The following is a 46,113-nucleotide window of genomic DNA, read 5'->3' on the forward strand; positions in this document are numbered from 1 at the left end:
TTGGCTCATTACGCTCCCAAGTGGCTAAAATAGCTGCAAAAACGCAGTTAATTGACTCTTTACGCTCTCAAGTGGTTAAAATAGATGCAGAAACGCAGTTAATTGACTCGTTACACTCCCAAGTGGCTAAAATAGCTGCAGAAATGCAGTTAATTGGCTCATTACGCTCCCAAGTGGCTAAAATAGCTGCAAAAACGCAGTTAATTGACTCTTTACGCTCTCAAGTGGTTGAAATAATTGCAAAAATGCAGTTAATTAGCTCATCGCGTCTCCAAGTGAGAGCTGCAAAAATGCAGTTAAATGACTCGTCGCGCCCCTAAGTGGTTGAAATAGCTGCAAAAATGCAGTTAAATGACTCGTTGCACCCCCAAGTGGCTGAAATGCTGCAGATATGCAGCTAATTGACTTGTTACGCTCCCAAGGGGCTGAAATAACTGCAAATTCGCAGTTAATTGGCTAGTCACGCCTCCGAGTGGCTGAAATAACTGCAGAAATGCAGTTAATTGGCTCATTACGCTCCCAAGTGGACGAAATAACTGCAAAAATGCAGTTAATTCGCTCGTCGCGCCCCCAAGTAGCTAAATTAACTGCAAAAACGCAGTTAATTCGCCCTCTGCTGCCCCGATGGCCGTAAACAACTGCAGAAATGCAGTTGTTTACGGCACGCCGCTCCCCCCAGCCCCCCTCAATGGATGCGCTCAATTGAAAAGTGGCACCCCGCACACCGTAACTCCGAAGAGGGGATAGATATGGGGTGGAGGAGCAACAGCGGCTGGAACCCTATATCCACCCCTCCCCAACGCGCCAATGTAGAAGTCAGCCATCTGCTTTTCAATTTGAGCACACCCATCTCATCCTCATATTTCCCCCCAGCATGTCATATACTGAACCAACCTTGCTTACGGTAAAAATCTTTGGGGAGGTCCTTTGGTATGCGAAAAGATTGGAAAAATGCACTTTATTCCTATGTGAATCAATTCAACCGCACAGAAATCGATTATAGGCAGCCCGCAGATCAAGTTGTGGTGACAGATTTAGATCATTTAATGCGCAAAAGCAACCGCATGCATATGCTAAAGGAATGGTATCAAGCGCGGGAGTCAACGCCGCTTCGCAATGAGACGCGGACGAAGCTGCTGCGGACACGTGAAGGTGAAGGGGAGGTCGTCGTCGATCTGGAGTTTCAGACACGCCGAATCTATGAGAAACGCCATATTGCCCACGTTGAAGAACGATTAGAACAAGAGCGCATTACGCTGAACAAGGATGGCAACACGTGGATTATTACCCGCATTGAGCAGAACATTCCTGAGCGTCATCCCGAGGAACGAAGAACGGAGAAGGAGGAGATTGTGAGTCACCCTGAACAGCAGACATCCGAGCATATCCCATCAATCCCTCTCTTAAATACAGATGTTCTTGGGATGCCCAAATCTTGGCGTGCGAAGCCTTATGCGAGGGAACGTGCGGTGCAATATGCGGATCAGTGGTGGAACGGAAACAACCCGGAATTTCTAGCCTTTGAAGTTGATTGCACGAATTATATCTCACAATGTCTCGTTGCAGGGGGGGGACCAATCCACTATACTGGTAAAAGAGAGACAGGTTGGTGGTACCGGGGTATGGTGAACAACCAGGAAGCTTGGAGTTACAGCTGGGCTGTCGCCAATGCACTGAACAACTATTTGAATCATAGCGATTCGTATTTGCAAGCTGCTCCCGTGGAACGGCCGTCGGATTTACAGCTAGGCGATGTCATTAGTTATGATTGGGATGGTGATGGTCGCTACCAACATAGCGCGATCGTCACAGCATTTGATGCAGGCGGAATGCCGCTTATTAATGCGCACACGACGAATAGCAGACATCGCTACTGGGATTACCGGGATTCATATGCTCATACGGAGCGTACACAATATCGTTTTTTTCATATTATAGATTGGTTCTAATGTCTAACAACAATGAAATAAAGGGCCCAATCGGGCTACAAAACATGTTCTATTGCGGAGGAAAGTCATGAGCGGCATAAAGAAAATACGCGTAGGTCTTATCTACGGAGGCAAATCAGGCGAGCACGAAGTATCTTTATCCACAGCACTTGCAGTGATGAAGGCATTTAATTACGACAAATATGAGATCGTGCCTTTCTATATAACGAAAGACGGCGAATGGCGGAATGGTCCGCTCCTACAAGCGCCGGTAGAGCATTCAGGATTGTTGCAGTATGAAGCAGATAAGAATAAACCGGCAGGATCAGCGATTATGCCTTTGTTCTCGGATGCTAGTCAATCAGTAGGAAGCAGCGGCGTACAGAGTGTTGATGTGATGTTCCCACTGCTTCATGGTACATTTGGTGAAGACGGTACGATTCAAGGATTGTTCGAGATTGCTAATGTGCCATACGTTGGCGCAGGGGTTCTCGCTTCTGCGGTGGGTATGGATAAGGTCATCATGAAGAAATTGTTCGCTCAGGCGGGATTGCCGCAGTGTATGTATCGTTACTTCACACGCAAGCAATGGGAGAAAGACGCGAGCTATCATACGATGGAGATCGAAATATCGCTAGGTTATCCATGCTTCATCAAACCGGCGAATCTTGGTTCCAGTGTCGGCATCTCCAAAGCGCGTAACCGGGAAGAGCTCGTAGCAGCCATCGACCTTGCGCTTCGTTACGACCGTAAAGTCATTGTAGAAGAGTTCATTGATGCGCGTGAGATTGAAGTTAGCGTACTTGGGAATGAGGAGCCGAGAGCTTCGGTACCAGGTGAGATTACGTCTTCAAGTGAATTCTATGATTACCAAGCCAAATATACGGACGGGAATTCTTCGATGATGATTCCGGCGAACATTTCGCCAGAGCTGACAGAGGAACTTCGTTCACTTGCCATTCGTGCGTTCCAGGCGATCGATGGTTCGGGACTATCGCGCGTTGACTTCTTCGTGCAGAAACATGATAACCAGATCATGATTAACGAAGTGAATACGATGCCGGGCTTTACGCCTTACAGTATGTATCCGCTCATGTGGCGTGAGACAGGTGTACCGTATCAGGAACTGTTAGATACATTGATCCAGCTCGCGCTTGAACGTTTTGAAGAGAAGCAGCAGATCGATTTCGGCAATAACAAACCACAGACGGTTGTGTAAGGGTCAATTTTAAAATAAACGTATTTATAGCAGCAGGGAGGTGTTCGCTTCCCTGCTCTATTTTTAACCATATTCTAAGGAGGAACGATTAATGGGATTTCAGACGGAGTTTAATTCAGTGTGCAAGTTCAAATCGGAGCAAGAATTGTACGAGCTGTTAGAATACGGCCGCGGTAAAATGGTGAAGAGCGGATTCCGCGTATTCCCGACAGGTCAGAAGGTCATTGCATATACACCGGATAACCAAGCCATTGCGATCGTGAAGATCGTTGCATCCATTGCAGAGATCAACTTCCAAGGGGAAGAATTGACCGAGGTGGAGATGGAGTTAATCCGCAAGTTGAATGATGAAGAAGCGCGTGTGCAGACGGCGCTCGCGTACGAGATGTTTTTTGGCGATCCTGGTAAAAAGTAACCGGATATGGGCACACTTAGAAGTATGTGAATTTCAACGTACGATAAGGAGGCCCACGCGGTGAAGAAGACAATGCAGGTTCGGTTCGGCTACGTCGCGATGTCTACGGTCATCAAGAACGCATCGCCTTCGCGGACGATGACCTACAAGCAGTTCGAGAAGCTGGGTGACATCGAAGCGGGTTACCGTCGATTAGAACGAATAGCAGAAGAGAACCTGCACAATACGCTGCGGCTGCTGAAGCATAACCGAATGCATGACATTCATCTCTACAGGATGTCATCGAAACTGATCCCCCTTGCGACACATCAATCCCTTCAGGATTGGGATCCTTTCCCCTATCTGAAGCCAGCATTCTCGGCCATTGGCGACTATGCGAATCAAGCAGGCATGCGTCTGTCTTTCCATCCCGATCATTTCACCGTATTTAGTACCCCACGAGAAGAAGTTCTTCGTCATTCGATTCGCGATCTAACGCATCATGTTAGGATGCTTGATGCAATGGGATTGGATGATCGCGCGAAAAATAATATTCATATTGGCGGTGCATACGGGGACAAAGCGACAGCAGGCGCACGGTTCATTCATCAGTTCTCCAAGCTTGACCCCACACTAAAGCGGCGAGTGACCCTAGAAAATGATGATAAGACATTTAATGCGGTAGAGACTCTTCAGATTAGTGAGAAGCTTCGATTGCCCATGGTGCTCGATATTCATCATCAATGGGTGAATAATGAAGGCGAACGGCCCCAAGATCTATGGCCGCGTATTCACGCGACATGGCGTGAGGAACATGTAGTGCTGCCGCCTAAAATTCATGTATCGAGCCCCAAGAGTGATAAAGATCTTCGAGGACATGCCGATTATGTGCAAGTCGAGCCGCTGCTTCACTTTATGCGGGCGATTGCTCCAATCACGACGCATCTGGATGTGATGATTGAAGCGAAGATGAAGGATGGTGCGCTATTCAAGCTTATGGACGATCTGAAGCAATATACGAATGATGGCGTTACGATAAAGGATCAAGCTAGCGTTGAGATTGAGGGATAATTTGGTAAAACAACCATATAACGTATAAAATACTTGAAATTCGCCTGTAAATAAGGTAATTTGGACAAAGGACTGGTTGTTAGCTGGTACGATTCGAAGAATGGACAAGCTAGGAATCGGTGAGAGGAGGAAAAGGAAGAAATGAGTCAATTATTAGCAGGTAAAAATATTGTAGTCATGGGTGTCGCTAACGATCGCAGTATCGCATGGGCGATTGCACAATCCTTAGCGGCGCAAGGTGCACGTCTAGCATTTACATATGAGAGTGAACGGGTACAGGAACGGGTAGGTAAGCTTGCAGCTACAATCCCGAATTCAGTTATACTTCCATGCAACGTAACGGTGGATGAGGAAATTGATACCCTCGCAACACAACTAAAAGAAGAATTCGGCGTTCTTCACGGTGTCGTACATAGTATTGCATTCGCGAAGGCGGAAGAGCTTGAAGGATTATACGCGAATACATCCCGTGCTGGATTTGCGTTAGCACATGACATTAGCGCGTACTCGCTTGTTGCGGTATCACAGCGATTGTATCCGTTAATGACAGAGGGCGGCAGCATCATGACGATGACGTATCTTGGTGCAGAGCGTGCCATGAAGAACTACAACGTGATGGGTGTTGCGAAGGCAGCGCTTGAAGCGTCCGTTCGTTACCTTGCCAATGACCTCGGTCAATACAACATTCGCGTGAACGCGGTATCGGCTGGTCCAATCCGTACACTTGCTGCGAAAGGGATTAAAGATTTCAACTCGATTCTGCGTGAAGTGGAAGAGAAAGCACCGCTTCGTCGTACGACAGAAACGGCTGAAGTTGGTGATACGGCGATGTTCTTAATTAGCCCGTTATCCCGCGGAATTACAGGCGAAGTGATCTATGTCGATGGTGGGTTCCACATCGTAGGCGTGTAGCGTTTCGCCATTCAAGTTCAAGAGTTCGTTTCTACAACATAGCGCCTTTGAGACGCTTAGGAGAAACGGACTTTTTTGCTCTCAGGCTACAGGCCGTAACCATAATGATCACTTGAGATGTGCATGAGTTGGATTTTGCGCGCATATCGTAATCGTGACGAAACTTGCTGATCCCTAGAGCGTATACTTTGTATATGGATAGGAGATTCAATAGGAAAGTAGAGTGATAGCCTTGAATCAAACGAACCAAGAGCCGTATGTGGTTAGCAGTAAAAGTTTTACCGCCGTGGCCATTAATTGCGCTGCGAAGGCAGGAGAATGGATTAAGAGCAAATTAGGAAACTATGAAAAATTGGATATAAAAACCTCGTCGCATGATTTAGTGACCGAAGTGGATAAAGGCGCAGAAAAACTCATTCGCCGCTTAATCATGACACATTTTCCCGATCACTCTTTTCTAGGTGAAGAGAGTACGGGTGTCGGCGCAGCTGCAGCGACTTCCGCATTGAATGAAGTGAAGCAGTCCGATTATTTGTGGATCGTAGATCCGATCGACGGAACGACGAACTTCGTGCATGGATTACCGCTATATTCGGTATCCATTGCGTTAGCGCATAAAGGGGAAGTCATTGTAGGCGTGATCTATGATCCGGCGCGTGATGAGTTGTTCGTCGCGGAGAAGGGCAAGGGAGCCTATGTTCATGGCGTGCGAATGAAGGTCTCCCAAGAAGAGAATCTTGAGAGCAGCCTGATCGCAACAGGTTTCCCAACAGACCGAGATGTATTGCTGCCGCTCAATTTGGCAGGTATTCAAGCGGTTGCACCGCGCGTTCGCAACATTCGTACGATTGGATCTGCCGCGCTTAGCCTTGCTTACGTGGCGACAGGACGCTTAAGCGGATTCTGGGAGTTGAATTTGAATGCTTGGGATCTGGCGGCTGGCGTATTGCTTATTCAGGAATCCGGTGGCAAGGTGACGGACACTGCAGGCAATCCGTATCATCTTGGGGTGCGTCATGTCCTGGCAACCAATGGTCATATCCATGAGGAGTTGCAACAGGTGCTGGCAGAAGCCAATGTAACAGGGTTAGATCGTTAATTTCACACATCGATTGAGCTAGTCCGGTGAAGACTATATGCGTAGTAAGTTGCAGAACAACGCATATTTAGTAGACAAAGGAAGGGTTCTGAAACATGGATAAACAACGTCAAAACCAATCGGCTCAAGAACTAGAACAGCAGCTGAGCGACATGTTGACTGAAGGCGAGATGGAAGCGGTTGATCGCAAAGCGCAAGAACGCGCACAAATATCTCCGAAATACGAAATTCGAATTCAGACGGAGCTGGATCCCATTCGAGAAGAGACGAAGAAGTTCCGCAGCATGGCGAAGGAAGTCGACGGTCGATATGATCGGTATGTGAAAGACAAAGAATAGCGCACCAGAAGAGCAAAGAGGCTTACGTTTCTTTGCTTTTTTGTCTATGCGGACGGCGTGAGAGGGGATTTGGGGATGAACACAGAACAATCCGTAGTATCTATTCGTGATTTATATATGGCTTATGGGACCAAAACCGTACTCCAGAACATTGATCTTGATGTCTATCCAGGGCAGATCATTGGATATATTGGGCCGAATGGGGCAGGCAAGAGTACGACGGTGAAGATTATGTTAGGCCTTGTAACGGGGTATTTGGGCGAAATTCAATTGTTCGGTCAGGATATTGCTAATGGAGATCTGCAGTATCGGAACCGGATCGGATACGTACCTGAGGTTGTAGATATTTACGACAATTTAACGGCGAGTGAATATTTAACGTTTATTGGCGAGTTGTATGGGATGTCATGGGAGCATGCGAATCGCAAAGCAAGCAGATTGATGGAGCAGTTCGGCCTAGCGGCAGATGTCTTTCATAAGCCGATCGCATCGTATTCCAAAGGCATGAAGCAGAAGGTAATGTTGATCTCCAGTTTGTTACATAATCCGGATTTGCTATTTTTAGACGAGCCCTTGAGTGGGCTTGATGCGAATAGTGTCATGGTCGTCAAAGAAATTCTGGCGCAGCTAGCAGCTCAAGGGAAGACGATCTTCTACTCCTCGCATATTATGGACGTCGTTGAGAAGATTAGCCACCGAATTGTGCTGCTCAATGGCGGAAGGATCGTCGCAGACGGGACATTCGATGAGCTGAAGGAACGCAATCACGAAGGAACCTTGGAAGAGATCTTCAATGAACTGACAGGCTTTCACGAGCACAAATCGATTGCCGAGGATTTCGTATCCATCGTGCAAGAGGTGTAGCGATGCAGGAATTCAGAGTGTTGAAGATCTTAGATCGTTGCCAAGGGTTATTCGCGAAGGTAGGCGTTGATTATCCTGTCATGCGCAAAATTTTACAAGTGAAGCTTCTGATGGATCGTCGGCGAGTTCCGACGGTGCTCACGATGATGTCCAAGAAGAAGCAGCAGGACGATATGCTGACGGAGACGAACTATTTTGGCAAATCGTTAGTAGTGTATGGGTTTATTGGGTGCATGATGATTCCGTTCCTGATGCTCGGCAACCAACCGATGCTCCAGATGAGCGTTATCTTCAGTATGATGTTGTTCATGATGACGACTTCAATGATCTCCGATTTCTCTTCGGTGCTGCTCGATGTTCGGGATAAGTCCATTCTGAGTACGAAGGCTGTCCACCCGCGAACGATTAGTATGGCGAAAGCGCTCCATATCGGCAATTATCTGGTCATTATCACCGCTGTGTTGATGGCGCCGGTATGGATTGTGTCAATCATCCGGTACGGTGTACTCTTTGGGGTGGTTTTTCTCGTAGAGATTATTCTACTGGATCTACTCATTCTTGTTCTTACTGCACTGGTCTATTTCGGCGTACTCCGAATCTTTGATGGCGAGAAGCTGAAGGATATGATTAATTATGTGCAAATAGGCCTCTCCGTCGGACTCGTCATTGGTTATCAGATTGTGATTCGATCCTTCGATCTGGTGCAGATCGATTTCGAATGGGTGCCGGCGTGGTGGAACATGCTGCTCCCGCCGATTTGGTACGCGGCGCCGTTCGCGCTGCTCCAAGGAGCGACAGATTCGTATTTGATTGCGATGACGATCCTCGCGATTTGCGTTCCGATTCTTGCGGTGGCGGTCTATATCCGTACGCTCCCGAGGTTCGAGCAGCATCTCATGAAGTTGACCTACCAAGGGGAAGGCGGAGGAGGAACGCGCCGCCCTGTGCTGCACGCGTTGGCGAAGGTGCTCTGTACATCGCGGGAAGAGCAAGCTTTCTTCCGGTTTGTACTCCGAATGTTCGGGAGCGAGCGGGAGTTTAAACTCAAAGTCTATCCATCGCTCGGGATCGCCTTCATACTGCCGTTTATTCTACTCTTCAATACGCTGCGGAGCGGGGGGTTCGCGGAGTTGAGCTCGAGTTCGCTGTACTATACGATATATTTCGGTCTAACGATTATCCCGACCTGTATCGCAATGGCGAGATTCTCTGGTCGACATAAGGGGGCTTGGATCTATCATGTGGCTCCAGTTCAAGATATTACGGCATTCCATCGCGCGGTGTCCAAAGCGGTCTTGCTGCGAATGTTCATGCCTGTGTTCCTGGTGCAGGCGATCATCTTCATCGCGTTGTTCGGAGGCCATATCATTCTCGATCTCTTCATCGTCATATTGAATGCGATCGTCTATACGAGCCTGTGCTACAAATATATGTCCAAGTCGCTGCCGTTCTCGGAGCCCATGGCAGAATCCCAGCAAGCCTCTGGGTGGGGGATCATGCCTTATCTGCTTATGATCGTCCCGTTCGTCGTAGTACACTTTGGCAGCACGTTGTTGCCATATGGATCCTATCTCTATCTGGCCGTGTTAGTCGTGAGCAGTATCTGGATTTGGACGGGGGGAAAAGGCAAAGAGAGACAGGTAAATATTAACGCTTAGCGCGTAGGATAAAAAAGGCACTCCTTCATCGATATCGATGAAGTAAAGTGCCTTTTTCTGTGTGGATCGATTTGACGAGTACTTGGATGGTCTCATACAGAGACCGCTTCTTCACGTGCCGATGTTAGCTGTGAGAAGTGTATTATTTAGAAAAATATGGGTTTACAACGATTTATCTTACGAGTAGAATTCTTATTAGTAAGATATTTTTTTGACTCGCAGAAAGAGGGTGGACCGCATCCAGAAGCAAGATATTCATCACATTTACAGCATGTATAACGTCCTTGGACGGCGATGGATGACGGATTGGAATAAGCGTACAACCATGAATGTACCTCACACGCATTTTATGGCGCTTGAAATATTGGAGTTGGAAGGGCCGCAACGTGCGACGGTACTCGCGAACACGCTTGCGATTACCTCTGGCGGTGTCACCGTGATGACCGACAAACTGGTGAAGAACGAGCTAGTGAAGCGTGTCATGCAAGAGGATGATCGGCGTGTCGTTATGCTCGAAATCACGGAGAAGGGTAGAGCAGTGTTATTCGAATTGCAAGAGCAGCGGACCATCATGATTGATAGCCTCATGAAAGATTTGACGGAGTCCGAAGTGCAAGAATTGCTCCGCATTTATAAGAAGCTGATTGATGCACATCAAGATTAGCGATTCAATCGGATTCAGCAGCAACGCTGTTGAATTCCATCATTTTCTGTAAGCGTATACATTATTGAAAGGAGATCGGTCGATGGGTAATACGTGGGATGCAAGCTATGATGTCGTCGTCGTAGGTTCGGGTGCAGGGGGATTAGCGGCAGCGTTGACAGCAAGATTGAAGGGATTGTCTGCACTTGTTATTGAGAAGACCGCTTTATTCGGTGGCTCTAGCTCCTTATCGGGCGGGGCCATCTGGGTACCGACGAATCACTATTTGGCGGAAGCGGGTCTAGGCGATACGTGGGAGAAAGCACAAGCTTATCTGGATGCTACGGTTGGAGATCGTGTACCGAAGGTTCGGAAAGAGGCTTATGTGAAACGCGGTGCGGAGATGGTGCGTTATTTGCACGATAATACGGAGCATGTTCGCTTCAAGTACATCCCGGGCTATTCCGATTATTATCCAGAAGCGCCGGGTGGATTTCCGCAAGGACGTTCTGTAGAACCACTGATCTTCGATCTGAACAAACTCGGTGAAGAACGGAAGAATATGCGACGCGCCAATCTGCCAACGTATGGTATTGTCATGAATGCCTTTGAATTTCATAAAGTAAATATGATTACAAGAACATGGGTGGGCAAAAAAACCTCGTTGAAACTCGGTATGCGATTAATTCGAAGCGTTGTAACAGGTGCTCGTCTGTCTTCACTTGGTGAAGCATTGATCGGCCGACTGCGTAGATCGTTAATGGATGTGCAGGGAGAAGTCTGGGTGAAGACGGCTTTTCAAGACTATGTGATGGACGATGGGCGTGTTGTCGGCCTTATTGCTGTGCGGGATGGCAAGCAGATGCGAATTGAAGCGAAGAAAGGCGTGATCCTGGCTTCGGGCGGATTCTCTCACAACCAGAAAATGCGTGAGCAATATCTTCCGCTTCCGACGTCGGAGAAATGGACTTCAGCCTCGGAAGGGCAGACAGGCGATTTGATCGAGGCATCGTTACGTATTGGTGCTACGCTGGATCTCATGGATCGGGTATGGGGGGCGCCTTCGGTTATACCTCCGGGTCAGGCACCGTATTTCCTAGTCGCAGAGCGTGCGCTACCGAACATGATGGTCGTCAATGGCGCGGGTGAACGTTATTTGAATGAAGCGGTGCCTTATCATGAATTCGTGGATCAGATGTATAAGAACGATAAGCCGGAAACACGAACGACACCGTCATGGATCATTATCGATAAGACGACGAAGAGCCGGTATATTTTCTTAGGATTATTCCCGGGTCAGCCATTCCCTAAGAAATGGTTCGATAATGGCTTCATCAAGCAAGGAAATACACCAACTGAGCTGGCTCAAGCGATGGGGGTGCCTGCCGATAAGCTGACAGCAACGTTCGAACGATTTAATCGCGATGCGCGGCAGGGCAAAGATACAGCGTTCCATCGCGGCGATAGTGCTTATGACCGTTATTATGGCGATCCGACCTACCCAAATCCGAACTTGGCTCCACTTGAGAACGGTCCATACTATGCTGTACCAATTTATCCGGGCGATATTGGTACGAAAGGCGGTATCGTAACGGATGAGTATGCGCGTGCCCTAGATTCGGCTGGGTTACCGATCCCTGGTCTATTCGCCACAGGCAACTGTTCTGCCGCCGTCATGGGAGAGACATATCCAGGGCCGGGAGCGACCTTGGGGCCTTCAATGACATTTGGCTATGTTGCGGCGTCATTCATGGCAGACCATAAGTAAAGCAGAACCTGATTATGGTATAATAAATCGATAGATTCATAGATTGGTGTCGAGGTGAAATGTAATGAAATATCAACCACGAACGAAGCGTAGAGCTATCGCGGTGGCAGTGATGGCATGTATGCTCTGCATGAGCTGGGCGGGTGGTGCCTACGCGGCCATTCCTGCGGGAAGTGCAGTAGAGGCGAAGGATACTCAAGCTGCTGAGTCTGAGCTGCGTTATGTCGCACTCGGCGATTCACTCACCGTAGGATTCGAGCCGCAGCTGCTCAAGGAGAAGAACCCCGTTCCTTATGGCTTCGTTGATCGGGTCTTGGAGCAAGCATTGTACAAGGGCAGAGCGAAATTAAGCAATTATGGCATTCTCGGGTTAACGAGCGAAGGACTGCGTATTTACGTGAAGGCGATTCAATCCGGTCAGACGTTCAAGTATGCCGATCTTAAATCCATCGCAGCAGATCCGCGGGCTGCTTCAATCGAGCAAGGCATTGCACAGGCCAAAGCTGATATTGACCAAGCCAATGTCATTACGATTACGATCGGTGGTAATGATTTTGGTGCTTTACTGAACGAAATGAGTGATTTGGCAGATGACAAGGCTAAAGGTTTGGTTGATGGTCTGATCGAGCAGTACACAACGAATGTCACGGAAACGGTAAAAATGCTTAAGACGATGAATCCCAAGGCGACGATTATTATCGCAGATCAATATCAGCCTTTGCCGAAATACCAGCGTGAAGCGTTGTATCAGAAATTGATGGGTATCGCAGACCAATTTACAAGCACCATAGACGGCATAACGAAGGCCCTCTCGGATGACGGGACGGAGATCAAAGTCGCACATGTTGCCGAACTGTTCAAAGGCAGAGAAGGTGAGTTAACACATACTAACTTGATGGAACAAGATATTCATCCGACGCAAAAAGGGTATGAGTTGATGGCGAAGTCGTTCGCAGAGTCGATCTGGGGAACCTATCGTGAACCGAAACCAGACAGCACAGGAGCGACGACGATTGTTGTGAAAGGGCAAGAGCTCGCAACAAAAAACCTGCCAACGGTAAGGAACAATCGGACATTCGTGGCCATCAAAGACATCGTCGATGCGATGGGGGTAACCTCCAAGTGGGATAACAAAACATCAACCGCAACCATTACATATGGCGACCGCGTCCTGACACTGCCGATTGGCTCGAAATCTGCATCGGTGAATGGGCAACAGCTTGTCGTAGATGCTCCAGCCTTCCTGCTCAAGGTTGGGCAAGAACAGAAAACCTATGTTCCACTCCGTCTGCTCGCTGACGGATTAGGCTTCCAGATTGAGAATCGGACTAAAGCACATACGGTATTTATTAATCCATAATTCCGAAGAACTTCCGTCATTGCACTGGGTACGTGTGGTGAACGGAAGTTTTTGTCTATTTTAATTGTTAACCTAATACATTATAATTGGTTGACAATTAGAATTTCATAGACGACAATATGAGGTGCATTAGCGATGAACAGCAGAAGAGGATTATTCATAACAGGAACCGATACCGATGTCGGTAAAACGCAAGTGGCTTACGGCGTTGCTGCGGCATTAACGCACCATCTCGGCATCGACGATGTGAGGATGTGGAAGCCTGTGCAGACGGGGGTAAGCGTCGGAGAAGAGAATGCGGATAGCTATCGATTACGGCATGGAAGCCGGATCGGGAATCAGCAGGAAGAAGATATCGTTTCGATTACTTTACCTGATCCTTTAGCCCCTTGGATCGCGGCGCGGAGAAGCGGTTTAACGCTGGATTACCATCACTTGGTTGAGGAAGGCAAGACAAGGCTTGCACAAGGCGGCATGTGGATGGTGGAAGGGGCTGGCGGATTAGGCGTTCCGTTAACCAAGCAGCATCTGATGTTAGATTTGGCGAAGGATTTAGCGCTTCCCTTGTTGATCGTAGCTAGAGCGGGGTTAGGTACTGTGAATCACGCCTTGCAGACGATTGCGTATGCAAGACAGGCAGAGGTCGAGATCGCAGGCATCATTCTGAATGGATATCAAGATGGGAAAGAAGCGAATGTCAAAGACAACGCGATGATGATTGAAGCGTTCGGGGATGTTCCTGTGCTTGGGATTTTGCCTTGGATGACTGAAGAGGCTGACGATGCATGGCGAATGGCTTGGGCCGCAACTGTTGCTGAACGTGTGAATTTGCATCAACTTATTGGATTGGAGAGGAATTGAAATGAGCGAATTACTAACAAAAATCGATTGGAATACATATGCCGACAAGGCTTTAAATGGAGAACGGTTAACAAAAGAAGAAGCATTATCAGTACTTACCGCAGACGATGATGAATTGCTCGCAATTATGCATGCAGCATTCCGTGTGCGTAAGCATTATTTCGGCAAGAAAGTAAAACTGAATCTAATCATCAATGCAAAGAGCGGGCTATGTCCAGAGGATTGCGGTTATTGCTCCCAATCGATTGTCTCCACAGCACCGGTGAAGAAATATCCGCTGCTTGAGAAGGATGTCCTCGTCGATGGTGCGCGTAAAGCGATGGAGATGCAGGCAGGAACCTACTGTATCGTAGCGAGTGGCAAGGGACCGACGCCTCGTGAATTAGATCAAGTTATTGCCGCTGTCGAAGAGATCAAATCCACGATGCCGATGAAGATCTGTGCATGCCTTGGCATTCTGTCACAGGATCAAGCGAATCGTCTGAAGACAGCGGGGGTTGATCGCTACAATCATAACTTGAACACGAGTTCGGGGCATTTCTCGAGCATTACGAAAACACATACCTACGATGATCGTGTAACGACGGTTGAGAGTGCCAAAGCAGCCGGGATGTCTCCTTGCTCAGGATGCATTGTTGGGATGGGCGAGTCGAAGGAAGATGTTGTTGATGTCGCTTACGCGCTTCGTGAGCTCGATGCCGATTCCATTCCGGTTAACTTTTTGAATTCGATCCCAGGAACACCGCTTGAATCTCTTAAACATTTGAATCCACGCTACTGTCTGAAAGTACTTGCGCTGTTCCGGTTCATCTGTCCGGATAAGGAGATTCGTGCTTCGGGTGGTCGCGAGGTCAATTTAAGATCGCTGCAGCCGCTCGCACTGTATGCCGCGAACTCGGTCTTCGTCGGTGATTACTTGACGACAGAGGGTCAAGAGGCAACAGACGATCATCGCATGATCGAAGATATGGGCTTTGAGATTGAGTTATGTGCGCTATAAATGTTGGAAAGTGGGGATGGATGCAGGAGGAACTGGATCGATTGCAAGGGGAGCATCTGAGCCGGCAGTTGGTGGCAACGAAGCTTCATCCGAGAGGCTTTCTGGAACGCCAAGGGCAGCGAATGCTCAATTTGGCTTCCAATGATTATTTGGGTCTTGCGTCCGAATCGGCAGATCGATCGGAACTATCCAATATGAATTCCCTATCTGGAGCAGGCGCCTCTCGGCTTGTTGCAGGGAATGATCCGATTTATGAGCAGTTCGAACAAGAATTTGCTGCCTTCAAAGGAACGGAGCGATGTCTGTTGTTCAGCAGCGGGTATATGGCGAACATGGGGATTATTCCTGCCCTCGTAGGAAGGCATGACTGCGTCTTCAGTGATCGGTTGAATCATGCCAGTATTGTGGATGGGATTCTGTTAAGTCGTGCGGAACATGTGCGTTATCGTCACCGGGATCTGAACCAACTGGAGGGCCAGCTGAAGAAAGCGCCGAAGGAATCACGCAAACTGATCGTCACGGATACCATCTTCAGTATGGACGGCACGCTCGCACCGCTTCATGATCTTGTTACGCTGAAGGATCGTTACGGAGCCATGTTGATGGTGGATGAAGCCCATAGCGGCGGGATCTATGGTAGCGAAGGGCAAGGCTTGGTCCATACGATGGGGCTGCAAGATCACGTGGAAGTACAGATGGGAACATTCAGCAAAGCCTATGGGGGCTGTGGTGCTTATGTTGCGGGAGATGCGATCTTGATTCAATTCCTGCTCAATCGTGCACGCACGTTCATTTACAATACTGCCCTACCGCCAATGGTTATTTATGCCGTGCGAGCGAATTGGTTGCGTGCTAGGCAAGAAGCTTGGCGGCGCAAGGCTCTGCTGGCACGGACACAGCAATTCCGCACCGCATTGCAGGCAGCAGGGTTCGATACGGGAGCAAGTGAGAGTCAGATCATACCGCTAATGATAGGAAATAATGCTCAGGCGATCGCCTATAGTGAGGCGCTGCAAGCGGAGGGAATCGCAGCTGTGGCGATTAGGCCGCCTACCGTGCCGCAAGGGACATCCCGGATCCGTTTCACGTTAATGGCAACGCATAAGGAACAAGATTTGGATTGGGCGGCCCATTGCATGATTGAACTTGGCCAGCAGATGGAGTTGATATGACATGACGGAGCAGCATTTATATTGGATTCATGGTTATGGAACTTCGTCGGAGGTGTGGAAGGATGTCGTATCGGAGTTAACGGAGTTCAATCATTCGTTTGCTAGCTTCCAAACTTGCTATACGGTTGAGGACTTTCGTAAGGCCGTGCAGGAGGACATTCAAGGTATCCTCGAATCCACGAAGCCAGCGGATCTTCATATCATCGGCTGGTCGATGGGCGGCATGCTCGGGATTGAGGCGTTAGCGCATGATGATCTGAATGGGCTGGCAAGGGAACTCGGGTCGATGATCCTTGTTGCCTCGTCGCTTCAGTTCGTTACGGCGAACCGAGAGCAAGGTTGGCCAAGACGCGTCGTCGAACGGATGTGCAAGAAGATGGCAGTGGAGCCGGAGGCGACAGTGAAGGCCTTTCAAGCTTCGCTGCTTACTGATGAAGAACGGGCGCAGCTGATCGACGCGCAGGAAGATGGTCATCGTCATACGATGCCGCATGATTATACGGAGGCAGGCTTGGTTGCGGGGCTGCAATATTTGCTCGATACCGATTTGCACGAAGACTGGATGAAGTTAATGCAGCAACCGGTGAATTTACATTGGATTCATGGCACGCGAGATGATGTGTGTCCAGTTGGCGCTATACCGTCGAATCTTCCAGCTGAACAGATTACATATGTATCGAATGCAGGGCATATGCCTTTTCATGTTCAACGGGGTTTATTTTTAACAACATTAAGGAGAAGACTTTGCGATGGGAACAACATTACAAATGGATAAAGAGCGAGTCCGCCGCAACTTCGACCGCCATGCCGGGCAATATGACCAATACGCCGTCGTTCAGCGGTGGATGGCAGAACGACTGCTTGCTTATGTGTCAGACTGGGCGAAGGGACGGAGCGTGTCGCGAATCCTAGAAATCGGCTGCGGAACAGGGATTGTTACAGCAGAGCTCAGCCGGTTATTCCCACAGGCGCACATCACGGCGCTTGATCTCTCCGAGCGTATGGTCGAAGAGACGCGGAAGCGGTTAGGGGAAGATGCATCCAATGTAACTTTCATCATCGCAGATGCGGAGGAGTGGGCGTGCGCACAAAAGTTGCAAGACCAGAAGGCTCACCTTTCGCAGAAAATCACATATGATGTTATTGTGTCGTCTGCGGTTTTCCAATGGTTTAATGACCCGCAGCGAACTTGTAGATCCTTGCAGCAATTGTTAGCCCTAGACGGGTTGTTCGCTTTTGCTACGTTCGCAGGCGAGACATTTCATGAATTACACCGATCCTTCGCCGCAGCTGAATCTAAGCTTGGACTACCAATGATACCGCATGGGCAATCCTATCCGAACGGATCAGATTGGCAGCAGATGTTTGGTGATCAGGGCTTATTTCGTTGGGATCAGCAGGAGTACATCCTCACCTATCGAGATGTCATGGCGTTCTTGCATAGCGTGAAGCGAGTCGGTGCATCAAATGCGGTGAAGCAAACGGACAGTTTAGGCGGTAGTCGTGCGTTATTTCAAGCGATGTGTGCGTATTATGAACAGCACTTTGCTGCGAGCAGCGGGGAAGGGATTCAAGTCACTTATGATGTTGGATTCGGAACCTACCTTCACCAAGAAAGATAAGTGAACATAATAAAGGCACCGCATGACTAGACTTTCTAGTGCATGAGATGCCTTTCTAATCCTATGCTTGAGGTTCTGTATGCGGCTTGACGCCAGCTCTGCGACGTTTGATGAGAAGCCCAGTAATGACGACCGCGGCTACGACCAGAATTTCGAATCCATATTTGATCGCGGGATTCGTGAAGAATGGTTTCATGAACGATTCGCCGACGATCATCTTCGACGCTGTCCAACCGAGGACCGCTGAACCGATGGTAATAATAATCGGATACTTCTCCATGAACTTTAAGACAATCGTACTTCCCCAGACAACGATTGGTACCGAAATCGCGAGTCCAAGAATGACGAGCAAGAAGCTGTTATGAGCTGCACCTGCGACAGCGAGCACGTTATCGAGACCCATCACAGCATCTGCGATAATGATCGTTCGAATAGCGGCCCAGAGGCTCTGACCGGATTCGACGTTGTGTTCTTTCTCCTCGACCATCAGCTTGACGGCGATCCAGAGAAGGACGAGTCCCCCCGCAATCAGCAAGCCTGGGATTTTGAGCAACCAGACGACAACTAATGTTGCTGCGGCCCGAATGGCAATTGCACCGACGGTCCCCCAAATAATCACTTTCTTCTGTTTATCCTTTGGCAAGTTACGCGCCGCTAGACCAATAACGATGGCATTATCGCCTGCGAGAACAAGGTCGATCATGACGATTGCGAGCAATGCTGACCAAAACTCCATTGAGAAAAAATCCATAATTCCAACTCCTCCAATAAAGATATAATAAAAAACGCCGTTACCCTCTATGGTAACGGCGTCTAATCTAGACAATAAAAAAGAGACCTTTACCATAGGTGGCAAAGGTCTCGCAAACAACATGATCGTTGCCAATAAAGCCGGGGAAGACGATTCCCGTAATGACGACTTTACTGTTACTTGCTACTCCCCTTTGGAGACGTATTGAATTGTCTCTATCCTATCACACAAGCCACGATTTTTCAATCTTCCAAAGATAACAATTTGATGTTACATTGGCGAATTATCGGACGGACATGTGATAGAAAGCGGTGTTAGCAGCTTCAATCGTTTTTGCGATGTCATCCTCTGTGTGCTCGGTTGTTAGGAACCAGGCTTCATATTTTGAAGGAGCGAGGCAAATGCCTTGGGACAGCATACCACGGAAGAACTGAGCGAATAGCTCGCCGTCGGATTGCTGTGCTTCTTCATAGTTTGTCACAGGATGATCACAAAAATGCGTAGAGAATGAACCGCGAATACGATTAATGGTCAAAGGTACGCCGTGCTTGCGCGCAGCGTCTTCGAGGCCGACTGTGAGCGCCTTGGCAAGTGCATCCATACGCTCATACGTGCCTGGTGCCTGCAGGACTTGCAGGCATGCAATCCCTGCAGCGATGGAGGCTGGGTTGCCCGCCATCGTGCCGGCTTGGTAAGCAGGTCCGAGCGGTGCGACCTGCTCCATGACGTGCTTGCGGCCGCCGTACGCACCGATCGGTAGGCCGCCGCCAATGATTTTGCCGAGCGCCGTCAAATCCGGCTCGATCGCGGCAAAATCATCGAACGCAGCGAACGTTTGCGTGCTGCCGTAATGGAAGCGGAACGCGCTGATGACTTCGTCATAGATGACCAGCGCGCCGAACTGCCGCGTGATACGGCAGAGGCCTTCCAAGAAGCCTGGTGCAGGCATGACCATTCCGAAGTTGCCGACGATCGGCTCGACCATCACGGCTGCGACATCGTCGCCCCAGCGCTCAAGCGCGGACTCCAAGGCGTTCAGATCATTGAACGGCACCGTGATGACCTCTTGTGCAATACTAGCTGGAATTCCTGCGCTATCAGGAATTCCCAGCGTAGAAGGGCCGGATCCCGCAGCGACAAGCACAAGATCGGAATGCCCATGGTAACAACCGGCGAATTTAATGATTTTATTCCGTTTCGTATAGGCACGCGCCACACGAATGGTTGTCATAACCGCTTCCGTCCCTGAGTTGACGAAACGCACTTTATCGAGGGAAGGGATCGCATCCTTCAGCATCTTTGCGAATTCGACCTCAAGCGTCGTCGGTGTACCGTACAACGTACCGTTCTGTGCTGCGCGTGTAATGGCTTCCGTAACATGCGGATGTGCATGACCAACGATAATGGGGCCGTAGGCCGCCAAGTAATCAATATATTTATTGCCGTCAACATCCCAGAAATAAGCACCTTGACCGCGTTCCATGAAGACGGGAGCGCCGCCGCCAACGGCCTTGAAGGATCTGGAAGGGCTATTCACCCCGCCTACGATATGGGTTAAAGCTTCTTGATACCAATGTTCTGAACGTTCTCGATTCATTGCATATTCTCCTTAAGACTTCGAATATATAGTGTCTGTGTTGTGTTACTTCTTAGATGTGCTGGCATTCGAATCTGTCTTCTCCGTTGTTCCGTTCGTTGTGCCTGTGTCTGTCGTTTTTCCACCTGCGCCCGTCGTTGCTGGCGGCTCAGGTGCATTGTCTTTCGTGAATGTCTCTTGAACGAATTCCTTCAACTTATCGAAATCTTTGACGCCAATGACGGCTGCGCCGCCTGCTTTTTCTTCAGCAATCATATCCATTGGAGGAATTTGCACACTGCTGCCGACCTTCGTATCATAACCAAGGGCTGCGAGTTTCCACATGTCATCGATCGTGAGATTCGTCTCGATGAACGGATTCACTTGCTCGAGAATATCCGGCAATTTCATAATCGACCATGTCGATTGCATTTTCGCAGCGACGGCTTTCAAGAACTCGCGTTGACGCTCCGTTCGGGTAAAGTCAGACATCGCATCGTGACGGAATCGAACATATTGGAGAGCTGATTTCCCATCGAGATGCTGCATCCCTTTTTTCAGATCAATATCATATTCGTGTTTATCCGCTTTACTGCTGTATTTCATATCTTTCTCAACCTCGAAGTCAATGCCGCCAATCGCATCGATCAATGCAATGAAGCCTTTGAAGTCAACATAGACATAATATTGAATCGGAATTCCCATGACATCGCTAACGGTTTTCATCGCAAGGTTCGGTCCGCCAATCGCTAGCGCGGCATTGATCCGCTCTTTGCCATGGTCTGGAATATCAACATACGTATCCCGAAGGATGGAGAATAGCGTTCCTTTTTTCGTTACGGGATCAACGGATGCAATCATCAAGGAGTCGGAACGAGGAACCTCATTCTTCGCGAGCCCCCTGGAATCGCCTCCTAAGAGTAATATGTTAACGCGCTCCGTGCCTGTCCATTCCGGAGGCTTGATTTCTTCGACTTGCGTATTATTTTTAAAGATAGAGTCCTCTGGGTTCTTGTTCATATTGTCGAGACCTTTGTACATGCGGTACGCATAGATGCCGGCAAAAATCAGTACAATAGCAAGTATTGTAATGCTGGAGTAGGTAATCCATTTTGCCCGTTTGCTCATCTTTTTCATAAAATGTTGCCTTCATTCCTTTCTTCTCTATGAATTTTAAGAATAATAAATGGTTTTGCAAGATGATCTATTTAAAGTATCATTACATTATAGTTTTTTTTTTGGAGAAAAATCAAATGAATTGTCGTTTTTTAGGCATTGTACCAGGAGGTTGCTAGAATCGTGTTAGCCATAGATGTAAAAGATTTGCGCAAGGAATTTAATGTGCAGAAGAACCGTGAAGGCGTCAAGGGCGCGATGCTGGACTTGTTCCGTCGTGAATATACCAAGGTCCGTGCGGTGAAAGATATATCCTTTCAGATTCCGAAAGGCGAAATTTGCGGCTATATTGGCGAGAATGGCGCAGGTAAATCGACAACGATTAAGATGCTGACGGGGATCCTCGTACCGACCTCTGGCGATATTCGGGTGAACGGCTTCGTTCCTTATCAAGAGCGTGAGAAGTTCGTACGTGGGATCGGTGTCGTATTCGGTCAACGGAGTCAGTTATGGTGGGATATCGGTGTGATCGAGTCGTTCCAGCTGCTTCGTAAAGTCTATCGCGTTCCCGAAGCAGAATTTAAGAAGCGTCTGGATGAGCTTGTCGAGCGCCTACAGTTGCAGGACTTGCTGAATCGCCCAGTACGGAAGCTTAGTCTCGGGCAGCGTATGCGTTGTGAGCTCGTTGCTTCCTTATTGCATAACCCATCGATCGTGTTCTTGGATGAGCCAACGATTGGTCTCGACATTGTCGTGAAGACGGAGATTCGGGAATTCCTGAAGCAGATGAATCAGCGCTATGAGACGACCATTTTGCTCACGACACATGATCTACAAGATATTGAAGCCCTCTGTTCGCGCGTCATTATGCTCGATGATGGGCGAATTATCTACGATGGAGGTCTGGATGAGCTAAAGGCGAAGTGGGGTAAAGGACGCGAGGTTCAGTTCCAATTCGCAGCACCTTTCCAACTGGAGCAGCTACAATTCTTGACCGCTGGGCTTGAGGTAGCTTGGTCCATTGAGAACGAATATACCGCCAAAGTATGGATTCCGCTCGAAGTGAACGTATCGGATGTGCTGAGCCGCGTCGTCGGCACGACGGAGATTACGGACATTAAGATTATCGAGACGAATACCGATGATATCGTTCGCGAGATTTATAAGTCAGGGTCTGCAGAGGAGTCGAAGCTGCATTTGCTGGGTGATGAGAAGGTGTCGAATGTTTAGCGCTTATCTCGATTTTATCCGTATTCGCTTCCTCATGATGCTGGCTTATCGCGTCAATTATTATAGCGGCATTCTCATTTATACGCTCAATATTGGTGTCTATTATTTCACCTGGCAGGCGATCTACGGGTCGCAGCAGACGCTCGGCGGGTTCACCGCTGATCAGATGACGACCTATGTCGCGGTATCTTGGATGGCCCGTGCATTTTACTTCAATAACTTGGATCGGGAGATTGCGAACGACATTCGGGACGGCAGTGTCGCGATTCAGTTCATACGTCCGTATAACTACGTCTTCGTCAAAATGATGCAAGGTCTTGGCGAGGGCTTGTTCCGCCTGTTGCTCTTCATGGGCCCGGGGATGATCATTGCGTGCCTCTTGTTCCCCGTGAAGCTGCCGACCGATCCTGCGGCATGGACAGCCTTTCTTTTTATGTTATTAATGAGCTTCTTAATTAATTCGCAAATTAATATTTTCACCGGACTGCTCTCATTTTTTGTGGAAAACAACGAAGGCATGATGCGGATGAAACGCGTGCTTGTTGACCTGTTCTCTGGCGTGATCGTGCCGATTAGCTTATTCCCGGGCTGGTTGTCCGGCATCATGAAGTTCCTGCCGTTCCAAGCGATTACGTTCTTGCCGAGTTCGGTGTTCACGGGACGGATTCAAGGAACAGGCATTTGGCAAGTTCTAGGGGTCCAGCTGTTATGGTTTACGATTCTAATTCTTCCGATCTTCCTCATGTGGCGCAGCGCGCGGCATCGGTTGTTCGTACAGGGGGGTTAGAGCATGGTATTCTATACATCGTTAATCTGGGAATATATGAAGAACTATATCAAGACGAAGCTGACGTATCGTGCAGATTTCTGGGTCGAGGTGCTGTCGGACTTATTGTTCCAAGCGACGAATCTGATCTTTATTCTGGTCATTTTCCAGCATACCGACTCGCTCGGCGGCTGGTCGGAAGCAGAAGTGGTGTTCGTCTATGGGTACTTCATGATCCCTTATGGGATCTTCATGTCATTCATTAATTTATGGGGCTTTAGTGAACGCTATATTGTCAAAGGGGAGATGGACCGCGTCCTGACGCGTCCCGCACATAGTCTCTTTCAGGTGATTTTGGAAAATATCGATCCGCCATCCATCATTGGATCGTTCGTCGGTGCGGTCATTCTCGGCATCTGCTGGGTACAGCTCGATATTCCGTTCGGAATCGTGGAGTTATTGGTGCTCATCGTCATGGTCATCGGTTCCGTGATGATCTATACCGGTGTGTATACGGCTTTAACGGCGATTTCGTTCTTCTCCGATGCACCGACAGGTATTCTGCCGTTGATGTTCAACATCCAAGGGTACGGGCGCTACCCGATTACGATCTATAATCGTCTGATTCAAGTCGTGCTGACTTGGATTGCACCGTTCGCCTTCGTCGGCGTCTATCCGGCATCGTATTTCCTCGATCAGGAGATCACGAAGTCGTTCGCGCTGCTGACGCCGGTGATGGGGATCGTGTTCCTCACCGGGGGGATCTTGTTCTGGAACTACGGCGTGCGCAAATACCGCGGCGCCGGGTCTTAAGATAGGAAGTTAAAAAAACGAAATTTGATCACGATGATTTTTCAAAGAAGTATTTTCTGCATCGAATATTGCATTCAGCTTCGAAGTCCGTTGCTCATTTAGGTTTCCCCTAAACTCCGCTACTCCTTCTTCAGCTTCAAGCAATCTTCTCGGTGCTGAAATCTCGATTTTTTAACTTTATTGAACTTACAAATCTAGGAGCACGGAGCGGAGCAGCTGAAATCGTACTGGAGAAGCGATAGCGTTCGCCTTTGTCTTCGGATTTCACCCTTGTGAGGTTCAGTCCAATCAAGAAATCCGAAGACAACAGCCGATCGGAAGTACGATTCAGGTGCGGAGCGGATGATGTAGCAACGGTCAAATGAGTAAGGAGGGAATAGAATGGCAGATTTGCAAATAGGACAACGCATTCCTGATTTTACACTGCCCGCATCGAACGGAGAGCAGGTCTCGCTGCATGATTATCGCGGGAAGAAGCTTGTGATTTACTTTTATCCGAAAAGCTCAACGCCGGCCTGTACGCAGGAATCGTGTGAGTTCCGCGACTTCAGCGGGGAGTTCGCTAAGCATAATACGGTGGTCATCGGGATTAGCGGCGACGAGACGAAGGCACATTTGAAATTCATCGCGAAAAATGAGCTGCCATTCCTGCTGCTTGCGGATACGGAGCATGAGGTTAGTCGGCTCTTTGGTGTCTGGCAGTGGAAGAAGCTGTACGGCCATGAGTTCGAAGGTATCGTCCGTTCGACGTTCGTAGTGGATGAAGAGGGAAGACTCGCTGCGGAATGGCGCAAAGTGCGCGTCAAAGGGCATGTGGAAGCGGTACTGGAAACCGTGAAGCAGATGAAAACATAAATGATCCAAAGAAAACAGGGTGTGTCGACGTCATCGACATACCCTGTTTTTTGTCGAGAGCATTGTAGCTAACGAATCGTAGAGTGCTTATTACCCGAGAAGTGGAGTCTACTTGGGGGCTAACGAATCCCAGAGTGCTTATTTGACCCAATACGGGCGTTTCACGGCTCATTTTCTTAAAATAGCGATGCTGAGATTCGTTACAGCAGAAAATCGCCATTTTTTCGCCGAATAAGGTCTGCTGGGTTCGTTAGCCGACACTTCAGCGTTCATTTCATTTTCCAAACAGCCGTTTGCGATATTTAATCAATACGAAAATCACCAAAATGACGATAACGCCAATGGCAACATACAGCGCATTGTGCTCGACGAGTTTGAAGATTCTGTTCCACTGGGGTCCGAAAAATTTGCCGAGCCAGATGAATACAATGACCCAGAACAAAGCGCCAGTATAAGCGTAGATCGCGAACTTTCTGAAAGGCAATCGAATGATGCCTGCAAAATATCCTGTGAAATGACGCACGCCGGGGATGAAATAACCGATAAAGATAAGTCCATTGCCGTATTTGCCGAACCATTTCTCTGTTTTTTCAACTTTCCCTGTACTTAGGAAGAACCACTTACCGTATTTGCGAATGAAGGGCATCCCAACCGCGTGTCCGATGAAGTAAGTAATGGTCATCCCAATCGTAGTACCGAAAAATGCGACAATGATGAGGATCATCCAATTCAACTTGCCCATATAGGACAAATACCCTGCAAAGGCCATCGTCGTCTCTCCGGGAAAAGGCAGTGCGATGAACTCAAGTAGGAGTCCGAAAAAAAGTACGAAATAGCCGTATTCATGGAACAACTGCTCAATTTGGTGCATCCAGCGAATCCTCCTATATGAATCAACTTAATAATCATTTTCAGCCGTCCCTGTACCTCTATCACTATGAGTTTAGCAATTAATATTGTAGACCGAGTCATAGAGCTCCATACCTTCCCATATACTCTAGCAAATAAATGATTTCGTAGACACTTGGGAGGGTATGGAATGAAGAATCAACGAAATAACCGTCAGAACGTTAGTATGAAATGGAATCGGAGAGGCTGGGCCATGGTGCTGCTTCTCCTTTTTAACTATACACTGTTTGCAGGAATTGCCAATGCGGAACAGTCGACGAAGGCTTCCGAGACGAAGACGGTCTATTTAACATTTGACGATGGGCCGAGCAAAAACACTTCAGAAGTGCTGGATATTTTGGCTAAAGAAAAGATCAAGGCAACGTTCTTCGTTCTAGGCCAGCAGGCAGAAAGTTATCCTGACCTCGTTAAGCGAATCGTCCAAGAAGGGCATCAGCTCGGCAATCATTCTTACAATCACACGTACAAGCCATTATATACCGATTTTCGAGAATTCTGGCGGCAAATCATCAAGACCGAGAATGTTCTGAACCAAATCGTCGGCCAGCGACCTGCGCTGCTGCGTGCACCGGGAGGGACGTATGGAAATTTCGATGCCAGTTATTTCGAACACCTCGGACAGGCCGGATTCATCATTCATGATTGGGATGTGGATAGCGGGGATTCGAAACGTAGAAACGTTCCTGCAGCGGAGATCATTAAGGGCGTAAAATCGGGGCCGCTGAAGTCACATGTAACCGTGCTGATGCATGACGGTACCGGTCATAGTGAGAGCGTGAAGGCATTACCGACCATCATTCAATATTACAAAAATAATGGATATCAGTTCGCAGCACTGACGTCTGAGGTGAAACCTGTCCAATTCCGATTAGCGCAGAAGTCGAAATGGGTGAAGGCAGCATTGTCACCCGAGGAGGCTGATCGAATGATGATGCAGGATGCGGCCTCGTGGCCAGACGCTTCGCTGAGTGAAGTCATGAATCGATCCTTGCCGTTATTTGTACGTTATGGTTCAGCTACTTGGCAGTTGAATGCCGGAGAGTATCAAATGATCCGCGATCAATTCTATGTCAGTCTGCGGACGATGACGAGCCGAATGGGCGGAGAAATTCAATGGGATGGCAAGCAGCAGACCGTAATTTTGAAGGTTGGCGATATGCAAGCTGAAATGAACATGATCAAGCATGTAGCGATCATTAAGCGGCCTGGAGAGGAGAATATGGAAGTATCGCTTGACTATGTGATGAAAGATGGGGGTACTCAGCTGAATTTACGAGATTTGATGGACATTATGAATGTGAAGGTCCTCAGCTATGTAGATGATGGGCAGAAGCGGGAGGTTACCGTGGAATAGGGTGATAAAACAACAGAATAATGGATGATTAAGAGGTCTAAATCGAACTTTATCTGGCGAAACTATTAGAAATGAACTTTTCTCATAGAGATGGAGGTTTCGCCTAAATGTCCTATTCAAATCCGATTCTACCTCGTCAAGAACGCCCTGTTGAATTAGTAGAGCAAATGATTGCACGCGTCGAGAGTGTGATGATTGGCAAGCGAGATGCCATTATGAAGACATTCCTCGCGATGATGTGCGGCGGACATGTCTTGATCGAAGATGTCCCCGGCGTGGGCAAGACGATGCTGGTGCGTGCGGTTGCCCAATCGATCGGCGGTTCATTCCAGCGGATTCAATTCACGCCAGACGTGCTTCCGTCGGACATTACAGGGGTCTCGGTCTATAATCCTGCGACCTTGCAGTTTGAATATCGCCCAGGGCCGCTACTTGCGAATCTCGTACTTGCCGATGAGATCAATCGTACCTCGCCGCGCACGCAGTCCGCGCTGCTCGAAGCGATGGAAGAGCGGCGGATAACGGTCGATGGCGTCACGCGCCGGCTGCCCGAGCCGTTCGTACTGATGGCGACGCAGAACCCGCAAGATTTTGAAGGCACGTACCGGCTGCCGGAGGCGCAGCTGGATCGGTTCTTGCTCCGGATCAAGCTCGGCTTCCCGGAGCCTATGGAAGAGGTGGAGCTGCTGAACCGCATGCAGCAGCTCCACCCTATCGATGACCTTCGGCCGCTGGTGATGGCCGAAGACATCGTTCGCATGCAGCGCGAAGTCCGCGCGGTGCATGTCGATGAGGCGATCAAGCACTATATCGTGCTGATCGCCCAGTCCACACGAGCGCACGCAGACCTTGCGCTCGGTGTGAGCCCCCGCGCATCGCTGATGTGGATGCGCGCAGCGCAAGCCCATGCGTATATGCATGGGCGCGCCTATGTAGTGCCCGACGACGTGAAGCTTGTCGCCGTCGACGTCCTAGCACATCGCCTGACCCTCGTGCCGCAGGCGCGAATGATGGGTGTGCAGTGTGAAGAGCTGCTCAAGCATCTCATCAGCCAAGCACCGGTACCGATGTTCAAGTCGGATTCGGGGGCGAGAAGAGCATGAGAACGATAGGGAAGGGGCTCGCGGCACTTGCGTTATGGGGTGCCGTATTTGCTATAGCGAACTTACGAGATGGTGCGGTGGAATGGTTCCTGTTCACCGTGTTCTCGTGCGTTATCGGATCCGGTATCCTCATTCAGATGCTTGCACTGCGCGAGATCCGAGTCATTCGACGTCTTGAACGGAATCATCTCTATGCCGGTGAGTCATTTACGGTGACGATAGATGTGATAGTTCGTTCTTGGATTCCGTTGTTCTGGCTCACACTCACGGAACGTGCAGTGCATACATCCGCTCAAGAGGGTACACAACCGCAACCGATCTTTACCCATACCCATCTCTGCTTGCCAGGTTTTCGATCGCGGATCACGTATGTTTACCGCGTCGGTGGGCTTGCGCGGGGGAGGTATGCTTTTGCAGATATGGAGGTCTGTTCGGGAGACTTATTTGGATTTTTTACGAAGAAGAAACAGGTGAAGACGGATGAATCGATTCTGATCTATCCGGCTCGGATCGGTTGGCCACAGGCGTTAACAGGATATTCCGTGCCTTCCATCACGGAGGAGCAGAACTTGCCTCGAACGGGAATGGAGTCCTCAACGCTCGGAACCGAACTGAGGGAATATGTTCCGGGAGATCCGTGGAAGCGAATCCACTGGAAGAGCTCAGCGAAGCAAGGAAGATGGCAGCTCCGATTGCCAGATCGTGTGGGGGAGCCTTATGTGTGTTTTATATTGGATACGGCTTCAGGCAAGCGGAAACGATTCGAAATGATGATTGCTTGGAGTGTCGCTCGGCTGGAGCAGCTCCTGTCGATGGGAACGGAAATTTCACTCGTCAGCCATCAGTTAGATGGACGTCGAACGTGGCTGCTGAAGAACTTTATGACAGCAGAGATCATGCAATATTTTGCTGAGGTGGGGCCGAAGGGACAAGCATCATTATTGACAGCTATCAGGCATACGGCAATGCGTGAGCCGCGTGGAACGGTATTTGCTATTGTATCGGAACGAATGGATCAGGAAGCAGCTGAGGTCGCACAGTGGCTTTTCACGCAAGGGCATCCCTTGGAATGGGTGTGGGTGATGGAACGCGATCAGGTGAGTCCGGACGAACAGATGTGGCTCGAACGCATGGAGCGTATCGGAGCGACACTATATCGGATCGAGCCGAAGCAAGGTCTGCTGCCAACCCCGCGAGGAGGTGTGGAAGATGTCAGTGCATGAGACAAGTCAACGTATGCGAAGTGCGATGATTTCATTATTATTGTTCGGACTGTTCGCTGAATGGTTGATCCCACTGTATCACTTGCAAGAGAATATTGATTTTTACCGGATTTCACCGCTATTTGCAGCACTCGCGTGCTTCCTCCTGATCGGCTGCCTAACGCTTCATACGGCGATCCGGATGTCTTTGTATACGCTGACCTGCATCGGAACTTGGATCAGTATCTACGCATCCACGGGCAGTTCCTGGCTGGAAGCACTGGGGAGCATGATGTCTTCACTCGCTACCAATTTGAGTCTACTGCTGCAAATGAGCGGCGGTGGGTTTGTGAATAGCGGCGAGCTCCGTACAGGTCTCTTATTGATCGGATGGGCCATGCTCGTAACATCGGTGCAAACGCTAGCGATTCATCGCCAGAGCAGTATGCTGTTCATCAGCATCACCTTGATCTATCAAATCATTCTGCTCTGGGGCTTCGGCATGGATACCACCCTGGGCATGATTCGAACGGTGGCGGAATCACTGCTGCTTATTGCGCTTCTGCGTATCATTACCCTGGAACAAGGGAGGCGTGCTGCGAAGAGCTGGAGTCGGAATCAGGCCATGCTGCTCGGCTGGCCGAGACGATGGATGGCGGGCGCACTCGTTGCGGTGATGTTGTGCTTAGGAAGTGGATATCTCTTCGCCGGGCGTGCTGAACAAGCCAATGTGAAGCCTGTTGCTTGGGATCAGGAATTCGCTGGACTGGAACAATGGGCGGCGGAGACGATCGGGACAGATCTTGTGAATTGGCTGGATACAGCGAAGACACAGACCGCTTCCCTTGCGAAGATATCAGGAGAGACGGGATATAGCGAGAATGATCAGACCCTGGGAGGAGCTCTCGAATCCGATCCTTCGATTGTATTCGAAGCGACATCTCCTGTTCGATCCTATTGGCGTGGTGAGACGAGGCGCGTCTATGATGGTCGAGGCTGGACGGGTTCGATCGATGTATGGGAACCCCTTCAGCAATGGGATCCCATTGCGCCTATAACGCCCGATCAGGAAGGCAGCACGTTGCCATCGATTCAGCAGTCGATTCGGTTTACGTCCTCTAACCCGATATCGATGCAGAAGTGGCCTTTATTTGCAGGGGGAGAGATAACAGGTTTGAGTCAATTGCATGTAAAGGCGTCGGGATCCGATACCGCTTCGGCCATTCGTCAAGCGAATGCATCAGAGGCAGCGATTCAGGTCCATCCGGAAGATGGTGCATTACGTGTAGATACGATCGGGCAAGGAAAGCTGTTAACAGGATATATGGTTGATGTGCGAATGCCTGAGGCAGCTCCTGATAAGCTCCGGCAGATCAAAGGATCCGATCCTGCGTCCGTTTCACGTGACTATCTTCAGCTGCCTGCTTCGCTGCCGAACAGAGTATCAGAGCTGTCTAAGCAGATCATCACAGGTCATACGAATCGCTATGATCAAGTGAAAGCCATTGAACAATATTTAAGGACGTACTATACCTACACCTTAACGAATACAGCAGTACCGCCCAAAGGCGCAGATTTCGTCGATGACTTTCTGTTCACTCAGCTCAAAGGCTACTGTAATCATTTCTCAACCGCCATGGTTGTGATGCTGCGCACGCAAGGTATTCCAGCAAGATGGGTCAAAGGATTCGCGCCGGGTGAACCTTCCGAAGATACAGCGAATGTGTATACCGTGCGGATGAGCGATGCTCATGCATGGGTTGAAGTGTATTTTCCAGGAGCGGGTTGGATTCCATTTGAGCCTACTCCAGGATTTCAGCCAGGCGATGAAGAAAAGGGCATTGGATCAGAGCAGCTCGCAGCAGGGCGGCCTACACCACCTGCAATATCGAGTTCCACACAGACAGAGACGGGTTCAAACCAACCATCGGTTGATGCTGCGACACCGTCCGGTTCTGAACCGCAAGCCTCTAGTTTGCTAATTCAGGCGTTTCAAGGGTTGAAGGTGATATTGTCAGAGCTCTATGATGCTGCACAGAACTGGAACGCAAGCTGGATCCTAACAGGCGGATGGATCCTCGGTTTCATTATTCTAGGGGTATGGCTCTGGCTTCGATATCATTTGTACATCCGATTACACTGGGCGGTTCTCCGCTTCCGTACATCCCATGAGGATCCAAGACGAATCGAGCGTGTAGCGCGGCTCTTATGGCAGACATGGATTCAGCAGTATGGGGCGAAGTCGCAAGATTTAACGATGCGTGAATATATTGAGCGGCTGGATGGCAAAGCTGACAATAAGAAGGTTTCGCTGATGCAAGCGGTGTTTGCTATGGAAGCGATCACATTCCACCCCCATCAGTATGATCGGTTAACGAGGAATCGACTGATTCAATTTTGCATGGGGAAGAATCGAGGTTGACAGATAAGCGCTATGCTCCCTCGAAAGCAGTATTTCGAAGCGAACTTGCCTTGACGGTGGGATTTTCGGTTCGTATAATTAACTTCATGAATTGAGGGAGGCACGTTACTAATGGATAAACCGAATGAAATTATTGTTGTTCTCGATTTCGGGGGACAATATAACCAACTTATCGCAAGACGTATCCGCGACTTAGGGGTATACAGCGAGTTATTGCCTTACAATACGTCTGCTGCACGCATTCGTGAGATCGCTCCGAAGGGGATTGTATTCTCTGGCGGACCGACAAGTGTATATGAAGAGAATTCTCCGCAAGTTGATCCAGAAATCTTCGAATTGGGATTGCCAATTCTAGGCATTTGCTATGGTATGCAGCTGATGGCGCACCAGCTTGGTGGTAAAGTGGAACGTGCGAACAAACGCGAGTACGGTAAAGCAGATGTAGACTTCGAAGCAGATTTCCGTCTTATCGGTGGTCTTGATGCGAAGCAGTCTGTATGGATGAGCCATGGCGACCACGTTGTTGCGCTTCCAACTGGCTTTAAGACCGTAGGTAGCTCAGAGCATGCGCCAATCGCTTCGATGGTTCACCCTGAGAAGAATTTCTTCGCGGTTCAATTCCATCCGGAAGTACGTCACTCCGTACACGGGAATGAAATGATTCGCAACTTCTTATACAATGTCTGCGATTGCACTGGCAACTGGAGCATGGAGACATTTATCGATGATACGATCAGAGATATTCGTAACCAAGTGGGCGACCGTAAAGTTCTATGTGCGCTTAGCGGCGGCGTAGATTCATCGGTTGTTGCGATCTTGCTGCACAAAGCGATCGGAGATCAATTGACTTGTATGTTCATCGACCACGGTTTACTGCGTAAGGATGAGGCTGAGAGCGTAATGGAGACGTTCGTTGGCAAGTTCGATATGCACGTGGTGAAAATTGATGCACGCGACCGTTTCTTAGGAAAACTAGCGGGTGTATCGGATCCAGAACAGAAGCGTAAAATTATCGGTAACGAATTCATCTACTGCTTCGATGAAGAGTCGAAGCAATTGGGTCAATTCGATTTCCTAGCACAAGGCACGCTCTATACAGATATCGTCGAGAGCGGTACTGCAACGGCGCACACAATCAAATCGCACCACAACGTAGGCGGTTTGCCAGAAGACATGCACTTCGAGCTTATTGAACCGCTCAAAGCATTGTTCAAAGATGAAGTGCGTAAAGTCGGAACGGAGTGCGGCTTGCCGGATGCGATCGTTCATCGTCAACCGTTCCCAGGCCCGGGTCTTGCGATCCGCGTGCTAGGCGAAGTGACAGAAGAGAAATTAGTGATCGTTCGCGAGTCCGATGCGATTCTGCGTGAGGAGATTGCTAAGGCAGGTCTTGACCGCGAGATCTGGCAATACTTCACGGCACTTCCGGGCATGAAGAGCGTTGGAGTCATGGGTGATGCGCGTACGTATTCCTACACGGTAGGTATTCGTGCGGTAACATCGATCGACGGCATGACAGCGGACTGGGCGCGTATCCCTTGGGATGTGCTTGAGAAAATTTCGGTTCGTATCGTCAACGAAGTAGAGAACGTTAACCGCATCGTGTACGATGTGACTTCGAAGCCACCAGCGACGATCGAGTGGGAATAGATTAATATTCGAAACGGACAAGACCGTCGTGAGCTATCAGCTTACGGCGGTTTTTTTGCCGGCGGGTCTACATTTTGCGCAGGAGTAAAAATAACTGCTAAAAAGCAGTTAAATGGCTCATATGAGCTCCATGCATCGCAAATAACTGCTAAAAAGCAGTTAAAAGGCTCATATGAGCGCCATGCATCACAAATAACTGCCCAAAAGCAGCAGTTTGTGCTCACTTGATCCTCATACCCTCCCAATACCCGGTTTTATTAGCCCCATCACCCCACGAACTACCCCGTATCGAACAAATAGACGAAATAAACCAAACAAATAGACGAATAAATGACTTGAAAGCGTGACCTTTCTAACAGACATACGAGCAAATCCGTACGGGTGTGCAACTGCAATGCGGTTTCCATGGCCTACAATGGGTGTATTATCGGAATCTTTGTAAGCGCTATCGCACTAGAGGAGGAGCAGTTCATGACTTTCACTTATGATATTCGTACTATTCCATTCAGCCGTTACGGCTCGTTTCTAACTATATCGTATTTACGTGCTTCGGGAGATCGTCCAGAAGGAGTCTATCTGCGCACGGTACGCGGCGGAGATATGACGAGCGGGGCGGCTTTCCGCATTGAGTTGACTGCTCAAGGAGAGGATGTTCCATACACGACGCATGCAACACCATCACGCCTTCGAATGGAGTCGAGCAGCGGATATGCAGAGATCTGTATCTTCGATGGCCGCACAGTAGGCTTCCGGGCGGAGGGGGTTGGCGTTCGACTTACCTTATCCGGTGGCGATTATGATTATGCCATGCAAATGAAGGACAACCGCTGGGAAGTGAACAGCTTCTTGAATGAAGTACGGTTCATGCTCACCTCGGTTCAAGGACAGATCGAGATGGATGCCCCATGGGTGCGGACGAAATGTACACATGTGAAGGCGCATTTTGTGCCTGATGCAGCGACGAACATCGCCGAGTTCCGCGTTGAGGAGTACCGCACGACGTGGCTTGAGCGAGAGTTCCCATCATTCGATGAAGGGATGCAGTATGTCGCTGCAGAATATGAAGCGTGGAGGCAGTCGACTTTGCCGTCCGATGAAGCCTATGCGTCAGGCAGAGAGCTGGCTTCATATATAACATGGTCTTGTGTTGTCCCTGTGGATGGATATCTGACACGCCCTGCGATGTATATGTCGAAGAACTGGATGACGAACATTTGGAGTTGGGATCATTGCTTCAATGCGATGGCGCTAGTTCGTTCCAACCCAGCACTCGCATGGGATCAATTTATGATCTTCTTTGATCGTCAAGATGAGAGCGGGCTGCTGCCCGATTTTATGAATGATAAATATGCCTTGTGGAACTGCAATAAGCCGCCGATTCACGGCTGGACATTAGCATGGATGATGGATCGTACCGATTGGATTGGTGAAGCACAGCTTCGCGAAGTCTATGAACCACTCGCACGTTGGACCCGTTGGTGGTATAACGAGCGAGATGATGATCGTGATGGTATCCCACAATACAACCATGGTAATGACAGCGGCTGGGATAACAGTACGATTTTCCATGAGCGTGGCGCTGTGGAGAGCCCGGATCTATGTGCTTATCTTGTGCTGCAATGCGAGACGCTTGGCCGGATTGCCGAGGAGCTTGGAAAGACACACGAAGCCACCGAATGGCATGCCTTGGCCCAGCGGACACTCGATCGTATGCTGGAGCACTTCTGGCAGAATGGTGAACTTAGAGCCGTTCGAACAGGTACGCATGAGCGGTTAGCGGGCGAGAGCCTGATCAATTATATGCCAATCATTTTGGGCCAGCGGTTGCCGCAAGAGGTTCAAGATACGCTCATCCAAGCGCTATCTGATGAGGAGCGATTCTTATCGCCGAATGGATTCGCAACCGAGAGCATGAACAGCCCGCATTATGAACCGGATGGATACTGGCGTGGACCGATTTGGGCACCAGTCATGATGCTGCTCGTCGATGGGCTCAGCCGCGGGGGATATACCGAGTTGGCTGGTGTTGCAGCACAGCGGTTCTGCCGGATGGCGAACACCCATGGCATGGCAGAGAATTTCGATGCCATTCAAGGTACAGGACTCCGTGATCGTGCCTTTACTTGGACTTCCAGTGTCTATCTAATGCTTGCGAATGAATATGTGAACGCATAACAAGAAGCGCACGTTTCTAAGCCTTATGGGAATCGTGCGCTTTTGGAGATTTATACGGATAAACTGTTCTTATATTTCTCGCTTAAAGCGCTTATCGTCCTAGTGAGGACGACGAAGTCGTTTATGTTTGGCATTCCTTTGTTTTTTGTGGGGATATTTTTGGAATGATGTTCTGGATTGTCAGCGAAGTAGGTGTGTGATAAACTTCATTTACTTTAGGGTACGAACATGCTCAGAGCAGGAGGCAACTTATGCACTATCAGCGGATACAAATGATTTTTCATCGACTACTTGCGCCGCGTCGGAGTCTTCGGCTGAAGCTCGTTATACTATTCCTTATCGCTGCACTATTGCCGCTCTTCACGCTCGGCTGGCTGTCATTTACGAAATCCTCGGAACTGCTTCAGGATCAATTAGGCAAGTATGGGAGCAATGCGGTGACACAGCTGCAATACCAGCTGGATTCGGAACTTAGTCAAATGGAGCTCGTGACCGAATATGTACACGCATACTTGTTGAACCCGTCACGGATCGCTATACATCGAGAAATCCCGCGCTCCTATTCGGATTTGCATGAACAGAGTGATTTAGAAGATTTTCTGAAAGCGCTTAAAACTGTGAAGCAGCGGGGATTATTTATTATTACGAAGTCCGGCTACTTCTACGGGGAGAATTCCATTAAGACGACGATCTTGAAGGAGCAGGCTTGGTGGAAGGCAATTCCCGCCGATTATGCCGGGGAATATTGGCCGGGGTTCTACACGCCAAGGCATTACAAGGAATTTACTGAAAATGAGAAGGTGCTCGGCCTCGTCGTACCGATTCGCAATCAGCAGGGGGCGCTGAAGGATAGCCGTATTCTCATCGAGATGAATGCAGATAAGATGTATGAATTATTCCATTTGTTCGAGAAGAGCACACAGGCGATGCTTACGATCAAGAACAGTGCGGGACAGCTGATCTATCAGTCTGCACATGCCTTTAAGCCGCAAGAGAATGATGTTGTATGGTCCAAATCTTTATCCCTGAATGATTGGACACTGGAAGCGAGACTGCCGTACAAGTCCTTTTTCCAATCTTCGAATATCATTCGCTCGTATACCGTCGTCGGCCTGTTGTTCTCGGGTCTGCTTGCGTTGCTGCTTGGCTTCCTATTCTCCTCCCGTGTAACGGGCCGGATTAAACGGCTCAAAGAATCAATGTTCCTCGCAGGGAAAGGGAGATTGCAGACCAGAATACCCGTACAGGATCGTGACGAATTAGGGGTTCTGGCACACAGCTTCAATCGCATGATCGGGCAAATTCAAGATTTGGTTCAAGAGATTACAATCACAGAGAAGTTGAAGAAAGAAGCAGAGCTGCGAGCATTTCATTATCAGATCAATCCACACCTGTTGTTCAACACGCTCAATTCGATTCAATGGAAAGCAAGGCTTCAAGGCAATGAGGATATTCGTAAAATGCTCTATCATCTGGCCATGCTGCTCGAGGGCAATCTGGATATCACGCAAGAGCTGGTTACACTGCGCAAGGAGCTTGATATTATCGATCACTTCCTCCATATTCAGCGGATTCGTTATGAGCATGAAGTGAATTATGAGCAGCAGGTAGATGAATCGCTGATGCACTATGTCATTCCACGGATGAGCTTACAGCCGCTGCTTGAGAATATTTTTTTCCATGCGTTCGAGGATGGATGCGGTACGATACGTGTCACGGTAGAAGAGGATGGTGAGGATCTCGTGCTTCGACTAACGGACAATGGCAAAGGCATGACGGAGGAGAATAGGCAGAAATTGCTCCAAGGGACGTATCGCAGTAAGCGGGGCAGAGGTCTCGGCGTGAACAACGTCGATCAGAAATTCAAGCTTCATTTTGGACCATTATATGGCCTGGATATTCAATCTGTTGTTGGTCAAGGCACGGTCATCACAATACGTTGGCCGAAGAAGGAGGAGGATGAACATGACAACCAAATCACCCATTAAAGTATTAATTGCTGATGATGAGAGTATCGTGCGCAAAGGACTGGTTGCAACCGTCGATTGGGCGCGCTATAACATGCAGGTCGTCGCGGATGTGCCGAATGGTCAGAAGGGCTGGGAGGCTTTTACGGAGCTGCGTCCCGAAGTGATCATCACGGATATCGTCATGCCGGAGCTGAACGGCATCGAATTCGCTCGGCGGGTGAAAAAGGAAGCGCCGTCGACCCGGATCCTTCTTCTTAGCTGCCATCGAGATTTCGAATTTGCCCAGCAAGGGATCTCGTTAGGGGCCTCTGGCTATTTGCTCAAGACAGCGTTCGAAGACGAAGAATTGAATGAGTTCCTGCGCAAATTCCAAGAAGACATTGATACGGAGCAAGCAGGCAGCATGTCTGTTCTCGATGATCGTGCACGTTGGAATGCTTCTTTCTATGCTTGGTTATGCGGCTTCCGCAACGAATTCCGTAGTGAGCTGCAGGCGCGTTGGGAGTCGCATTGGTCGTGGATGGAAGAGCCGCACAGCGTTTATTTGGCGAAGTCCTTTGTAACAGAAGAAAATTTAATTTGGTCTGACATCGAGAGTCGGCTGCAAGTCGGTTGCGAGAGCATTTTATGCGGAACGGATCGAACGTTCTATTTTATACGCTATAAGGATCGTGAGGCGCTTGAGGCGTTGTTCAAGGACGTGAAGAGCCGTATTCCTTCGTTCCATTGGAGCGGGACGGGACCTTTGCAAGGCATGGATGCTTGGCTTGAGGCGGTGACGAAGCTGCATCAGGAAGCTGAGCTTGAGAAGAAATTCGAGCTGAAGGTCCATTCTTGGCCGGAGACGATTACGAATGCGATACGCCTTGTTGCGGAGGATCTGCGGGAGCCGTGGTCTGTTAGTGATGTCGCACATCGGATCGGCCTAAGTCGAAGTCATTTCAGTACGCTGTTTAAGAAGGTTACCGGTGAGAATTTCATCGAGCTGCTGTACCGGATGCGTCTGCGGGTGGCGATGGATTTGCTGGCGAATACGAATATGACCCTGCAAGGCATTGCGGAGCAGATCGGCATGGTGGACGGCAAGTACTTAAGCAAATGGTTTAAGCGATACTGCGGGATGACTCCTTCGCAATATCGGGCCGAACAAAAAGAAGAATCCTGTTAAAATTTAAGACAAATTAACCCCTGCCGTGAAACAAAAAGCCGTTTTGAAAACGCTTTATTTTTCTTAAAGTGAGAGTAATCAATTGATTGATAAAAATGGTTTGAGGGGGCAATCATCCATGAGTAACAAACGTTCTATGGTCACAACGCTATTATTGTTGATTGCATTAACGGTTAGTGCTTGCGGCGGCGGTGGGGGAGCAACATCGAACCAAGGCGGCGAAGGAAGTTCGGGAAGCAAGGACACAGAGAAAACACTTCGCTTTGCAACATGGGATACAGGTGACAGTCTGAAGGTACAACAGGATATCGCGAAATTGTTCGAGAAGCAGCACCCAGGCGTCAAAGTTCAGATTGAACCATATGCAGACGGATTCGACCAGAAGCTTGCTGCGTCCTTCGGTGCAGGCAACCCGCCGGATGTCATGCTGATGTGGGATTTCCCGACGTACTACACGAACCTGGAGCCATTGGATTCCTTCATGTCAAAAGACGCGAGCTTGAAGCTCGATGACATCTATGAAAGTCTATTCAATTACGTGAAAGTCGATGGACAGACCTATGGTCTGCCGAGCGGATTTACGACTCGCGCATTGTATTACAATAAGAAAATGTTCGATGATGCGGGTGTTCCGTATCCAAAAGACGGTTGGACATGGGATGACTTCAAGGCAGCAGCGAAGAAGCTCTCCAACCCAGCTAAGAAGCAATATGGATTCGGCATTCGTACTTCGAATGACCCGTACGATCTACAAGGCATCGTCTGGAGTAACGGCGGCAGCTTCGTAAGCGCCGATGGCAAAGACATTGAAGGTCAAATGAACAGCCCAGAGACGGCGCAAGCGATCCAGCAGTTCGGCGATATGCTGAAGGATGGTTCTGCTGCACTCGTAGGGGGCAAGAACCAGATGAGTGGCGACGATGTATTCAAAGCGGGCAAAATCGCCATGTGGGAGAGCGGCGTATGGCCGTTGGAAGGCTTCAAGACGGCGAAGGTGGATTTTGGTACTGTTGAAATGCCTGTCTTCCCTGGCAAGCCGGTCAAAGGTATCGTAGCACTAAGCGCAATCTCGGTGGCGAAGCAATCCAAGCAGAAGGATCTTGCATGGGAGTTCACGAAATTCTTCGTCTCGAATGAAGTGATCAAGATGCGCAGTAATTCCGACTTGCCAATTCGTAAAAGCCTTGTAGAAGAAATGAAGTTTAATGAGAACCCGCTGTATGTACCGTTCTACAACATGCTGGAGCGTTCGGACAATACGCCTTCGTTCTTGTTGAACAGCAACTGGAAGCTTGTGAATCGTTACTTAACGACAGCGATTGACTCCGTTATGCTCGGCGAGAATGCGCAGGATGCATTAAATGCAGCCGTGAAAGATGCGAAGAAATACGTGGATAAAAAATAGGATAAAAGTTCAAAGCCCGGTGAGTTTCTCACCGGGTTTTGTTTTTTGTTTGGGAGAAAAGTAGAGGGGAGCTGATAGTTGAACCGAAGGGAACGGGTATGGGGGTGGAGAAGCGTAGCGTTCGCCTTTGGAATTCTGTCCAAAACCTCTGAAAAATAAAATCAAAATGGACAGGATTTCAACAGCGATTGGAGCCCCCATACCCGTCCCTCCCTACGCGCAAAAGTAGGAGGTTAGAGATTATTTTTATCACCGAACAAAAGAACGAAACCATCCAAACATTCTCCCTCCACGTGCAGAAAAGCCCGACATTTTTCTCGAACAAAGTGCCACCTATTGGGAAACAGATGACCGTGTAAAAGCGCTTTCATTCAGACTACAATGAAACCACACCAACGATGTCTAACGGGCTTTCCGAACATCTCCTGAAAGGAACGATATTAATGGAATCTATTAAAAAGCGGACGCCTGCTCGATTCAAGCAAATGAGTATTCCTTATTTGTTCACGTTGCCTTGGATAATTGGGTTTCTTGCCTTTACACTGGGACCGCTCATTTTCTCCCTCATAATTAGCTTCTATGAATGGCCTGTTGTTGGAGACAAGACATTCATTGGGTTAGCCAACTATAAAGAGATGTTCACGAACGATCCGTTGTTCTGGGAATCTCTCGGCGTGACGATGAAATTCGCTGTTCTCTTTGTGCCGCTGAATATCATTATTGCCTTGCTGCTCGCGATGCTGCTGAACAAGAACGTGAAGGGCAGTGGGTTTTTCCGGACAGCGTTCTACTTACCATCCGTTATTTCCGGTGTTGCACTAGCGATGATCTGGTCCTGGGTATTCGATGGCGAATACGGGATCCTGAACTATATTCTCTCCGTGATCGGAATTGAAGGGCCGAAATGGCTCATTAGTCCAACATGGGCGCCCGTTGCGATGGTTATCGCAAGTTTATGGGGACAAGGCTCCATGATGCTCATTTTCCTCGCGGGACTCAAGAACATCCCGAAGGATATGTACGAAGCGTCAGCGATTGACGGTGCCGGCAAATGGAAGCAGTTCACGCGTATCACATTGCCGATGTTAAGCCCGACCATTTTGTTCAACTTGATTACGACCATTATTGCTGCATTCCAGCAGCTGACCCTAGCCCTTGTGATGACAGGCGGGGGGCCGCTGAACTCTACCTATTTCTACGCGATGTACATGTACGAGAATGCCTTTAAATATTCCAAAATGGGCTATTCCTCCGCCAATGCTTGGTTCATGTTTGCGATTGTGCTCTCGCTAACGCTGATTGTCTTCAAGTCTTCATCCGCGTGGGTCTACTACGAAGGGGAAATGAAGCAAGGCAAGAAATAGACGACTATGCTGAGATTGCACAAGAATGACCGATTCGACAGATACGTATAAACGGGGTGATACCGATGAAAAAAATATTCATTTACGTCGTTCTTATTTTCTTCTCATTATTGTTCTTGGCACCATTCTTCTGGATGATCACGACGGCTGTGAAATCGCCGGAAGAGCTGTATGTGTTCCCGCCGAAGTGGATTCCATCTGTCTTTCATTGGGACAATTTTATAACCGCATGGGAGTCGCAGCCTTTTAACGTGTTCTTGAAGAACTCTTTGCTCGTCACAGGGTTATCCTTGGTAGGTCAGCTCGTTTCTTCATCACTTGTAGCATATGGGTTTGCACGGTTTCGGTTCAAGGGAAAAGACATGCTGTTTATGATCTTGCTCGCGTCAATGATGATTCCGTGGGAAGTGACGATGATTCCGCAGTATATGGAATTTAACTACCTGGGTTGGATCAATACGCTGAAACCGCTTATTATTCCAGCATGGTTCGGATCGGCCTTTTTCATTTTCCTATTACGCCAATTTATTATGGGAATCCCGGTTGAGCTGGAGGAAGCTGCACGGATCGACGGCGCGAACCCGATCCAGATTTTTATTCGATTAATCGTTCCGCTCATGACTCCGGCGCTAATTCTAGTCGGCGTGTTCCACTTCCTAAGCAGCTGGAATGATTACTTAGGTCCGTTGATCTTCTTGAATGATCAGAGCAAATACACGCTTACGCTTGGTTTGTCGCAGTTCAGAGGGATGTTCGGCGTCGATATGGTATCGATTATGGCAGTTACGTTCCTCATCTGTATCCCGCCGCTTGCCTTGTTCTTCTTCGCACAGCGCTATATTGTCGGCGGTATTGCAACAACGGGAATCAAAGGATAGGGGATTACAAGACGATCAGGATTGTCTACGGGCAGTTCTTGGTCGTCTTTTGTTTTGAATTTTAACGATTCCCGAACATTAACTTTAAATGAACATAAGAATATTCGCGTTTTCCATTGACAAAATTCGACCCTATCCTCTACAATATAGATGAATAACAAAATTGATTGCGATTTTTCGTATAATCTTGGGAATCGGCCCGAGAGTCTCTACAAGGTCACCGTAAATGATCTGGCTACGAAAAGAGAGAAGAAGTGCTGCCCTATTCATACGGCGTGCTTTGATTTCTTTTGGATGCGAGCCTAGGAGATATTTTATCCTAGGTTATTTTTGTTGTTCCCTATTTCATAAGCTTGGCGCTTATAAAACTTTTAGGAGGAGTCTTTACAATGGATCGTTTCTTTAAGTTAAAGGAACACGGAACAAATGTCAGAACTGAGGTTTTGGCGGGGATCACAACGTTTATGACCATGGCTTACATTTTGGCGGTCAACCCGAACATCTTATCAGCTTTCGGTAAAACAGGCATGGAATGGTACTCCGTATTTTTGGCGACAGCAATTGCGGCGGGCGTATTCACAATCGCAATGGGGATTTTCGTTAACTTTCCAGTAGCACTTGCACCAGGTATGGGTCTTAATGCATATTTTGCATCGGTTATTATTTCGACAGCATCGAGTAATCATCCGGTGACTTGGCAAATCGCGTTAACAGCGGTATTTATGTCCGGTATTATCTTCTTCATTTTAACGGTTACCAAGCTTCGGCAGTTACTCTTAGTGGCGATTCCTGATGGACTGAAGCATGCGATTACGGTAGGTATTGGCTTCTTTATTACAATTGTTGGCTTGAAGAACAGCGGTATCTTGTCAGTTGCCGTTGAATCGACGAAGGATATCAAGGCTGGAGCATTCACGCCGCTTCTTGGATTCGAATCGGTATTCTCGATGGGCAGCTTTACGAATCCAGATGTCATGATTGCGCTCATTGGTATCGCGTTGATCGGTATTCTTATGGTGCTTCGTGTACCAGGTGCGATTTTCTTCGGTATCATTGGAACGTCCTTGATCGGATGGGCATTATTTTATGATCATCTCAAAGCAGTCAGTACAACGCCAGCGACTTGGATGCCTGATTTCAGTCAGTTGAACTTTTGGCAGTTCGATTTCGAGGGGATGATGGGTGTAGGTATCGTATCCATTATTGTTACCTTCACATTCGTTGAATTGTTCGATACATTTGGTACGCTTGTAGGTACAGCAACACGTGCAGGATTCATGAAGGACAAAGAAGAAGGCAACAAACGTGTAGGTAAGGCCATGTTCGTCGATGCGATCGCTGTAACAGGCGGCGCGGCAGTAGGTACAAGTACAGTAACGACATTCGTAGAGAGTTCTGCAGGGGTTGCAGCAGGCGGACGTACGGGATTGACTTCTGTAACAACAGGTCTTTGCTTCTTAGCAGCATTGTTCTTAGCACCAGCGGTTGCGTTGATCCCAGGATCGGCAACAGCAGCAGCCTTGATCATTGTTGGTGTGCTAATGGTTCAATCGGTAAGCGAAATTGACTTTAAAGATATGACGATTGGTATCCCTGCATTCTTGACGATTGCATTCATGCCTTTCACATACAGTATTGCGAACGGGATTTCGTTAGGTATCATCTCTTATGTTATCTTCGCATTTGTAGGTAACATGACAGGGAAGAGCAATCATAAGGTTCATTGGTTAATGTGGATTTTGTTCATCTTGGTTCTTGCACGTTACGTGTTCATGGGCGGAGAAGGCTAAATCGATCATATGGATTCAAAATAAGCCGAGCGTATCGTCAGGAAGGTGACGATACGCTCGGCTTTTTTGATAGGAAAGAATGGGATATTTTAAGGAATTTGATTATGATTGTTGATACAAAATACGTATCGCTTGGCTGGTCTCGGTAAGTTGTTTGATCGTCGCGTCATGTTGTAATGAAGCGTAAGCGAAGAATAGGGTATCTACGGCAAGCAGCTGCGCCAGTCGTGAGCTAGTTGCAGCGCTTTGGAACACAGCCTCGGGTTCATGGGCGATAGATAACATGTACTTAGCGGTCGCGGAGAGTTCGTGATCTCCGTAACGTGCGATCCCGACCGTTGTTAGCTTGTACTTATTCGCGAGTCGCGTAGATTGCACGACTTCATTCGTCTCCCCGCTATAGGATACACCGATGAATACCGAACCTGGAGGCGCATTTGCAATATTGACAGCCAGAACATGAAGATCATGGAATGAGCAAGCTGTTTTCCCAAGACGCATCCACTTCTGGGCAATATCCTCGGCTACGACGGATGAGGCACCGATCCCGAACGAATAGATGGCTGGCGCTTGTGCCATCGCTTCTACGATCTGATCAATGGTGTGACTGTTCAGAGAAGTGGCTGTATCTTGCAGCGCTTGAACGCTATTCGATAAGGTCTTCTTAATGATCGACTCCGTCTCATCGCTTGGATCGAAATCATAGTAGGTTGGCCGCTCATTCTTCGCCATATCTAAGGAGAGTCTTATTTTGAGTTGGGGGAAGCCATCGACATGCAGCGATTGGCAGAATCGGACGACGGATTCGCCGCTTGTATCCGATTTTACAGCGAGTTCATGAATGCTGATTTTCGCCGCATCTTCCGGATGGTCAAGAATATAGCGAGCTACTTTCTGCTCCGATTGCGGTAATTTATTGTACAAAGCCTGAATTTGCGTCAAAATACTTCCCATCATTGCGAGGGCCCTCCGATTTGTTCTATAACATGGATGAAGAAAATAGGACATCTTCGGAGTAGTATGCTCCAAGATGCCCTATTTTTCATGTATTGTTTTATGGCTCAGTTGTCTTTATTATGCTCTAATATCAGTTCTTTTGTAAAGCCAAAGAAGTAAGTGAGCAGGAATCCAGCGATATAAGAAACATCAAGTCCTAGCAGGTAACCGAGGATTCGAAGCGCCGATCCCTGAATTGCGCGATTAAATCGGCGTGGATCGGAATCAATGCTTGATGCAGTCCGAACATAACCAGTAGCAAGAACGCTGCAGCGAGTACGAATCCGGATAATGGACCGCCATAGATATTAAAGTTTCCAATAACATATTTCATAATACGTAGTGGAATGTTTCTATCTGATTTTGCACATATAATGAAGCTTTTCGAAAACATGCCTCGTCGATGCAACTGTATTTTTTTACTAGTTGCATTGTGTGGGCGATGGTGGTAAAGTCTTATTTATCGCTTCAACAACAAGTAAGCATGAATGAGATTGACAAAAATTAATTTCAAAAAAAGCTTGCATATAAAGTTGAAACGTGGTATATTATAAAAGTTGTTGCCGAGAGAACGACGCGGTGATCACGAGAAAGACATTGATCTTTGAAAACTGAACAACGAATGATTGAAAGCATAACGAGAACTTCGGTTCTCGCAAGCAAGTCAGTTTCAAAATGAGCAAGTCAAACACTTTATTGGAGAGTTTGATC

At 48.5% G+C, this 46,113-nt stretch carries 41 protein-coding genes and 1 riboswitch; of the genes, 34 read left to right on the forward strand and 7 right to left on the reverse strand.

Annotation, left to right across the window (positions count from 1 at the left end; all coding sequences use genetic code 11):
- Positions 1–320 (forward strand): hypothetical protein (locus tag AC3WU2_RS08445; protein ID WP_492453111.1); only part of this gene is annotated, 320 nt, incomplete at its 5' end.
- Positions 321–347: 27 nt separating this feature from the next.
- On the opposite strand, the gene AC3WU2_RS08450 is transcribed toward AC3WU2_RS08445, so the two are convergent.
- A complete protein-coding gene (locus tag AC3WU2_RS08450; RefSeq protein ID WP_492453113.1) occupies positions 348–512 on the reverse strand; it encodes a hypothetical protein in 165 nt (54 codons plus the stop codon).
- Positions 513–932: 420 nt separating this feature from the next.
- Between AC3WU2_RS08450 and AC3WU2_RS08455 the strand changes: the two genes are divergently transcribed.
- The 17 genes from AC3WU2_RS08455 (at position 933) to bioC (ending at position 17,909) form a co-directional block, all read left to right on the forward strand.
- Positions 933–1,949 carry an amidase domain-containing protein gene (locus tag AC3WU2_RS08455; protein WP_492453115.1) on the forward strand — a complete coding sequence of 339 codons (1,017 nt, stop codon included), beginning with the start codon at positions 933–935 and terminating at the stop codon, positions 1,947–1,949.
- A gap of 67 nt (positions 1,950–2,016) precedes the next feature.
- On the forward strand, positions 2,017–3,147 hold the full coding sequence (locus AC3WU2_RS08460; RefSeq protein WP_492453117.1) for a D-alanine--D-alanine ligase: 1,131 nt from the start codon (positions 2,017–2,019) through the stop codon (positions 3,145–3,147).
- A gap of 91 nt (positions 3,148–3,238) precedes the next feature.
- Positions 3,239–3,562: a hypothetical protein gene (locus AC3WU2_RS08465; RefSeq protein WP_492453119.1), complete on the forward strand. Its 324-nt coding sequence runs from the start codon at positions 3,239–3,241 to the stop codon at positions 3,560–3,562.
- A gap of 72 nt (positions 3,563–3,634) precedes the next feature.
- The gene (gene uvsE / locus AC3WU2_RS08470) at positions 3,635–4,612 is read left to right on the forward strand and encodes a UV DNA damage repair endonuclease UvsE (RefSeq protein WP_492453216.1); all 978 of its coding nucleotides are present in this window, start codon (positions 3,635–3,637) and stop codon (positions 4,610–4,612) included.
- 141 nt (positions 4,613–4,753) lie between these two features.
- Positions 4,754–5,524: an enoyl-ACP reductase FabI gene (fabI, locus tag AC3WU2_RS08475; protein WP_492453121.1), complete on the forward strand. Its 771-nt coding sequence runs from the start codon at positions 4,754–4,756 to the stop codon at positions 5,522–5,524.
- A gap of 232 nt (positions 5,525–5,756) precedes the next feature.
- The gene (locus tag AC3WU2_RS08480) at positions 5,757–6,623 is read left to right on the forward strand and encodes an inositol monophosphatase family protein (protein ID WP_379344836.1); all 867 of its coding nucleotides are present in this window, start codon (positions 5,757–5,759) and stop codon (positions 6,621–6,623) included.
- Between the two features lie 95 nt (positions 6,624–6,718).
- Positions 6,719–6,961, forward strand: a complete 243-nt coding sequence (locus AC3WU2_RS08485) for a hypothetical protein (protein WP_379344838.1) — start codon at positions 6,719–6,721, stop codon at positions 6,959–6,961.
- 75 nt (positions 6,962–7,036) lie between these two features.
- Positions 7,037–7,825: an ABC transporter ATP-binding protein gene (locus AC3WU2_RS08490; protein WP_492453124.1), complete on the forward strand. Its 789-nt coding sequence runs from the start codon at positions 7,037–7,039 to the stop codon at positions 7,823–7,825.
- 2 nt (positions 7,826–7,827) lie between these two features.
- Positions 7,828–9,483 carry a hypothetical protein gene (locus AC3WU2_RS08495; RefSeq protein ID WP_492453126.1) on the forward strand — a complete coding sequence of 552 codons (1,656 nt, stop codon included), beginning with the start codon at positions 7,828–7,830 and terminating at the stop codon, positions 9,481–9,483.
- A 229-nt stretch (positions 9,484–9,712) separates the two neighbouring features.
- Positions 9,713–10,147, forward strand: coding sequence for a MarR family winged helix-turn-helix transcriptional regulator (locus AC3WU2_RS08500; RefSeq protein WP_492453128.1), 435 nt, complete (start codon positions 9,713–9,715; stop codon positions 10,145–10,147).
- Between the two features lie 82 nt (positions 10,148–10,229).
- Complete coding sequence (locus tag AC3WU2_RS08505; RefSeq protein WP_492453130.1) at positions 10,230–11,894, forward strand: FAD-dependent oxidoreductase; 1,665 nt, start codon at positions 10,230–10,232, stop codon at positions 11,892–11,894.
- Positions 11,895–11,958: 64 nt separating this feature from the next.
- Complete coding sequence (locus AC3WU2_RS08510) at positions 11,959–13,254, forward strand: stalk domain-containing protein (RefSeq protein ID WP_492453132.1); 1,296 nt, start codon at positions 11,959–11,961, stop codon at positions 13,252–13,254.
- Between the two features lie 135 nt (positions 13,255–13,389).
- A complete protein-coding gene (gene bioD, locus AC3WU2_RS08515) occupies positions 13,390–14,115 on the forward strand; it encodes a dethiobiotin synthase (RefSeq protein ID WP_492453134.1) in 726 nt (241 codons plus the stop codon).
- A gap of 1 nt (position 14,116) precedes the next feature.
- Entirely contained in the window at positions 14,117–15,115 is a 999-nt protein-coding gene (gene bioB / locus AC3WU2_RS08520) for a biotin synthase BioB (protein ID WP_492453136.1), read from the forward strand.
- Positions 15,116–15,135: 20 nt separating this feature from the next.
- Positions 15,136–16,287 (forward strand): 8-amino-7-oxononanoate synthase, encoded by a 1,152-nt coding sequence (gene bioF / locus AC3WU2_RS08525; RefSeq protein WP_492453138.1) that lies wholly within the window; start codon positions 15,136–15,138, stop codon positions 16,285–16,287.
- Position 16,288: 1 nt separating this feature from the next.
- Positions 16,289–17,062: an alpha/beta fold hydrolase gene (locus AC3WU2_RS08530; protein ID WP_492453140.1), complete on the forward strand. Its 774-nt coding sequence runs from the start codon at positions 16,289–16,291 to the stop codon at positions 17,060–17,062.
- The gene (bioC, locus tag AC3WU2_RS08535; RefSeq protein ID WP_492453142.1) at positions 17,037–17,909 is read left to right on the forward strand and encodes a malonyl-ACP O-methyltransferase BioC; all 873 of its coding nucleotides are present in this window, start codon (positions 17,037–17,039) and stop codon (positions 17,907–17,909) included. The genes AC3WU2_RS08530 and bioC overlap by 26 nt, the downstream gene beginning before the upstream one ends.
- Before the next feature lie 61 nt (positions 17,910–17,970).
- On the opposite strand, the gene AC3WU2_RS08540 is transcribed toward bioC, so the two are convergent.
- The 3 genes from AC3WU2_RS08540 to AC3WU2_RS08550 all read right to left on the reverse strand — a co-directional run bounded on the left by AC3WU2_RS08540 (position 17,971) and on the right by AC3WU2_RS08550 (position 21,364).
- Positions 17,971–18,660 (reverse strand): TerC family protein, encoded by a 690-nt coding sequence (locus AC3WU2_RS08540; RefSeq protein WP_314587313.1) that lies wholly within the window; start codon positions 18,658–18,660, stop codon positions 17,971–17,973.
- 283 nt (positions 18,661–18,943) lie between these two features.
- Positions 18,944–20,257 carry a glutamate-1-semialdehyde 2,1-aminomutase gene (locus AC3WU2_RS08545; RefSeq protein ID WP_492453144.1) on the reverse strand — a complete coding sequence of 438 codons (1,314 nt, stop codon included), beginning with the start codon at positions 20,255–20,257 and terminating at the stop codon, positions 18,944–18,946.
- Positions 20,258–20,302: 45 nt separating this feature from the next.
- Entirely contained in the window at positions 20,303–21,364 is a 1,062-nt protein-coding gene (locus AC3WU2_RS08550) for an LCP family protein (RefSeq protein ID WP_492453218.1), read from the reverse strand.
- Positions 21,365–21,535: 171 nt separating this feature from the next.
- On the opposite strand from AC3WU2_RS08550, the gene AC3WU2_RS08555 reads away from it, so the two are divergent.
- From AC3WU2_RS08555 to bcp, 4 genes are all read left to right on the forward strand, one after another.
- Positions 21,536–22,582, forward strand: a complete 1,047-nt coding sequence (locus tag AC3WU2_RS08555) for an ABC transporter ATP-binding protein (RefSeq protein WP_379344866.1) — start codon at positions 21,536–21,538, stop codon at positions 22,580–22,582.
- Positions 22,575–23,369 carry an ABC transporter permease gene (locus AC3WU2_RS08560; RefSeq protein ID WP_492453147.1) on the forward strand — a complete coding sequence of 265 codons (795 nt, stop codon included), beginning with the start codon at positions 22,575–22,577 and terminating at the stop codon, positions 23,367–23,369. The genes AC3WU2_RS08555 and AC3WU2_RS08560 overlap by 8 nt, the downstream gene beginning before the upstream one ends.
- A 3-nt stretch (positions 23,370–23,372) precedes the next feature.
- Positions 23,373–24,161: an ABC transporter permease gene (locus AC3WU2_RS08565; protein ID WP_018754923.1), complete on the forward strand. Its 789-nt coding sequence runs from the start codon at positions 23,373–23,375 to the stop codon at positions 24,159–24,161.
- A gap of 381 nt (positions 24,162–24,542) precedes the next feature.
- Positions 24,543–25,016, forward strand: coding sequence for a thioredoxin-dependent thiol peroxidase (bcp, locus tag AC3WU2_RS08570; protein WP_492453149.1), 474 nt, complete (start codon positions 24,543–24,545; stop codon positions 25,014–25,016).
- 274 nt (positions 25,017–25,290) lie between these two features.
- On the opposite strand, the gene AC3WU2_RS08575 is transcribed toward bcp, so the two are convergent.
- Positions 25,291–25,887, reverse strand: coding sequence for a DedA family protein (locus tag AC3WU2_RS08575; protein ID WP_492453151.1), 597 nt, complete (start codon positions 25,885–25,887; stop codon positions 25,291–25,293).
- Between the two features lie 168 nt (positions 25,888–26,055).
- Here AC3WU2_RS08575 and AC3WU2_RS08580 point away from each other — a divergent pair, with 168 nt between their 5' ends.
- From AC3WU2_RS08580 to AC3WU2_RS08620, 9 genes are all read left to right on the forward strand, one after another.
- Entirely contained in the window at positions 26,056–27,279 is a 1,224-nt protein-coding gene (locus AC3WU2_RS08580) for a polysaccharide deacetylase family protein (RefSeq protein ID WP_492453153.1), read from the forward strand.
- Positions 27,280–27,386: 107 nt separating this feature from the next.
- Positions 27,387–28,382 carry an AAA family ATPase gene (locus AC3WU2_RS08585; RefSeq protein WP_492453156.1) on the forward strand — a complete coding sequence of 332 codons (996 nt, stop codon included), beginning with the start codon at positions 27,387–27,389 and terminating at the stop codon, positions 28,380–28,382.
- Positions 28,379–29,605, forward strand: coding sequence for a DUF58 domain-containing protein (locus AC3WU2_RS08590; RefSeq protein ID WP_492453158.1), 1,227 nt, complete (start codon positions 28,379–28,381; stop codon positions 29,603–29,605). Before AC3WU2_RS08585 ends, AC3WU2_RS08590 begins: the two co-directional genes overlap by 4 nt.
- The gene (locus AC3WU2_RS08595) at positions 29,592–32,006 is read left to right on the forward strand and encodes a transglutaminase-like domain-containing protein (RefSeq protein ID WP_492453160.1); all 2,415 of its coding nucleotides are present in this window, start codon (positions 29,592–29,594) and stop codon (positions 32,004–32,006) included. Before AC3WU2_RS08590 ends, AC3WU2_RS08595 begins: the two co-directional genes overlap by 14 nt.
- Before the next feature lie 111 nt (positions 32,007–32,117).
- Entirely contained in the window at positions 32,118–33,656 is a 1,539-nt protein-coding gene (gene guaA / locus AC3WU2_RS08600) for a glutamine-hydrolyzing GMP synthase (protein ID WP_492453162.1), read from the forward strand.
- Between the two features lie 471 nt (positions 33,657–34,127).
- Entirely contained in the window at positions 34,128–35,831 is a 1,704-nt protein-coding gene (locus AC3WU2_RS08605) for an amylo-alpha-1,6-glucosidase (RefSeq protein ID WP_492453164.1), read from the forward strand.
- 251 nt (positions 35,832–36,082) lie between these two features.
- Positions 36,083–37,819 (forward strand): sensor histidine kinase, encoded by a 1,737-nt coding sequence (locus AC3WU2_RS08610; RefSeq protein WP_492453166.1) that lies wholly within the window; start codon positions 36,083–36,085, stop codon positions 37,817–37,819.
- The gene (locus tag AC3WU2_RS08615) at positions 37,797–38,969 is read left to right on the forward strand and encodes a response regulator (protein WP_492453168.1); all 1,173 of its coding nucleotides are present in this window, start codon (positions 37,797–37,799) and stop codon (positions 38,967–38,969) included. The genes AC3WU2_RS08610 and AC3WU2_RS08615 overlap by 23 nt, the downstream gene beginning before the upstream one ends.
- Positions 38,970–39,087: 118 nt before the next feature.
- Positions 39,088–40,374: an ABC transporter substrate-binding protein gene (locus tag AC3WU2_RS08620; RefSeq protein WP_492453170.1), complete on the forward strand. Its 1,287-nt coding sequence runs from the start codon at positions 39,088–39,090 to the stop codon at positions 40,372–40,374.
- A gap of 9 nt (positions 40,375–40,383) precedes the next feature.
- On the opposite strand, the gene AC3WU2_RS08625 is transcribed toward AC3WU2_RS08620, so the two are convergent.
- Positions 40,384–40,575, reverse strand: coding sequence for a hypothetical protein (locus AC3WU2_RS08625; protein WP_492453172.1), 192 nt, complete (start codon positions 40,573–40,575; stop codon positions 40,384–40,386).
- A 242-nt stretch (positions 40,576–40,817) separates the two neighbouring features.
- On the opposite strand from AC3WU2_RS08625, the gene AC3WU2_RS08630 reads away from it, so the two are divergent.
- The 3 genes from AC3WU2_RS08630 to AC3WU2_RS08640 all read left to right on the forward strand — a co-directional run bounded on the left by AC3WU2_RS08630 (position 40,818) and on the right by AC3WU2_RS08640 (position 44,406).
- Entirely contained in the window at positions 40,818–41,738 is a 921-nt protein-coding gene (locus AC3WU2_RS08630) for a carbohydrate ABC transporter permease (RefSeq protein WP_492453174.1), read from the forward strand.
- 65 nt (positions 41,739–41,803) lie between these two features.
- Positions 41,804–42,616, forward strand: coding sequence for a carbohydrate ABC transporter permease (locus tag AC3WU2_RS08635; protein WP_492453176.1), 813 nt, complete (start codon positions 41,804–41,806; stop codon positions 42,614–42,616).
- A 157-nt stretch (positions 42,617–42,773) separates the two neighbouring features.
- Positions 42,774–42,874, forward strand: a riboswitch (purine riboswitch).
- A gap of 131 nt (positions 42,875–43,005) precedes the next feature.
- The gene (locus AC3WU2_RS08640; RefSeq protein ID WP_492453178.1) at positions 43,006–44,406 is read left to right on the forward strand and encodes an NCS2 family permease; all 1,401 of its coding nucleotides are present in this window, start codon (positions 43,006–43,008) and stop codon (positions 44,404–44,406) included.
- A gap of 102 nt (positions 44,407–44,508) precedes the next feature.
- On the opposite strand, the gene AC3WU2_RS08645 is transcribed toward AC3WU2_RS08640, so the two are convergent.
- Complete coding sequence (locus AC3WU2_RS08645; protein WP_492453180.1) at positions 44,509–45,363, reverse strand: MurR/RpiR family transcriptional regulator; 855 nt, start codon at positions 45,361–45,363, stop codon at positions 44,509–44,511.
- Positions 45,364–46,113 lie beyond the last annotated feature (750 nt).

It is taken from the genome of Paenibacillus sp. EB106-05-06-XG162 (genome assembly GCF_058791655.1).

Excerpts from the sequence above, each read along its gene's own strand:
- fabI (WP_492453121.1), top strand. The coding sequence starts at position 4,754 with ATGAGTCAATTATTAGCAGGTAAAAATATTGTAGTCATGGGTGTCGCT.
- bioC (WP_492453142.1), top strand. The coding sequence starts at position 17,037 with ATGGGAACAACATTACAAATGGATAAAGAGCGAGTCCGCCGCAACTTC.
- AC3WU2_RS08460 (WP_492453117.1), top strand. The coding sequence starts at position 2,017 with ATGAGCGGCATAAAGAAAATACGCGTAGGTCTTATCTACGGAGGCAAA.
- AC3WU2_RS08630 (WP_492453174.1), top strand. The coding sequence starts at position 40,818 with ATGGAATCTATTAAAAAGCGGACGCCTGCTCGATTCAAGCAAATGAGT.
- AC3WU2_RS08485 (WP_379344838.1), top strand. The coding sequence starts at position 6,719 with ATGGATAAACAACGTCAAAACCAATCGGCTCAAGAACTAGAACAGCAG.
- AC3WU2_RS08615 (WP_492453168.1), top strand. The coding sequence starts at position 37,797 with ATGACAACCAAATCACCCATTAAAGTATTAATTGCTGATGATGAGAGT.
- AC3WU2_RS08530 (WP_492453140.1), top strand. The coding sequence starts at position 16,289 with ATGACGGAGCAGCATTTATATTGGATTCATGGTTATGGAACTTCGTCG.
- AC3WU2_RS08640 (WP_492453178.1), top strand. The coding sequence starts at position 43,006 with ATGGATCGTTTCTTTAAGTTAAAGGAACACGGAACAAATGTCAGAACT.
- bioD (WP_492453134.1), top strand. The coding sequence starts at position 13,390 with ATGAACAGCAGAAGAGGATTATTCATAACAGGAACCGATACCGATGTC.
- AC3WU2_RS08545 (WP_492453144.1), bottom strand. The coding sequence starts at position 20,257 with ATGAATCGAGAACGTTCAGAACATTGGTATCAAGAAGCTTTAACCCAT.
- uvsE (WP_492453216.1), top strand. The coding sequence starts at position 3,635 with ATGCAGGTTCGGTTCGGCTACGTCGCGATGTCTACGGTCATCAAGAAC.
- AC3WU2_RS08560 (WP_492453147.1), top strand. The coding sequence starts at position 22,575 with ATGTTTAGCGCTTATCTCGATTTTATCCGTATTCGCTTCCTCATGATG.
- AC3WU2_RS08540 (WP_314587313.1), bottom strand. The coding sequence starts at position 18,660 with ATGGATTTTTTCTCAATGGAGTTTTGGTCAGCATTGCTCGCAATCGTC.
- AC3WU2_RS08550 (WP_492453218.1), bottom strand. The coding sequence starts at position 21,364 with ATGAGCAAACGGGCAAAATGGATTACCTACTCCAGCATTACAATACTT.
- AC3WU2_RS08620 (WP_492453170.1), top strand. The coding sequence starts at position 39,088 with ATGAGTAACAAACGTTCTATGGTCACAACGCTATTATTGTTGATTGCA.
- AC3WU2_RS08605 (WP_492453164.1), top strand. The coding sequence starts at position 34,128 with ATGACTTTCACTTATGATATTCGTACTATTCCATTCAGCCGTTACGGC.
- AC3WU2_RS08645 (WP_492453180.1), bottom strand. The coding sequence starts at position 45,363 with ATGATGGGAAGTATTTTGACGCAAATTCAGGCTTTGTACAATAAATTA.
- AC3WU2_RS08455 (WP_492453115.1), top strand. The coding sequence starts at position 933 with ATGCGAAAAGATTGGAAAAATGCACTTTATTCCTATGTGAATCAATTC.
- AC3WU2_RS08490 (WP_492453124.1), top strand. The coding sequence starts at position 7,037 with ATGAACACAGAACAATCCGTAGTATCTATTCGTGATTTATATATGGCT.
- AC3WU2_RS08590 (WP_492453158.1), top strand. The coding sequence starts at position 28,379 with ATGAGAACGATAGGGAAGGGGCTCGCGGCACTTGCGTTATGGGGTGCC.
- AC3WU2_RS08625 (WP_492453172.1), bottom strand. The coding sequence starts at position 40,575 with ATGGGGGCTCCAATCGCTGTTGAAATCCTGTCCATTTTGATTTTATTT.
- AC3WU2_RS08565 (WP_018754923.1), top strand. The coding sequence starts at position 23,373 with ATGGTATTCTATACATCGTTAATCTGGGAATATATGAAGAACTATATC.
- AC3WU2_RS08510 (WP_492453132.1), top strand. The coding sequence starts at position 11,959 with ATGAAATATCAACCACGAACGAAGCGTAGAGCTATCGCGGTGGCAGTG.
- AC3WU2_RS08595 (WP_492453160.1), top strand. The coding sequence starts at position 29,592 with ATGTCAGTGCATGAGACAAGTCAACGTATGCGAAGTGCGATGATTTCA.
- AC3WU2_RS08575 (WP_492453151.1), bottom strand. The coding sequence starts at position 25,887 with ATGCACCAAATTGAGCAGTTGTTCCATGAATACGGCTATTTCGTACTT.
- bioF (WP_492453138.1), top strand. The coding sequence starts at position 15,136 with ATGCAGGAGGAACTGGATCGATTGCAAGGGGAGCATCTGAGCCGGCAG.
- AC3WU2_RS08450 (WP_492453113.1), bottom strand. The coding sequence starts at position 512 with ATGAGCCAATTAACTGCATTTCTGCAGTTATTTCAGCCACTCGGAGGC.
- AC3WU2_RS08585 (WP_492453156.1), top strand. The coding sequence starts at position 27,387 with ATGTCCTATTCAAATCCGATTCTACCTCGTCAAGAACGCCCTGTTGAA.
- AC3WU2_RS08580 (WP_492453153.1), top strand. The coding sequence starts at position 26,056 with ATGAAGAATCAACGAAATAACCGTCAGAACGTTAGTATGAAATGGAAT.
- bcp (WP_492453149.1), top strand. The coding sequence starts at position 24,543 with ATGGCAGATTTGCAAATAGGACAACGCATTCCTGATTTTACACTGCCC.
- AC3WU2_RS08610 (WP_492453166.1), top strand. The coding sequence starts at position 36,083 with ATGCACTATCAGCGGATACAAATGATTTTTCATCGACTACTTGCGCCG.
- AC3WU2_RS08495 (WP_492453126.1), top strand. The coding sequence starts at position 7,828 with ATGCAGGAATTCAGAGTGTTGAAGATCTTAGATCGTTGCCAAGGGTTA.
- bioB (WP_492453136.1), top strand. The coding sequence starts at position 14,117 with ATGAGCGAATTACTAACAAAAATCGATTGGAATACATATGCCGACAAG.
- AC3WU2_RS08635 (WP_492453176.1), top strand. The coding sequence starts at position 41,804 with ATGAAAAAAATATTCATTTACGTCGTTCTTATTTTCTTCTCATTATTG.
- guaA (WP_492453162.1), top strand. The coding sequence starts at position 32,118 with ATGGATAAACCGAATGAAATTATTGTTGTTCTCGATTTCGGGGGACAA.
- AC3WU2_RS08505 (WP_492453130.1), top strand. The coding sequence starts at position 10,230 with ATGGGTAATACGTGGGATGCAAGCTATGATGTCGTCGTCGTAGGTTCG.
- AC3WU2_RS08465 (WP_492453119.1), top strand. The coding sequence starts at position 3,239 with ATGGGATTTCAGACGGAGTTTAATTCAGTGTGCAAGTTCAAATCGGAG.